At 71.3% G+C, this 57671-nt stretch carries 52 protein-coding genes (2 of these 52 only partly in view); 43 read left to right on the top strand and 9 right to left on the bottom strand.

What is annotated here, in order from left to right:
• On the top strand, positions 1 to 1820 hold the 3' portion of the coding sequence (thrS, locus tag AB0J97_RS36370) for a threonine--tRNA ligase (RefSeq protein WP_357703234.1). The gene continues 142 nt to the left of window position 1, outside the view; only the last 1820 of its 1962 coding nucleotides appear in the window; its start codon lies off the left edge, out of view; it ends in the stop codon at positions 1818 to 1820.
• A 104-nt stretch (positions 1821 to 1924) separates the two neighbouring features.
• On the opposite strand, the gene AB0J97_RS36365 is transcribed toward thrS, so the two are convergent.
• Positions 1925 to 2647, bottom strand: a complete 723-nt coding sequence (locus AB0J97_RS36365) for a PIG-L family deacetylase (protein WP_364097460.1) — start codon at positions 2645 to 2647, stop codon at positions 1925 to 1927.
• Positions 2648 to 2789: 142 nt separating this feature from the next.
• Between AB0J97_RS36365 and AB0J97_RS36360 the strand changes: the two genes are divergently transcribed.
• Entirely contained in the window at positions 2790 to 3323 is a 534-nt protein-coding gene (locus AB0J97_RS36360; RefSeq protein WP_364097457.1) for an HIT domain-containing protein, read from the top strand.
• 256 nt (positions 3324 to 3579) lie between these two features.
• Positions 3580 to 4770 carry an MFS transporter gene (locus AB0J97_RS36355; RefSeq protein WP_364097454.1) on the top strand — a complete coding sequence of 397 codons (1191 nt, stop codon included), beginning with the start codon at positions 3580 to 3582 and terminating at the stop codon, positions 4768 to 4770.
• 27 nt (positions 4771 to 4797) lie between these two features.
• Here AB0J97_RS36355 and AB0J97_RS36350 read toward each other — a convergent pair whose 3' ends face one another.
• Together AB0J97_RS36350 and AB0J97_RS36345 are read right to left on the bottom strand one after the other, a co-directional pair.
• The gene (locus AB0J97_RS36350; RefSeq protein WP_364097451.1) at positions 4798 to 6909 is read right to left on the bottom strand and encodes a hypothetical protein; all 2112 of its coding nucleotides are present in this window, start codon (positions 6907 to 6909) and stop codon (positions 4798 to 4800) included.
• Positions 6910 to 7016: 107 nt separating this feature from the next.
• Positions 7017 to 7916, bottom strand: a complete 900-nt coding sequence (locus AB0J97_RS36345) for a branched-chain amino acid transaminase (protein WP_357703244.1) — start codon at positions 7914 to 7916, stop codon at positions 7017 to 7019.
• 90 nt (positions 7917 to 8006) lie between these two features.
• Between AB0J97_RS36345 and AB0J97_RS36340 the strand changes: the two genes are divergently transcribed.
• Positions 8007 to 9332: a PLP-dependent aminotransferase family protein gene (locus tag AB0J97_RS36340; protein WP_364097448.1), complete on the top strand. Its 1326-nt coding sequence runs from the start codon at positions 8007 to 8009 to the stop codon at positions 9330 to 9332.
• A 121-nt stretch (positions 9333 to 9453) separates the two neighbouring features.
• Here the strand turns inward: AB0J97_RS36340 and AB0J97_RS36335 are convergent, their stop codons facing one another.
• The gene (locus tag AB0J97_RS36335; protein WP_364097445.1) at positions 9454 to 10974 is read right to left on the bottom strand and encodes a family 10 glycosylhydrolase; all 1521 of its coding nucleotides are present in this window, start codon (positions 10972 to 10974) and stop codon (positions 9454 to 9456) included.
• Between the two features lie 211 nt (positions 10975 to 11185).
• Positions 11186 to 13339 (bottom strand): elongation factor G-like protein EF-G2, encoded by a 2154-nt coding sequence (locus tag AB0J97_RS36330; protein ID WP_364097443.1) that lies wholly within the window; start codon positions 13337 to 13339, stop codon positions 11186 to 11188.
• 144 nt (positions 13340 to 13483) lie between these two features.
• Here AB0J97_RS36330 and pgsA point away from each other — a divergent pair, with 144 nt between their 5' ends.
• From pgsA to AB0J97_RS36225, 21 genes are all read left to right on the top strand, one after another.
• Positions 13484 to 14107: a phosphatidylinositol phosphate synthase gene (pgsA, locus tag AB0J97_RS36325; protein WP_357703418.1), complete on the top strand. Its 624-nt coding sequence runs from the start codon at positions 13484 to 13486 to the stop codon at positions 14105 to 14107.
• On the top strand, positions 14104 to 15012 hold the full coding sequence (locus AB0J97_RS36320; protein ID WP_357703252.1) for a phosphatidylinositol mannoside acyltransferase: 909 nt from the start codon (positions 14104 to 14106) through the stop codon (positions 15010 to 15012). The genes pgsA and AB0J97_RS36320 overlap by 4 nt, the downstream gene beginning before the upstream one ends.
• On the top strand, positions 15009 to 16139 hold the full coding sequence (locus AB0J97_RS36315) for a glycosyltransferase family 4 protein (protein ID WP_364097440.1): 1131 nt from the start codon (positions 15009 to 15011) through the stop codon (positions 16137 to 16139). Before AB0J97_RS36320 ends, AB0J97_RS36315 begins: the two co-directional genes overlap by 4 nt.
• 32 nt (positions 16140 to 16171) lie before the next feature.
• Positions 16172 to 16714, top strand: coding sequence for a hypothetical protein (locus AB0J97_RS36310; protein ID WP_357703256.1), 543 nt, complete (start codon positions 16172 to 16174; stop codon positions 16712 to 16714).
• Between the two features lie 78 nt (positions 16715 to 16792).
• A complete protein-coding gene (locus tag AB0J97_RS36305; RefSeq protein WP_364097437.1) occupies positions 16793 to 17797 on the top strand; it encodes a DUF3048 domain-containing protein in 1005 nt (334 codons plus the stop codon).
• A 124-nt stretch (positions 17798 to 17921) separates the two neighbouring features.
• The gene (pdxS, locus tag AB0J97_RS36300) at positions 17922 to 18827 is read left to right on the top strand and encodes a pyridoxal 5'-phosphate synthase lyase subunit PdxS (protein WP_357703260.1); all 906 of its coding nucleotides are present in this window, start codon (positions 17922 to 17924) and stop codon (positions 18825 to 18827) included.
• A gap of 191 nt (positions 18828 to 19018) precedes the next feature.
• Positions 19019 to 20701 (top strand): alkaline phosphatase D family protein, encoded by a 1683-nt coding sequence (locus AB0J97_RS36295; RefSeq protein ID WP_364097434.1) that lies wholly within the window; start codon positions 19019 to 19021, stop codon positions 20699 to 20701.
• A gap of 87 nt (positions 20702 to 20788) precedes the next feature.
• The gene (locus AB0J97_RS36290) at positions 20789 to 21223 is read left to right on the top strand and encodes a MarR family transcriptional regulator (protein WP_364097431.1); all 435 of its coding nucleotides are present in this window, start codon (positions 20789 to 20791) and stop codon (positions 21221 to 21223) included.
• A gap of 9 nt (positions 21224 to 21232) precedes the next feature.
• The gene (locus AB0J97_RS36285) at positions 21233 to 22429 is read left to right on the top strand and encodes an MFS transporter (RefSeq protein WP_364097428.1); all 1197 of its coding nucleotides are present in this window, start codon (positions 21233 to 21235) and stop codon (positions 22427 to 22429) included.
• A 91-nt stretch (positions 22430 to 22520) separates the two neighbouring features.
• Positions 22521 to 23099 carry a pyridoxal 5'-phosphate synthase glutaminase subunit PdxT gene (gene pdxT, locus AB0J97_RS36280; RefSeq protein ID WP_357703267.1) on the top strand — a complete coding sequence of 193 codons (579 nt, stop codon included), beginning with the start codon at positions 22521 to 22523 and terminating at the stop codon, positions 23097 to 23099.
• A gap of 3 nt (positions 23100 to 23102) precedes the next feature.
• Positions 23103 to 23852, top strand: a complete 750-nt coding sequence (locus AB0J97_RS36275; RefSeq protein ID WP_357703269.1) for a YebC/PmpR family DNA-binding transcriptional regulator — start codon at positions 23103 to 23105, stop codon at positions 23850 to 23852.
• A 187-nt stretch (positions 23853 to 24039) separates the two neighbouring features.
• Complete coding sequence (locus AB0J97_RS36270; protein WP_364097425.1) at positions 24040 to 25707, top strand: sugar ABC transporter permease; 1668 nt, start codon at positions 24040 to 24042, stop codon at positions 25705 to 25707.
• A gap of 11 nt (positions 25708 to 25718) precedes the next feature.
• Positions 25719 to 26861, top strand: coding sequence for a GNAT family N-acetyltransferase (locus AB0J97_RS36265; RefSeq protein ID WP_364097422.1), 1143 nt, complete (start codon positions 25719 to 25721; stop codon positions 26859 to 26861).
• A gap of 105 nt (positions 26862 to 26966) precedes the next feature.
• Positions 26967 to 27488, top strand: a complete 522-nt coding sequence (gene ruvC / locus AB0J97_RS36260) for a crossover junction endodeoxyribonuclease RuvC (RefSeq protein ID WP_357703420.1) — start codon at positions 26967 to 26969, stop codon at positions 27486 to 27488.
• A gap of 41 nt (positions 27489 to 27529) precedes the next feature.
• Positions 27530 to 28150, top strand: a complete 621-nt coding sequence (gene ruvA, locus AB0J97_RS36255; RefSeq protein WP_357703275.1) for a Holliday junction branch migration protein RuvA — start codon at positions 27530 to 27532, stop codon at positions 28148 to 28150.
• A 48-nt stretch (positions 28151 to 28198) separates the two neighbouring features.
• The gene (gene ruvB / locus AB0J97_RS36250; protein ID WP_357703277.1) at positions 28199 to 29230 is read left to right on the top strand and encodes a Holliday junction branch migration DNA helicase RuvB; all 1032 of its coding nucleotides are present in this window, start codon (positions 28199 to 28201) and stop codon (positions 29228 to 29230) included.
• A 218-nt stretch (positions 29231 to 29448) separates the two neighbouring features.
• On the top strand, positions 29449 to 29832 hold the full coding sequence (yajC, locus tag AB0J97_RS36245) for a preprotein translocase subunit YajC (protein WP_357703279.1): 384 nt from the start codon (positions 29449 to 29451) through the stop codon (positions 29830 to 29832).
• A 91-nt stretch (positions 29833 to 29923) separates the two neighbouring features.
• The gene (secD, locus tag AB0J97_RS36240) at positions 29924 to 31684 is read left to right on the top strand and encodes a protein translocase subunit SecD (protein ID WP_364097505.1); all 1761 of its coding nucleotides are present in this window, start codon (positions 29924 to 29926) and stop codon (positions 31682 to 31684) included.
• A 1-nt stretch (position 31685) separates the two neighbouring features.
• Positions 31686 to 32675: a protein translocase subunit SecF gene (secF, locus tag AB0J97_RS36235; protein WP_357703281.1), complete on the top strand. Its 990-nt coding sequence runs from the start codon at positions 31686 to 31688 to the stop codon at positions 32673 to 32675.
• 233 nt (positions 32676 to 32908) lie between these two features.
• Positions 32909 to 33427 carry an adenine phosphoribosyltransferase gene (locus AB0J97_RS36230; protein WP_357703283.1) on the top strand — a complete coding sequence of 173 codons (519 nt, stop codon included), beginning with the start codon at positions 32909 to 32911 and terminating at the stop codon, positions 33425 to 33427.
• Between the two features lie 171 nt (positions 33428 to 33598).
• Positions 33599 to 35788 carry a bifunctional (p)ppGpp synthetase/guanosine-3',5'-bis(diphosphate) 3'-pyrophosphohydrolase gene (locus AB0J97_RS36225; RefSeq protein WP_357703285.1) on the top strand — a complete coding sequence of 730 codons (2190 nt, stop codon included), beginning with the start codon at positions 33599 to 33601 and terminating at the stop codon, positions 35786 to 35788.
• 15 nt (positions 35789 to 35803) lie between these two features.
• Here the strand turns inward: AB0J97_RS36225 and AB0J97_RS36220 are convergent, their stop codons facing one another.
• The 3 genes from AB0J97_RS36220 to AB0J97_RS36210 all read right to left on the bottom strand — a co-directional run bounded on the left by AB0J97_RS36220 (position 35804) and on the right by AB0J97_RS36210 (position 39097).
• Entirely contained in the window at positions 35804 to 36892 is a 1089-nt protein-coding gene (locus AB0J97_RS36220; RefSeq protein ID WP_357703287.1) for a cupin domain-containing protein, read from the bottom strand.
• A gap of 40 nt (positions 36893 to 36932) precedes the next feature.
• Positions 36933 to 38162, bottom strand: a complete 1230-nt coding sequence (locus AB0J97_RS36215; protein ID WP_364097415.1) for a DUF349 domain-containing protein — start codon at positions 38160 to 38162, stop codon at positions 36933 to 36935.
• 62 nt (positions 38163 to 38224) lie between these two features.
• Complete coding sequence (locus AB0J97_RS36210; protein ID WP_357703291.1) at positions 38225 to 39097, bottom strand: peptidylprolyl isomerase; 873 nt, start codon at positions 39095 to 39097, stop codon at positions 38225 to 38227.
• 138 nt (positions 39098 to 39235) lie between these two features.
• Between AB0J97_RS36210 and AB0J97_RS36205 the strand changes: the two genes are divergently transcribed.
• Genes AB0J97_RS36205 through aspS form a run of 3 tightly spaced genes read left to right on the top strand, consistent with a single transcriptional unit; the run spans position 39236 to position 42905 of the window.
• Complete coding sequence (locus AB0J97_RS36205) at positions 39236 to 39913, top strand: MBL fold metallo-hydrolase (RefSeq protein WP_357703293.1); 678 nt, start codon at positions 39236 to 39238, stop codon at positions 39911 to 39913.
• Positions 39913 to 41172: a histidine--tRNA ligase gene (hisS, locus tag AB0J97_RS36200; protein WP_357703295.1), complete on the top strand. Its 1260-nt coding sequence runs from the start codon at positions 39913 to 39915 to the stop codon at positions 41170 to 41172. Before AB0J97_RS36205 ends, hisS begins: the two co-directional genes overlap by 1 nt.
• The gene (gene aspS / locus AB0J97_RS36195; RefSeq protein WP_357703297.1) at positions 41169 to 42905 is read left to right on the top strand and encodes an aspartate--tRNA ligase; all 1737 of its coding nucleotides are present in this window, start codon (positions 41169 to 41171) and stop codon (positions 42903 to 42905) included. Before hisS ends, aspS begins: the two co-directional genes overlap by 4 nt.
• Before the next feature lie 60 nt (positions 42906 to 42965).
• Here aspS and AB0J97_RS36190 read toward each other — a convergent pair whose 3' ends face one another.
• Positions 42966 to 43856, bottom strand: a complete 891-nt coding sequence (locus AB0J97_RS36190; protein WP_357703299.1) for a peptidylprolyl isomerase — start codon at positions 43854 to 43856, stop codon at positions 42966 to 42968.
• A 173-nt stretch (positions 43857 to 44029) separates the two neighbouring features.
• On the opposite strand from AB0J97_RS36190, the gene AB0J97_RS36185 reads away from it, so the two are divergent.
• The 15 genes from AB0J97_RS36185 to AB0J97_RS36115 form a co-directional block, all read left to right on the top strand.
• The gene (locus tag AB0J97_RS36185; RefSeq protein ID WP_364097409.1) at positions 44030 to 44530 is read left to right on the top strand and encodes a hypothetical protein; all 501 of its coding nucleotides are present in this window, start codon (positions 44030 to 44032) and stop codon (positions 44528 to 44530) included.
• Positions 44531 to 44539: 9 nt separating this feature from the next.
• On the top strand, positions 44540 to 45841 hold the full coding sequence (locus AB0J97_RS36180) for a replication-associated recombination protein A (RefSeq protein ID WP_357703303.1): 1302 nt from the start codon (positions 44540 to 44542) through the stop codon (positions 45839 to 45841).
• A 33-nt stretch (positions 45842 to 45874) separates the two neighbouring features.
• Complete coding sequence (locus tag AB0J97_RS36175) at positions 45875 to 46651, top strand: hypothetical protein (protein ID WP_364097405.1); 777 nt, start codon at positions 45875 to 45877, stop codon at positions 46649 to 46651.
• Positions 46652 to 46834: 183 nt separating this feature from the next.
• Positions 46835 to 47203: a DUF948 domain-containing protein gene (locus AB0J97_RS36170; protein WP_357703307.1), complete on the top strand. Its 369-nt coding sequence runs from the start codon at positions 46835 to 46837 to the stop codon at positions 47201 to 47203.
• Positions 47200 to 47430, top strand: a complete 231-nt coding sequence (locus tag AB0J97_RS36165; RefSeq protein ID WP_357703309.1) for a hypothetical protein — start codon at positions 47200 to 47202, stop codon at positions 47428 to 47430. Before AB0J97_RS36170 ends, AB0J97_RS36165 begins: the two co-directional genes overlap by 4 nt.
• Positions 47431 to 47452: 22 nt before the next feature.
• Complete coding sequence (gene alaS / locus AB0J97_RS36160; protein ID WP_357703311.1) at positions 47453 to 50125, top strand: alanine--tRNA ligase; 2673 nt, start codon at positions 47453 to 47455, stop codon at positions 50123 to 50125.
• A gap of 1 nt (position 50126) precedes the next feature.
• Entirely contained in the window at positions 50127 to 50609 is a 483-nt protein-coding gene (gene ruvX / locus AB0J97_RS36155) for a Holliday junction resolvase RuvX (protein ID WP_357703313.1), read from the top strand.
• A gap of 91 nt (positions 50610 to 50700) precedes the next feature.
• Complete coding sequence (gene mltG / locus AB0J97_RS36150; protein ID WP_364097400.1) at positions 50701 to 51864, top strand: endolytic transglycosylase MltG; 1164 nt, start codon at positions 50701 to 50703, stop codon at positions 51862 to 51864.
• A 211-nt stretch (positions 51865 to 52075) separates the two neighbouring features.
• Positions 52076 to 53233, top strand: coding sequence for an endolytic transglycosylase MltG (mltG, locus tag AB0J97_RS36145; protein ID WP_364097397.1), 1158 nt, complete (start codon positions 52076 to 52078; stop codon positions 53231 to 53233).
• Positions 53234 to 53318: 85 nt separating this feature from the next.
• A complete protein-coding gene (locus AB0J97_RS36140; protein WP_364097394.1) occupies positions 53319 to 54173 on the top strand; it encodes a shikimate dehydrogenase in 855 nt (284 codons plus the stop codon).
• Between the two features lie 300 nt (positions 54174 to 54473).
• On the top strand, positions 54474 to 55100 hold the full coding sequence (gene infC, locus AB0J97_RS36135; RefSeq protein WP_357703424.1) for a translation initiation factor IF-3: 627 nt from the start codon (positions 54474 to 54476) through the stop codon (positions 55098 to 55100).
• A 127-nt stretch (positions 55101 to 55227) separates the two neighbouring features.
• The gene (gene rpmI, locus AB0J97_RS36130) at positions 55228 to 55422 is read left to right on the top strand and encodes a 50S ribosomal protein L35 (protein ID WP_125635662.1); all 195 of its coding nucleotides are present in this window, start codon (positions 55228 to 55230) and stop codon (positions 55420 to 55422) included.
• Positions 55423 to 55445: 23 nt separating this feature from the next.
• Complete coding sequence (rplT, locus tag AB0J97_RS36125; RefSeq protein ID WP_357703321.1) at positions 55446 to 55832, top strand: 50S ribosomal protein L20; 387 nt, start codon at positions 55446 to 55448, stop codon at positions 55830 to 55832.
• A gap of 77 nt (positions 55833 to 55909) precedes the next feature.
• Positions 55910 to 56713 (top strand): RNA methyltransferase, encoded by an 804-nt coding sequence (locus AB0J97_RS36120; RefSeq protein WP_364097390.1) that lies wholly within the window; start codon positions 55910 to 55912, stop codon positions 56711 to 56713.
• A 50-nt stretch (positions 56714 to 56763) separates the two neighbouring features.
• Positions 56764 to 57671, top strand: partial view of an ATP-binding protein gene (locus AB0J97_RS36115; RefSeq protein ID WP_364097387.1) — the 5' portion only. 184 nt of this gene lie beyond the right edge of the window; only the first 908 of its 1092 coding nucleotides appear in the window; the start codon lies at positions 56764 to 56766; the stop codon falls past the right edge of the window.

Here is a 57671-nt window from a genome sequence, read left to right as displayed (position 1 = left end):
CGCTGGCCCAGGACGACGTCGTCGAGCCGATCGAGGTCTCCAGCGAGGACGGCAGGGCCATCGTCCGACACTCCACCGCCCACGTCATGGCCCAGGCGGTGCAGGAGCTGTTCCCCGAGGCCAAGCTGGGCATCGGCCCGCCCGTGGAGAACGGCTTCTACTACGACTTCGACGTCAAGCAGGCGTTCAACCCCGACGACCTCAAGCGCGTCGAGAAGCGCATGCGGGAGATCGTCAAGCAGGGGCAGCTGTTCTCCCGCCGGGCCGTCAGCGACGACGAGGCGCGCGAGGAGCTGGCCGCCGAGCCGTACAAGCTGGAGCTGATCGGGCTCAAGGGCGGCGCGGCCGACGAGGAGAGCGTCGAGGTCGGGGCCGGGCAGCTCACGATCTACGACAACCTCGACCCCAAGAGCGGCGAGCTGTGCTGGAAGGACCTGTGCCGCGGGCCGCACGTGCCCTCCACCCGGTCGATCCCGGCGTTCAAGCTCATGCGCTCCGGCGGCGCCTACTGGCGCGGCAGCGAGAAGAACCCGCAGCTCCAGCGCATCTACGGCACCGCCTGGGAGTCCCGCGACAAGCAGGACGAATACCTGCGCATGCTGGAGGAGGCCGAGCGGCGCGACCACCGCAGGCTGGGCGCCGAGCTCGACCTGTTCTCCTTCCCCGACGAGCTGGGCTCGGGCCTGGCGGTCTTCCACCCCAAGGGCGGCGTGATCCGCAAGGTGATGGAGGACTACTCGCGGCGCAGGCACGAGGAGGCCGGCTACGAGTTCGTCAACACCCCGCACATCACCAAGGAGAACCTCTACCAGGTCTCGGGCCACCTCGACTGGTACAAGGACGGGATGTTCCCGCCCATGGAGCTGGAGGGCGCCCGCTACTACCTCAAGCCGATGAACTGCCCGATGCACAACCTGATCTTCAGGGCGCGCGGGCGGTCCTACCGCGAACTGCCGCTGCGGCTGTTCGAGTTCGGCACGGTCTACCGCTACGAGAAGTCCGGCGTGGTCCACGGCCTGACCCGGGTGCGCGGCCTGACCCAGGACGACGCGCACATCTACTGCAGCCGCGAGCAGATGCGCGACGAGCTGACCTCGCTGCTGCGCTTCGTGCTCGAACTGCTGCGCGACTACGGCCTGGAGGACTTCTACCTGGAGCTGTCCACCAAGGACCCGGAGAAGTACGTCGGCTCCGACGAGGCGTGGGAGGAGGCCACCGCGACGCTGCGCGAGGTGGCCGAGGCGGAGAACCTCCACCTGGTGATGGACCCGGGCGGCGCGGCCTTCTACGGGCCGAAGATCTCCGTCCAGGTGCGCGACGCCATCGGCCGCACCTGGCAGATGTCCACCATCCAGCTCGACTTCAACCTGCCCGAGCTGTTCGACCTGCAGTACCAGGCGGCCGACGGCTCCCGGCAGCAGCCGGTCATGATCCACCGTGCGCTGTTCGGCTCGGTCGAGCGGTTCTTCGGCGTCCTGGTCGAGCACTACGCCGGGGCGTTCCCCGCGTGGCTGGCGCCGGTGCAGGTGGTCGGCATCCCGATCGCCGACGCCCACGTGCCCTACCTCCAGGACGTCGCCAAGCAGCTGCGCGCGCGGGGCATCAGGGTCGAGGTCGACGCGGCCGACGACCGCATGCAGAAGAAGATCCGCAACGCGCAGAAGGCGAAGGTCCCGTACATGCTGCTGGCCGGTGACGACGACATCGCCAACGGCGCGGTGTCCTTCCGTTACCGTAACGGCGAGCAGAAGAACGGCGTGCCCGTCGAGGAGGCCATCGCCGAGATCGTCAACGCCGTGGAGCAGCGCGTCCAGGTCTGATCCGCCGGGCCTGAGCCGTTCTCCGGGCGGCTCAGGCTCCCGCCGGGTCGCCCCGGGCGGGCACCGGGTCGCCCCCCGATGCGTCGCCGGGGTGCCCCTGGCCGCTAGCGGGGGAACAGGCGGAATGTGACCGCCGGGCGGCCGTCGAAGATTTCGGCGGCCTCCCGCGCGGAGCCCTCGATCAGCTCGCGGGCGTAGACCTCCGGGTCCTGGTCGGTCAGGGCCTCGATGTAGGCGCGGTGCTCCAGCAGCGACCGCACGCCCCGCGCCAGCCCGTCGGTGACGTCCACGGCGTGGGTGGGGGAGTTGGAGCCGGCGACGGCGACCCAGCGGACGCCGTTCCAAGGGGCGGCGTCGGTGTCAGGAAATATCCAGCGATTTCCGGCGTCTCCGGCGGCGTCCAGCACGGCCCGGCCCACCGCCCGATGGTCCGGCGTGTTCCAGTACGTGCCGCCCCACGTGTCGTCGGGATTGAGGGTGATCACCAGCTCGGGGCGATGCCTGCGGATCGCGGCGGCGATGTCCCGCCTGAGCGCCGTGCCGTACTCGACGACCCCGTCGGCGTGGTCGAGGAACTCCACACTGGACACCCCGACCACGGCGGCGCTGGCCCGCTCCTCGCGCTCGCGCACCGGCCCGCACGCGGCGGGGTCGAGGGTGTCGATGCCCGCCTCGCCGCGGGTGGCCATCAGGTAGGAGACCTCGCGTCCGGCGTCGGTCCAGGTGGCGACGGCGGAGGCGCAGCCGTACTCCAGGTCGTCGGGGTGGGCCACGACGGCCAGGGCGCGCCGCCAGTCGGTGGGCATGGGTTCGAGTCGCTGTGCCATGTCCCCACCCTAGGGCCGCCGTGGAAACCCGGGATCGCCGTGCCGTTCGGGGCCGAAGCGGCTGTACAAGCAGGGGACGCCGTGCGAGGCCGGGGTCGCGCCGGGAGAGCGGCCTGTTGCCCGGGGTCCTATGCTGCTTGGTATGCACGATCAGGCAGGAGCCGGGGCGCCCGACAACTTCCAGCGGCTGTGGACCCCGCATCGCATGGCCTACATCAAGGGCGAGAACAAGCCGACGGGCACCGGGCCCGGCGACGGCTGCCCGTTCGACGAGATCCCTCGGATGAGCGACGAGGACGGCCTGATCGTGGCCAGGGGAGAGGTCGTCTACGCCGTGCTCAACCTCTACCCGTACAACTCCGGCCACCTGATGGTCGTGCCCTTCCGGCACGTGTCCGACTACGACGAGCTGACCCCGGCCGAGGTGGTGGAGCTGGGCGAGTTCACCCAGCGGTCGCTGCGCGCGCTGCGCAGGGCCAGCGGCGCGCAGGGCTTCAACGTGGGCATGAACCTGGGCCACGTCGCGGGCGCCGGTATCGCCGCCCACCTGCACCAGCACGTCGTGCCGAGGTGGGGCGGCGACACGAACTTCATGCCCGTGGTGGCCCAGACGAAGGTGCTGCCCCAGCTCCTGCACGACACCCGGCAACTGCTGGCCGACGCCTGGACGGACTAGGCACCGCCACCACCTGACACCGCCCCGACGAGCGCCGACCTCGACGGGGCCCTAAGCGTGTCCGGTTTCGGGCGTGCTCGGCTTGAGTGCGTCGGGCTTGAGCGCGCCCAGCTCGAAGCGTGCCCCGCTTGAGCGTCACCATACCCCACCCCCGTGTCGCCACCGCTGGCGATCGGCCCTTTCTCCGGACGGTCCGATGTGCGGAATAACACCATACCCCCCTATGGTATTACCGGCACGACCGAAGGAGTCCGACATGCCACACGTGATCCGCAAGCCCGGCGTCCTCGGCGGGACCTCGCTCGCCGTCTTCCTCGCCGGCGTGCATTTCGTCAACGACGCCATCACCGCGATGCTCGGGGCCCTGCTGCCGACGTTGCAGGCGCGGTTCGGGCTGGGACCGGCCCTGCTGGCCGTGCTCGTCGCCGTCTACTCGATCTCGTCGTCGGTCACCCAGCCGTTCTTCGGCGCGATGGCCGAGGACCGCAGCCTGCGCGTGGTCGGGGCGACGGGCGTGCTCATGGCCTCGCTGTTCCTCAGCCTGATCGGCGTCGCGCCCGCGCTGGCGGCGGTCTTCGCCCTGCTGATCATCGGCGGCATGGGGGCGGCGGCGCTGCACCCCGTGGGCACGGCGGTGGCCGGTGGCCCCACCGTGCCGAATCGCACGCTGGGCGTAGGGTTGTTCACCGCCGGGGGGATGGCCGGGTTCGCCCTCGGGCCGGTGCTGATCCTCTCCGCGGTCTCGGCGTTCGGGGTCGAGGTCACGCCGTGGCTGATGGTTCCCGGCGTGCTGTTCGCCGTCCTGGTCTTCCTGCTGCTGCCCGACTGGGAGCCGCACGGTCGCCGTCCCCTGCGGACGCTCTTCCGGTTCCGGCTGCTGCGTGGTCCCATCGGCGGGCTCACCCTGGCCGCGACCCTGGCGAGCCTGGCCTTCGTGACCTTCACCAGCTCGATGCCCCTCTGGCTGGTCCGCGAGCACGGCGTGGCGGCCGACGCCGGGCTGCTCGGCTGGACGCTCGCCGTGTTCTCGCTGGCCGCGGGGCTCGGCGCGCTGCTCGGTGGTGTGCTCGCGCCGCGGGTCGGCCGCCGCCGCGTGCTGATCGGGTCGCTCGCCGCCGCGCCGGTGCCGTTGATCGCGATCGTCACGCTCGAACCGGGCGGCGTCCCCTACTTCCTCGCCGCCGCGCTCGCCGGAGCCCTCCTGTACGTCGGCAGCCCCGTCACCGTCGTCCTCGCGCAGGACCTGGCGCCCGGCGAGCCGGCGAGCGCCGCGGGGATGGTTCTCGGGGTGTCCGCCGCGGCGGCGGGAGCGCTGTACGCGGCTCTGGGCTGGCTCCAGGAGGCCGCCGGGCTCGGCGTCGGCATGGTCACCGGTTTCGCGCTGGCCGTCCCCGCGGCACTGGTCGTCCTCGTGGTGCTGCGGCGTCACCCGCAGGCCGGACGCTGACCCGGCGCCCGGCCTGGTCGTACTGACCTAGTCGGCCGCACGGGCCAGATGGGCGGCGGCGGGCGCCCCCGCCGGCTGTTCGCGGCCGAGCGCGCCGATGCCCGCCGCGAGCAGCAGCGGCACGGCCAGCGCCAGCGCCATCGACAACACCGCGGCCCCCGAGTCGTTGACCAGCATCCCGATCACCCCGCTGACCAGCGTGCCGATCAGACCGGCGCGCAGGGCGGGGGAGTGGCGGAACGCCGCCGGCACCACGCCCGCGCTGGCCTGCTCGGGCCGCATGATCGCGTAGACGAGGAAGGCCACGGCCGCGATCACGATGGGCATGAGGTTGGGGCTGAGCAGCGTGGCCAGCATGGCCTGGAGCTTGCGGAAGATCACCTCGAACGCCTCGCCGCTGATCACCTGACCCACGAACCGGCCCAGGTGCGTCTGCTCGTCGGGCGGACGCAGGTAGTTGAGCACGGCGAACGTCATCACGATCACCGCCCCGGCCACGCAGAACGCCCCCAGCTTCACGATCGACACCCGCTTGCCGGCCACCAGCAGCGCGGTCACCGCGATGCCCGGCACGAACGCGATCACCCCGCCGAAGTCGCTGCCCATGCCGGAGCCGCCCAGCACCATCGCGAACGCCCCGAGCACCACGATCGCGGCCACCCCTGGCCGCCCTGGCCACCGGTGGGCGATCACGGTGGTGGCCAGCAGCGTGCCGGTGGCCAGCAGCGCGAACGGGATGTTGCCCAGGCCGTAGTAGCGGGCCCCCACCTCGGCGCTGTAGCCCATGACGCTGTTGAGCTGCAACGTCGTGCCGGTCAGCAGGTCACCGGCGAGCGTGAGCGCGGTGAGGCCGGCCACCACGGCGAGCGGCCCGAGCGGACGGCGCCGCCAGGGCCCGCCGAAGGCCAGCGCCGTGACCACGACGACCCAGCCGAGCACCCCGGCGATCAGCTGCGGCAGGCTCGACCAGGGCAGCAGGTTGACCAGATAGCTGGAGGCGGGCAGCGCGGCCAGCGCCACCGCGGCCAGGCGCACCGGCGACAGCCCCTTGCGCCGGCGCAGCAGCAGGAACGCGATCACGTAGAACAGCACCTGCAGCACCGCCACGACGGTGAAGTACACGCCCTTGATCGACCGGATGGCCTGCGCGGTCGAGTCGGCCCGGCTCAGCCGGTCGACCGTCGCGCCGGCCTCGCCCACCTGCAGCGGCACGCCGACGACCGTGGCCGGCGCCGGGACGCCGAGCCGGGCCAGCACCGTCGCGGTCAGGTCGGGCAGGATCGAGATGTCGGCGCGGCGGGTCGAGGCCGCGCCCAGCAGGTGCCCCTGCGCCCCCGGCTCGCGCAGCGCGGCCACCCGCAGGTGGGGCACGGAACCGTGGTCGGACAGGCCCGCGAGCAGCACCGTGGTGCCGGCAGGCAGGATCGACAGCAGCGCGCCGGCCTTGGCGTCGGCCAGCCGCAGCGCGTCGCGGCGCTCCTTGGGGCCGAGCTGCTCGGGCACCTTGGGCAGCTTGCCGCTGGTCAGGTAGGGGTGGACGAGGTCGTCGACGTCCATGGCGGTCATCGGGCACTGCTCCAGGTCGGCCGTGCTGACCTGGAGCGGGGAGGTGCGGTAGCGCTGCACCTCGCCCTGCCGGTCGGCCAGCGCGAGCGCGGCGCCGGGGCCGATCGCGATCGAGCACCGGCCCGCCGCCTTCAGCGCCTCGCCCAGGGTGCCGGCGTTGCGCTGCCCGGCCACGTCGATGAGGTAGCGGTAGTCGGGGATGACCGCGCCCGCGCCCCGGCTCTCGGGGGCCGGCGGCGCGCCGCAGGAGTAGCCGGCGGCCGACCTGGTGCCGGCCGACACCGTGAGCCAGCCGTCGTAGGGGCAGGTGATGTTGCTGACCGTGCGCACCGACAGCGAGCCGATCGCGCTGCCGCGCGTCAGCTCCCACAGGTTGGGGGCGTCGGCCTGGGTGACGTCGTCCCAGTGGAGGCCGGGGACGCCGATGAGCGCCACCCTGCCTGCCTCCCTGCCCGCCGCACTGCCCGCCGCACTGCCCGCGTCACGGGCCGCCTCGGCGGCCGTGGCCGTGCCCTGCAGGCCGAGCAGTACGGAACCGGCCAGAACGGCCAGCGCCACGAGCGAACGCCTCACCCCGACGACCTCCAGCGATCGATGACGTCCGTGGCACGCTAGAGCACGTCGTGGTCCGGCGCCACCGGTTCCCCTACCTTCTCACGGGCGGGGAAGCACCCGGTGCCTCAGCCGCGGACGGGGGTGAGCCAGTGGCGGTAGCGGTCGTCGCGGCCGTGCACGGCGGCCTCGTAGGCGTCGGCCAGCTTGCCGGTGACCGGCCCGGGGCCGCCGAACTCGCAGTGGTCGACCGCGCTGACGTGCACGACCCCGGCCGCCGTGCCGCAGACGAAGATCTCGTCGGCCGTGTACAGGTCGGTCCGCAGCAGGTCCTGCCTGGTGACCGTGAGCCCCAGGTCGGCGGCCAGCCGGGCGACGGTGTCCTGCGTGATGCCCTCCAGCGCGCCGGCGTGCGGCGGAGGCGTGGTCAGGACGCCGTCGCGCACGACGAAGACGTTGGCGCCCGTGCACTCGCTGACGTTGCCGGCCGCGTTCAGCAGCACCGCCTCGTCGAAGCCCGCCTGCAGGGCCTCGGCCTTGGCCATCACCGAGTTCAGGTAGGGGCCGGTGGCCTTGGCCGCGGTCGGCGTCACCCGGTGGTCGTTGCGCTGCCAGGAACTGGTCATCAACCGCACGCCCGCGTCGAGCAGCGCGCCCCACTCCCAGGACGCGATCGACACGACCGTCGGGCAACCGCGCGCCGCCACGCCCATCTCGCCGTAACCGCGGTGCGCCAGGTGGCGGATGTAGCACGAGGACTGGCCGTTGGCCGCGACCGTGGCCAGCGTGGCCGCGCGCAGTTCGTCCAGCGTGTACGGCAGCGGCATCCCGATGATCCGCGCGCTGCGCGCCAGCCGCCGCAGATGCTCGTCGAGCCGGAACACCGCCGGGCCGTCGGGCGTGTCGAAGGCCCTGGTGCCCTCCAGCACGGCGGTGCCGTAGTGCAGGGCGTGCGTCAGGACGTGCACGCGGGCCTCACCCCAGGGCACCAGCTCGCCGTCCATCCAGATGTGCTCGGCTTCCCGCATCGTGCCGCTCCTCTCCGTAAATGGCCCCAAACAATCCCGATATGTAGGCCAATTCATTGATAAGTGGCACAGTAACGGGATAATAGTGGCGTGGGAAGAGAAGAGGACCTCGTCACCCTGCTCCGCGACCGGCTCCGGCTGCACGAGGGCACGGCCAGCCGCCGGCTGGCGGGCGCGCTGACCGACCTGGCCCAGACCGGCGCCATCACCGCGGGCACCCGCCTGCCGTCCGAGCGCGACCTGGCCCAGGCGGTCGGGCTCAGCCGCGGGACGGTCGCCGCCGCCTTCAACACCCTGTGCGAGGAGGGCCTGTGCGAACGCCGGCACGGCAGCGGCACGTACGTGCTGGGCGTCCCGACGTTCGGCGGCCTGCTCCAGGGCGGCGCGGTGCTGGCCGACCTGTCCACCTCGGTCGTCCCCGACCCCTCGCACCTGGCCGTGCCCCCGCTGGACGCCGCCGCCCTGATGCGCGCGCCGAGCGGGCACGGCTACGACGCCATGGGCGACTCCCGGCTGCGCGCCGTGCTGGCCGCCCTGGACGGCGGGCCGCACCGCGAGATCCTGGTGACCTCGGGCGCCCAGCAGGGCATCGACCTGGCGGCCCGGGTGCTGCTGCGGCCCGGCGACCGCGTGCTGGTCGGCGACCCGGCCTACGGCGGAGCGCTCAGCGTGTTCCGGCGCGCGGGGGCCCACGCCGTGCCCGTGGACCTCGCCGTCCCGGACGCCGTGCGCGACGCGCTCGCCCGTCACCGCCCGGCCGCCGTGTACGCGCTGCCCGTGGACAACCCCACCGGCCGCGTGGCCGACCTGTGGCACGTGGCCGAACTGGCCGCCGCGGCGGACGTCCCGCTGGTCGAGGACCGTACGCTCGCGCCCGTGGTGTTCGACGGCGCACGGTCGCCCGAGCCGCTGGCCCTGGCCCATCCGCACGGCACGGTGACGGTCGGCTCGTTGTCGAAGGTGTTGTGGGGCGGACTGCGGGTGGGCTGGCTGACCGCGTCCGAGCCGCTGCTGGCCCGGCTGCTGGAGGCCAAGCTGGACGCCGACCTGGCCACCAGCGCCGTCTCCCAGCGGCTGGCCGCCGACCTGCTCGACGGCGACCCCGTCAGGCCCTGGCTGGCCGAGCTGGCCCGCCGTCGCGACCACTTCACCGCCGCGCTGTCCGCGCGCCTGCCGTCGTGGACCTGGTCACGCCCCGAGGGGGGCCTGTCGGTGTGGGCGCGTCTGCCCGGCGCCGACACCGACAGGTTCGCCGCCGCCGCCCGCGAGCACGGCGTCGCGGTGGCCCCCGGCTCCCTGTTCTCCCCGGACGGCCGCCACCGCGACCGCCTGCGCCTCAGCTTCGCTCTGCCGCCCGCCCTCCTCGACCAGGCGGTGGCCGCCCTGGCCCGCGCGTGGGAACAGACGGGCCACTGAGCCACCGGGAACACGCCGACGCCACGCAGACCGGCTGTCGAGCCGCCGGTCGCCGGAACACGACGACGCCACGCCCGCGGGCCGGGCGTGGCGTCGTGGAGCGCGCGTGGCGGGACGGGCCTCAGCCCTTGTCCACCTTGACCTTCACCGGCTTGCTCTCGTGGGTCTGCCGGTCGAGCGAGGTGATCAGGTACGTGCCCGGCTTGGCCGTGTACGACGTGCCCGTCACCACGGCCGCCAGGTTACGGGCGTCGGTGGTGTGGCAGTCCTTGCCCGACTCCGGCACCCGGTACACCGCATACGCCCGAGCCCCCTTGGACGGCGTCCAGGACACGGTGGAGCCGCTCGCCTTGGCGTCGGCCGGCCTGTCGGGGGCCTCGCCGCCGCGGTCCTCCATGATCGGCAGCAGCGCCGGACGGCTGTAGTGCTCCTTGGCCACGCGGTCGATCGCGCCGAGCGGGTTGGTCAGGAGCTGCTTGGCGCTGAAGTAGATGTCGCCGTCGACCTCGTCGTAGCGCCGGTTCACCGTCAGGTGCGCCGACAGCTCGCCCGGGTTGGCCCAGGCCGCGTTGGTCCTGGTGCCGACCTGGTAGAGCGCCTGGCCGATGTAGAGCTGGACGTCGGTGTCCTCGACCGCGCCCGCCCACCACGACGTCAGCGCCTTGTAGTCGGCCGCCTTGAAGCCGCGCGGCCAGTAGAGCTGCGGGGCCACGTAGTCGACCGTGCCGGCCTTGATCCAGGCGCGGGCGTCGGCGTAGATCGAGTCGTAGGCGGACATGCCGGCCGTCGCGGACCCGTCGGGGTCGTTGGACTTGTTGCGCCAGATCCCGAACGGGCTGATGCCGAACTTGACGTGGTTCTTCGTCTCGTGGACGGCCTCGTCGACCTTGGCCACGAGCTTGTTCACGTTCTCCCGGCGCCAGTCGGCCAGCTTCTGGCCCTTGCCGTACTTGGCGAAGGCCGCCTTGTCGTCGAACGTGCCCCCGCCGCCCGGGTAGGGGTAGAAGTAGTCGTCGAAGTGCACGCCGTCGATGTCGTAGCGGCTGACCACGTCGGTGATGACCTTGGTGACGTGCTCGCGCACCTGCGGCAGGCCCGGGTTGTAGTAGAGGCCGCCGCCGTACTTGACCGTCCAGTCGCGGTGCTGCTTGGCCGGGTGGTTCGCCGGCAGCTTGGACAGGTCGGCGTTCTCGGCCGCGCGGTAGGGGTTGAACCAGGCGTGGAACTCAAGGTTGCGCTTGTGGGCCTCGTCGATGAGGAACGGCAGCGGGTCCCAGCCCGGGTCCTTGCCCGCGGTGCCCGTCAGGTACTGGGACCAGGGCTCCAGCGAGGAGCGGTAGAGCGCGTCGGACGCGGGCCGGACCTGGACGAAGACGGCGTTGAGATTGCGCTTGACCGCGCTGTCGAGGATCTTGACGTACTCGGCCTTCTGGCGGGCCTGGCCGAGGCCGGCGCGCGAGGGCCAGTCGATGTTCTTGACGGTCGCGATCCACACCCCGCGCAACTGGCGCTTGGGATACCGGGCGTCGGGCTTGCAGGCCGCCGTCACCTCGGCGGGAGCGGTGGTGGTCGTCGTCTTCTTGGTCGCTGCGGGGCTCGGGGTGGCGCCGGGGCCGAACACGTAGGCGGCGCCGGTGGTCACGACCGCGAGGGCTGCAGCGGCTAGGAGTGGGCGTCCAGTTCGCATAGTGCAACCCAGTGTGGCACCTGCTCCTGCCTGTTCGGACCTGAAAAAAGAAATGCAGTCGTGATGCTTCTGTTACGAAACGGTAGGGGGGTGATGAAACGTGCGGGCCGGGAGGGACAGGCTCCCTCCCGGCTCTCCACCGTCCGAACCGTCGCTCACCCGTCGCTCACTCTGTGGCCGCCGCCACCTTGCTCGCCAGGTTCGGCGGCAGCGGCTCGTAGCGCAGGAACGTGCGCGTGAACGTCCCGGTGCCGTGCGACATCGAGCGCAGGTCGATGGCGTACCGGGTGATCTCCAGCTCGGGCACCTCGGCCTTGACCAGCGTGCGCCCGGTGCCCACCGGCTCGGTGCCGAGCACGCGTCCGCGCCGGGAGGACAGGTCGGACATCACCGAGCCCACGTAATCGTCGGCCACCAGCACCGACAGCTCGTCCACCGGCTCCAGGAGCAGGGTCGAGACCTTCGAGGCCGCCTCCTTCAGCGCCAGCTGCCCGGCGATCTGGAAGGCCATGTCGGAGGAGTCGACGGAGTGCGCCTTGCCGTCGTAGAGCGTGACGCGCACGTCCACCATCGGGTAGCCGGCCACCACGCCGCGCTCCATCTGGGCCCGCACGCCCTTCTCCACCGACGGGATGAACTGCCGGGGAACCACCCCGCCCACGATCTTGTCCACGAACTCGAACCCGCCGCCCGAGGGCAGGGGCTCGACCTCCAGGTGGCAGATCGCGTACTGGCCGTGGCCGCCGGTCTGCTTGACGTTGCGGCCCATCGCCTGGCACCTGCCGCCGAACGTCTCGCGCAGCGGCACCCGCAGCTCGATCCGCTCGACCTCGACGCCGTGACGGTTGGCCAGGCGGTCGAGCAGCACGTCGGTGTGCGCCTCGCCCATGCACCACAGCACGAGCTGCCTGGTCTCGGCGTTGTTCTCCAGCCGCAGCGTCGGGTCCTCGGCCACGAGCCGGCCGAGCGCCTGGGCGAGCTTGTCCTCGTCGGCCTTCGACCTGGCCCTGATGGCCACCGGCAGCAGCGGGTCGGGCATCTGCCACGACGTCATCAGCAGCGGCCGGTCCACCTCCGACAGGGTGTCGCCGGTCTCGGCGCGCGACAGCTTGGCCACGGCCACGATGTCGCCGGCCGAGCCCTTGGCCGCCGGGCGCTGGGCCTTGCCGAGCGGGCTGGTCAGCGTGCCGATGCGCTCGTCCACGTCGTGGTCCTCGTGCCCGCGGTCGGCCAGGCCGTGGCCGGAGACGTGCACGGTCATGTCGGGGCGGAGCGTGCCGGAGAAGACGCGGACGAGGCTGATGCGGCCCACGTACGGGTCGCTGGTGGTCTTGACGACCTCGGCCACGAGCGGGCCGTCGGGGTCGCACGCGATGCCGCCGACCGGCTTGCCGGACAGGTCGGTGATCTCGGGCATCGGGTGTTCCAGCGGCGAGGGGAAGCCCTGGGTCACCAGCTCCAGCAGCTCCGTCATGCCCACCGCGTGGCCGTCGCCGAGGCCGCTGCACAACACCGGGAAGAAGCTGCCGCGCGCGACCGCCTTCTCCAGGTCGTCGACCAGGACCTTGGTGTCGATGGGCTCGCCCGCCAGGTAGCGGTCCATGAGCGACTCGTCCTCGCTCTCCTGGATGATGCCCTCGATCAGGTCGCCGCGCCGTTCCTCGATCTGGGCCTCGTACTCGGCGCCGGGCTCCTTCTCGGTGCGGGTGCCGGTCGCGTAGTTGTAGAACTTCTGCGACAGCAGCCCGATCAGGCCGTTGACGTGCCCGTTGGTGATCACCGGCAGGTACAGCGGGGCGACGCCGTCGCCGAAGACGTCCTGGCAGGTGGTCAGCACGTCGTCGAAGTCGGCGCGCTGGTGGTCGATCTTGGTGATCACCACCGCCCTGGGCATGCCGACCTGGGCGCACTCCTCCCAGAGCATCCGGGTGAGCCCGTCGATCCCCTCGGAGGCCGACACGACGAACAGGGCGGCGTCGGCGGCGCGCAGCCCGGCGCGCAGGTCGCCCACGAAGTCGGCGTAACCCGGGGTGTCCAGCAGGTTGATCTTGATGCCGTTGTGCACGAGCGGCGCCAGCGCCAGGTTGACCGACCGCTGCTGGCGCACCTCGACCTCGTCGAAGTCGCTGACCGTGTTGCCGTCCTCCACCCGGCCCGGCCGCTGGACGGTGCCCGTCGCCGCGAGCAGCTGCTCGACCAGGGTGGTCTTGCCCGCTCCCGAGTGGCCGACCAGCACGACATTGCGTATGGCATCCGCCCTGTCGGCCGTGGGTGCCCTGCCCGCGGCTCCCATGGCCCCGCCAGAGTTCCTATCCGCCACTTCGCCTCCCGCGTCGTCGGTGTGCATCCAACGCCGCGCCCGCGCGGAGGGTGTCAGAAACCGCATGGAAGCGGTGTGTTCACCAAATACCCCTGTGGCGAATATCACAAGGGGTGTGGGGCAAAGAAAGTGGCCGCTCACGTGATGGCCTACGATCGGACCGCGATGCTCAAACTCCTGCGACCGGCCATGACCCGGATACTCACCCCGCTGGGCAGGGCTCTCGTCGGCCGCGGGATCGGCCCGAACGCCGTCACGGCGATCGGCACCCTCGGCACGGTGATCTCCGCCCTGCTCCTGTTCCCGACGGGCCACCTGGCCTGGGGGGCGCTGCTCATCACCGTCTTCGTGCTGTTCGACCTGCTCGACGGCGTCGTGGCCCGGCTCGGCGGCAAGGGCGGCACCGTCTGGGGCGCCTTCCTCGACTCCACGCTCGACCGGGTGGCCGACGCCGCCATCTTCGCCGGCCTGATCCTGTATTTCGTCGCCGGGGGCGACACGCTGATGGCCGGCGTGACGCTGGCCTGCCTCGTCGCCGGCTCCCTGGTCTCCTACGCCAAGGCCAGGGCCGAGGGCCTCGGGCTCACGGCCGACGTGGGGCTGGCCGAGCGCCCGGAACGGCTGGTCGTGGCCCTGGTCGCGACCTTCTTCTCGGGCGTCGGGGTGCCGTACGTGCTGCCGCTCGGCATGTGGCTGCTGGCGGCGGCCTCCACCATCACCGTCGTGCAGCGGGTCGTGCACGTCCACCGGCAGACGAGGGAGCGATGAGCGAGAAGGCGTCCATCGGCGACCGCATCGTGGCAGCGGGCTTCGCGGCGGGCTGGAAGCTGGTCCCGCTGCTGCCCCAGCGTCCCACGGCGGCGGTCTTCCGCCTCCTGGCCGACCGGGTGTGGCGCAGACGCGGCAAGTCCGTGCGCCGCCTGGAGTCCAACCTGGCCAGGGTCACCGGCATCGACGCCGGCAGCGCCGAGCTGCGCGAGCTGAGCAGGGCCGGCATGCGTTCCTACTTCCGCTACTTCCACGAGGTCTTCCGCCTGCCCGCGATCCCGCGGGCCGAGGTCGTCCGGCGCACGCACGTCATCGGGGCCGAGCACATCCACGACACCCTGGCCGCGGGCCGGGGCGTGGTGCTGGCCCTGCCGCACATGGGCAACTGGGACGCGGCGGGCGCCTGGCTGGTCGGCGTCGGCCACCCGTTCACCACGGTCGCCGAGCGGCTGCGGCCCGAGTCGCTGTTCCGCCGCTACGTCGCCTTCCGCGAGGGGCTCGGCATGGAGGTGCTGCCGCTCACCGGCGGCGACGGCCACAACTTCGGCACCCTCGCCGGCCGCGTGCGCAAGGGCGGCGTGGTCTGCCTGCCCGCCGAGCGCGACCTGACCAAGAGCGGCATCGAGGTGCGCTTCTTCGGCGCCACCACCAAGGTGCCCGCCGGGCCGCCGCTGCTGGCCGTGCAGACCGGCGCCGCGCTCCTGCCGGCCACCGTCTACTTCGTGGGCGACGACTGGGGCATCCACATCCACGAGGAGATCCCGGTGCCCGCCGAGGGCACCCGGCAGCAGAAGGTGGCCGCCGTCGCCCAGGCCATGACGGACGTCTTCGAGAAGGGCATCGCCGAGCACCCGGAGGACTGGCACATGTTGCAGCGGCTCTGGCTGGAGGACCTGCCGAGATGAAGGTCGGCATCGTCTGCCCCTACTCCTGGGACATGCCCGGCGGCGTCAAGCAGCACATCGACGACCTGGCCCAGGCGCTGATGGCGCAGGGGCACGAGGTATCGGTGATCGCGCCCGCCGCCGACGACGACGAGCTGCCCCCGTACGTCACGGGGGCCGGCCGGGCGGTGCCGGTGCCGTACAACGGGTCGGTGGCGCGGATGTCGTTCGGGTTCCTGTCGGCCGCGCGGGTGCGGCGCTGGGTGCGTACGGGCGACTTCGACGTGCTGCACATCCACGAGCCGCTGATCCCGAGCCTGGGCGTGCTGGCCTGCTGGGCGGCCAGGGGGCCGATCGTGGCCACCTTCCACGCCTCCTTCAGCCGCTCGCGGGCCATCGCGGTGGCCGAGCCGCTGCTGCGCAGCGCGCTGGAGAAGTTGAGCGGCCGCATCGCGGTCTCCGACGCGGCCCGCAAGAGCCTGGTCGAGCAGTTCGGCGGCGACACCGTGCTGATCCCCAACGGGGTGACCGTGGCCCGCTACACCGAGGCCGAGCCGCTGCCCGGGTGGGGCCCCGACGGCGCCACGATCGGCTTCCTCGGCCGCATGGACGAAGAGCGCAAGGGCCTGCCGATCCTGCTCGACGCCTTCAACGCCCTGGCCGCCGAGCGTCCCGGCCTGAAGCTGCTCATCGCCGGCCCCGGCGACGCCAAGGACGTCTACGACAAGGTGCCCAAGCCCTTCCACGAGCGGGTGACCGTGCTCGGCATGGTGAGCGAGGCCGACAAGATCCGCGCCTACCACTCGGTCGACGTGTTCTGCGCGCCCAACACCAGGGGCGAGAGCTTCGGCATCGTGCTGGCCGAGGCCATGGCCTCGGGGGCGACGGTGCTGGCCAGCGACATCCCGGCCTTCCGCAAGGTGCTGGGCGAGGGACAGGCCGGGGCGCTGTTCGCCAACGGCGACGCCTCCTCGCTGGCCCGCGAGGCCGCCGCGCTGCTCGACGCCCCCGAGCGGCGCGCCAAGCTGGCCGCCGAGGCGCTGGTGGCGGTCAGGAAGTACGACTGGTCCACGGTGGCCCGCGACGTGGTGCGCGTCTACGAGACGGTGACCACCAGCGGCGCGGGCCGGGTGGAGGAGGACCTGTGACCGCCCCCCGAGAGCTCTTCTAGGGACCTACTGTGACATCCACCATGATCGTCCTGATCGTGGGCATCGTCGTCGTGCTCACGGCCGTCTACATCTCCTGGCGCGCGGGCCGGCTCGACCGCCTGCACATCCGGCTCGAACTGGCCCGCGAGGCACTGGACGCGGCGCTCATGCGGCGCCGGGCCGTGGTGCTCGAACTGGCCGGCTCGCGGCTGCTCGACCCCGCGACCTCGCTGGTGCTGGCCGCCGCCGCCCACGAGGCCAGGATCGCCGGGCCCGAGGAGCGCGAGCACGCCGAGAGCGACCTGTCGCGGGCGCTGCGGGCCGCGGTGGACCAGGAGCGGTTCAGGGAGAAGCTGGCCGAGGCGCCCGGCGGCGGCGACCTGCTGGAGGAGCTCGACGCGGCGGTGGCCAAGGTCGTCTACTCGCGCCGCTTCTACAACAACGCGGTCGGCGTCACCCGTACGGCGCAGCGCCGCTGGCTGGCCAGGACGCTGCGGCTGGCCGGCCACACCGAGTTCCCCGAATTCTTCGAGATCGATGACAATCCGCCGGCAACCATGTCGCCCGAATGACCAAATGTGGAGAGGCCGGTAAGCTTCTCCCGATTTCTGGGCAAAGGCGAGGAGTTGTTGCACGTGCGGCTATCCCGGATGATCTCGGTGACTCTGGCAGGGGCGGCCGTGCTGGGGCCCGTCGCGGCCTGCTCGTCCGACGAGCCCGCTTCCGGCAAGGCGCCGGAGGCGGCGGCGACGACCAGCCCTTCCGAGGAGCCCACCGAGAAGGTCGAGGGGCATCCGTTCACCGGGCAGCCGTACGAGGAGCTCAAGCCGGTGCTCGCGGTGAAGATCGAGAACACCTCCGCGGGCAAGCCCCAGCTCGGGCTCAAGAGCGCCGACGTCGTCTACGTCGAGCAGGTCGAGGCCGGCCTGACCCGGCTCATGGCGATCTTCTCCTCGAAGATCCCGGCCAAGGTGGGCCCGGTGCGCAGCGCCCGCATCTCCGACCTGCACCTCGTCCCGCAGTACGGCAAGCCCGCCTTCGCCTACTCCGGCGCGCAGACCAAGATGTTGCCGTACATCGCCAAGGCCCCGCTGTACGACGTGGGCGACACCCGCAACCCCGGCGCCTACTTCCGCCAGCCGGGCCGCTACGCCCCCTACAACCTGTTCGCCAACACCAAGAAGCTGCTGTCCGGCGCGCCCAAGGCCAGCGAGGCCAAGGACATCGGCTTCACCTTCGGCGACGCGCCCGCCGAGGGCGGTGTGGACAAGAAGTCGTACACGGTCAGGTGGCCCGCGGCGCGCTTCACCTTCGCCTGGTCGGAGGCCAAGAAGCAGTGGCTGATCTGGCAGGACGGCAAGAAGGACATGGCGGCCGAGGGAGGCCAGCTCGGCGCGCCCACGATCGTCGTGCAGTACACCAAGACCGAGCGCTCGGAGTTCCACGACTTCCACCAGAGCTACACCCCGCTCGTGCACACCACCGGCAAGGGCAAGGCCGTCGTGCTGCGCGACGGTAAAGCTTTCACGGCCAACTGGGAGCGGGAATCGGAGGAGACCGGCACGACGTTCACGACTGAGAGCGGTGAGCCGATGAACTTCGCCCCCGGCCAGGTCTGGATCGCGCTCGCCAGCCGCAAGCCCGTCACTCCTTGATGACCTTTCTGTACAACTTGAGTGATAAATCCTGACATCGTGGCATGTCGGGGGAGGGGTCCTTCAGGACCTACGATGGGTTTGATAACTTACCGTCCGCCCTGAGAGCCCGTGAGGAAGACCGTTGTCCAGCACGCCTGAAAGCACCCCCGTCACCGGAACGGCCCGCGTCAAGCGCGGCATGGCCGAGATGCTCAAGGGTGGCGTCATCATGGACGTCGTCACCGCCGAGCAGGCCAAGATCGCTGAGGATGCCGGCGCCGTCGCCGTCATGGCCCTTGAGCGCGTGCCCGCCGACATCCGCGCGCAGGGCGGCGTGTCCCGGATGAGCGACCCCGACATGATCGACGGCATCATCGCCGCGGTGTCGATCCCCGTCATGGCCAAGGCCCGCATCGGCCACTTCGTCGAGGCGAAGGTCCTGCAGTCGCTCGGCGTCGACTACGTCGACGAGTCCGAGGTGCTCACCCCGGCCGACTACGCCAACCACATCGACAAGTGGCAGTTCACCGTGCCCTTCGTCTGTGGCGCCACCAACCTGGGCGAGGCCCTGCGCCGCATCACCGAGGGCGCGGCCATGATCCGCTCCAAGGGCGAGGCCGGCACCGGCGACGTCTCCAACGCCGTCACCCACATGCGCACGATCCGCGCCGAGATCAAGCGCCTCACCACGCTGCCCGAGGACGAGCTCTACGTGGCCGCCAAGGAGCTGCAGGCCCCCTACGAGCTGGTCGCCGAGGTCGCGCGGAGCGGCAAGCTGCCGGTCGTGCTGTTCACCGCGGGCGGCATCGCCACCCCGGCCGACGCCGCCATGATGATGCAGCTCGGCGCCGAGGGCGTGTTCGTCGGCTCGGGCATCTTCAAGTCGGGCGACCCGGCCAAGCGCGCCGCGGCCATCGTCAAGGCCACCACGTTCTACGACGACGCCGACGTCGTCGCCAAGGTCTCGCGCGGTCTCGGCGAGGCCATGGTCGGCATCAACGTCGACGAGATCCCGCAGCCTCACCGTCTGGCCGAGCGCGGCTGGTGAACCGGCGCGTCGTCGCAGGTCGGCGGCCCGTCGTGGGTCCATGATCGTCGTGTGACGATGAAAAGCTTCGTAAGGGGCGGCATTCGCGAAGAATGTCGCCTCTTTCGTGTTGTCCCTGGTTCACCGATCTGTCATGAACCTCAGTCAGGCTACGGGCGTCCCTCACCCTTGATCGTCCCGAGGAGCGCACTGTGTCCAAGCTGAACCGCCGGCATTTCCTCGTCACCGGGCTGGCGGCGGGCGCCGCCGCCGCGCTCCCCGCCACGGCGGCGAGCGCCGAGCCCGAGCCCGCCGCAGAGAACGCACAGGCACTGGCCGCACGCGGACTGTCCACCGACCCGTTCACCCTCGGCGTGGCCTGCGGCGACCCCGACCACGAGGGGTTCGTGCTGTGGACCAGGCTGGCGCAGAACCCGCTGGCCGAGGACGGCTTCGGCGGCATGCCGCAGCGTCCGTTCACCGTGCAGTGGCAGGTCTACGCCGACGAGCGCGGGCGGCGCGTCGTCCGCTCGGGGGTGAGTGTCGCCGCGCCGGAGTGGGGGCACAGCGTGCACGTCGAGGTCGACCGGCTGAGCTCGGACCGGGAGTACTGGTACCGCTTCCGCGTCGGCCCGTACGTCTCGCCCATGGGGCGGGCGCGCACGGCCCCGCACCCCCTGTCCTACGGCGGCGCGCTGTCGATGGCCTTCGTCTCCTGCGCCCAGTTCGAGCACGGCTGGTTCACCTCCTACCGCAGGCTGGCCGAGGACCACCCGGACCTGGTCCTGCACCTGGGCGACTACCAGTACGAGTACACCAAGGACACCTACACCATCCCCGGCGGCAACATCCGCGACCACGAGGGCCCCGAGACCGAGACCCTGGCCGGCTACCGCCAGCGCCACGCCCAGTACAAGGCCGACCCCGACCTGCAGGCCGCGCACGCCGCCGCGCCCTGGCTGGTCGTGTGGGACGACCACGAGCTGGACAACAACTGGGCCGACGAGGTGCCCGAGAAGCCCGAGGTGCCGCAGCCCGACTTCCTGGCCAGGCGCGCCGCCGCCTTCCGCGCCTACTACGAGAACATGCCGCTGCGCCGCACCTCGATCCCGCGCGGCATCGACATGCAGCTCTACCGGCGGATCCGGTGGGGCAGCCTGGCCACGTTCCACATGATGGACACCCGCCAGTACCGCGACGACCAGGGCTGCGGCGACGGCTACCGCGACTGCCCGGCCGCCGTGGACCCGGCGCGCTCGATCACCGGCGCCGCGCAGGAACAGTGGCTGATCGACGGCTTCCACCGCTCGCGCGCCCAGTGGGACATCCTGGGCCAGCAGGTGTTCTTCGCCCAGCGCGACAACAACGCCGGCCCCGCCAAGATCACCTCGATGGACGCCTGGGACGGCTACGTCGCCTCCCGGCAGCGCATCACCCAGGGCTGGGTGGACGCCCGGGTCCGCAACGCGGTGGTGCTGACCGGCGACGTGCACGCCCACTGGGCCAGCGACCTCAAGCTCGACTACGACGACCCGACCGGGCCCACCGTGGGCTCCGAGCTCGTGGCCACCTCCATCACCACCGGCGGCGACGGCGCGGACTCCGACCCCGCGACGCATCCGTACCTGAAGATCAACCCGCACCTGAAGTTCTACAACAACCAGCGCGGTTACGTGCTGACGAAGATGGAGCGCGACCTGCTCACGGCTGACTTCAAGGTCGTGCCGCAGGTGCACGAGCCTGGGGCAGAGGCGTACACGCGGGCGACGTTCGTGGTGGAGGACCGGGTGCCGGGGGTGCGGCAGACGTACCTGCGGCCGCTCGACCCGGCGATCGGGGCCAGGAAGCAGGTGACGGTGGAGGACACCGTCCGGCTGGAGACCGAGCGCCCGTAGCCCTGGGCAGGCGGCGTCCCCCGGTTGGGGGGGCGCCGCCTCTTCTTTGCCCGGAATATTAGCCAGGCTAAGTTAGTTGGGCTAAGCATGAGGGACGATCCCACCCAGATGGCCGAGCAGGTCTCCAAGGTGCTGCGCCACCTGGTCCTGCTGCTGCGGCGCTCCAGCGCCGGCCAGCCCGTCACCACCCAGCAGTACGCCGTGCTCGGCTCGCTGGAACACGGCCCGCGCCGGATGACCGAGCTGGCCGAGGAGCACGCCGTCCAGCTCCCGACCATGACCGTGCAGATCAACCGGCTGGAGTACGCCGGCCTGGTGGCGCGCGGCTCCGACCCGGCCGACGCCCGTGTCAGGACCGTCGAGCTCACCGGCGAGGGCCGCGACCGCCTGCACGCCGTGCGCCGGGCCAGGATCGCCCGCCTCGCCCACGACCTGGCCGCCCTCAGCGACGACGAGCGCGACGTGCTCGCCGCGGCCCTGCCCGTCCTGGCCAAGCTCGGCATCGACAGAACCACCCAGTAAGGGGACAACATGCAAACCGGCGGCGGAATCCTGCGCCAGCCGACGTCCGTCTGGGCCACCGCGTTCGCCGCGGTCGTGGCCTTCATGGGCATCGGCCTCGTCGACCCCATCCTGCCCTCCATCGCCCAAGGGCTGCACGCCACGCCCAGCCAGGTGTCCCTGCTGTTCACCAGCTACTTCCTGGTCACCGCCGTGGCCATGCTGATCACCGGCTGGGTCTCCAGCCGCATCGGCGGCAAGCGCACGCTGCTGGCCGGGCTGGCCCTGGTCGTGCTGTTCGCCGCGCTGGCCGGCACCTCCGGCAGCGTCGCCGAGCTCGTCGGCTTCCGTGCCGGTTGGGGCCTCGGCAACGCTCTGTTCGTGGCCACCGCGCTGGCCGTCATCGTCGGCGCGGCCAGCGGCGGCGCGGAGTCGGCCATCATCCTGTACGAGGCCGCGCTCGGCCTCGGCATCTCCGCCGGACCGCTGGCCGGGGCGCTGCTCGGCGACTGGAACTGGCGCGCGCCCTTCTTCGGCACCGCCACGCTGATGGCCGTCGGCTTCGTGCTGATCGCCACCCTGCTCAGATCGGGGCCGAGGCCCGCGGTCAAGACCAAGCTCAGCGCCCCCATCAGGGCCCTGGCCCACGGCGGCCTGTCCACGACCGCCTTCACCGCGCTGTTCTACAACTTCGCCTTCTTCACGATCCTCGCCTTCACCCCGTTCATCCTGAACATGTCGCCGTACGGCATCGGCGCGGTGTTCTTCGGCTGGGGCGTCTGCGTGGCGCTGGCCTCGGTGTTCGGCGCGCCGCCGCTGCAGCGGGCGATCGGCTCGGTGAACGTGCTGCACCTGGCCCTGGGCCTGCTCGTGGTCTTCCAGGCCGGCATCGCGGTGTCGGCGACGGCCGGGGCGCACGCCGGGATCATCGTGTTCACCGTCCTGTCCGGCATCCCGATCGGGCTGAACAACACCGTCTTCACCGAGTCGGCCATGGAGGTCTCCGACGCCCCCAGGCCCGTCGCCTCGGCCGGGTACAACTTCGTCCGCTGGATGGGCGGCGCGCTGGCGCCGTTCATCGCGACCAAGCTGGGCGAGGAGGTCGGCATCGCCGTCCCGTACGCCGTCGGCGCCGCCTGCTGCGCGATCGGCATGGCCTTCCTGTACGCCCGGCGCCACCACCTGAGCGCCCTGGCCCGCGTGGACGTCGTCCAGGCCGCCGCCTGAGCCCGCTTTACGCCAGAGTGCTCTGAGAGGAAGATGCCGGGCCATCTTGGTGTTGAATTGTCGGAAACCGGACCTTAACGGAAGGATCGCTGTGCCCACGATCGGTGTACTCGCTCTCCAAGGGGACGTGCGCGAGCATGCGCGCATGCTCCAGGAGTCCGGCGCGTCGGCCGTCGCCGTACGTCGTCCGGCCGAGCTCGACGCGGTCGACGGCCTGGTGATCCCCGGCGGCGAGTCGACCACCATGTGGAAGCTGGCCGACACCTTCGACATGCTGGAGCCGCTGCGGATGCGGATCAAGGAGGGCCTGCCCGCCTACGGCTCCTGCGCCGGCATGATCATGCTGGCCGATCGCATCCAGGACGGCATCGAGGGCCAGCAGACCGTCGGCGGCATCGACATGGTGGTCAGGCGGAACGCCTTCGGCCGCCAGGTGGACTCGTTCGAGTCGGACCTGGACTTCGCCGGCGAACGCGTACACGCTGTCTTCATCCGTGCTCCGTGGGTGGAATCGGTCGGCGCCGACGTTCAGGTGCTGGGCACGGCCGAGCCTGGGGATAGGATCGTCGCGGTCCGTCAAGGGCCGTTGCTCGCGACGTCGTTCCACCCCGAGCTGACCGGGGACACGCGCGTGCACCGTTACTTCGTAGACATGGTGAGGGAGCTCTAGGTAATGTCCGGCCACTCCAAATGGGCGACGACGAAGCACAAGAAGGCCGCGCTCGACGCCAAGCGCGGCAAGCTGTTCGCGAAGCTCATCAAGAACATCGAGGTGGCGGCACGGACCGGTGGCCCTGACCCGGACGCCAACCCCACCCTCTTCGACGCCATCTTCAAGGCGAAGAAGAACTCCGTGCCCAACGACAACATCGAGCGGGCGCGCAAGCGTGGCGGCGGCCTGGAGGCCGGCGGCGCCGACTGGCAGACCATCATGTACGAGGGCTACGCGCCCGGTGGCGTCGCGGTGCTCATCGAGTGCCTCACCGACAACCGCAACCGCGCCGCCTCCGAGGTCCGGGTCGCCCTGACCCGCAACGGCGGCTCGCTGGCCGACCCGGGCTCGGTGTCGTACATGTTCAACCGCAAGGGCGTCGTGATCGTGCCCAAGAACGGGCTCGACGAGGACACCGTCCTGATGGCCGTGCTCGACGCGGGCGCCGAAGAGGTCAACGACATGGGCGACTCCTTCGAGGTCGTCTCCGAGGCCGGCGACCTCGTGCCGGTCCGCAAGGCGCTGCAGGAGTCCGGCATCGACTACGACTCGGCCGAGTCGAGCTTCCTGCCGACGATGAGCGTGCCGCTCGACGAGGAGGGCGCCAAGAAGGTGTTCCGCCTGATCGACGCGCTGGAGGACAGCGACGACGTCCAGAACGTCTACGCCAACTTCGACGTCTCCGACGACGTCCTCGCCGCTCTCGACTGACCGGCGCACGACCGAGGGCCCGGGGCGTCCCCCCGGGCCCTCGGTCGTTCTCCGGGCCGTGTCCTGCTCAAGACCTGGCCAAGGTCGGCTTGCGTGGTGTTCGCCGGAGCCGGGGGTGTTCGACACCAAGGGCCCACTCGCCCTTTACGCGTGCGTCCGCGCCCCCGCGCGGCTAGGGTCGGGCGACGTGAGTTCCCCCATCCCACCGACCCCTGTCCCGGCGTCCCCGGCCGTCCGGCCCCCGGCGTCCTACCGCGCCCTGGGCTGGCTGCTGGCCGTCCCCGCGCTGCTCGGCGCCCTGATCACGCTGGTCCTTCCGACGGTCCAGACGATCGTGCTCAGTCTGCACAGCGGCGGCGTGCTGCAGGAGAGCAGGTTCGTGGGCCTGGACAACTACGGCAAGGTGCTGGGCGGCGAGGACTTCTGGCGGGCGCTGGGCTTCACGCTCTCGCTGACCGCCGGGCCGCTGCTGGTGGCCGTGGTGGTGGGGCCGCTGCTCGCGCTGGCGCTCGACCGGGGCGGCTCCCTGGCCAGGCGGGCGGGCCTGGTCGTGCTGTCGCTGGCGATCGTGACGTTCTCCCCGGTCGGCGTGGCGGCGGCCTGGCTGCGCGGGACGCTGCCCGACGGCCCGGGCATCGCCTCGCTGGCCGAGGGCCTGCGCGACCCCGCCACGGCACCCGGGACGCTGCGGATCGTCGTCGTGGCCGCCACGTTCGGGGTGGTGTGCGCGCTGGCGCTGACGGCGTTCCTGCCCGCGCTGCGCGGCGGCACCGCCGGACCCGCCACGCTCGTCGTGGCGGTGCTGGTGGCGCTGGCGACCGTCGCGGTGGGGACGCAGGCGTTCTCGATCGGCATGACGCTCACCCGTGGAGGCCCTGAGCGCGCCACACAGACCCTCGCGGGCCTCCAGTACGACTACGCCTTCCGGATGGCCCAGTTCGGCCCTGGTGCGGCCGTCGCGGCCCTGACAGGGGTGCTTCTCGGCGGGCTCGGCGTCGTCGCCGTCGTCGTCGCCGCGGCCACCCGGCTGCGGGTCACCGTCCTGCCGAGGCCCGCGACCGCCGCCCGGCCCGGGCCCGGTCGGGATGGAGCGTTCCCCGCCCGGCCGGGGACGGCGGGCGTGGTCACCGGCGTCGTCGCGCTGGTGCTCGTGGTGGCCGCCGGGATCGTCTGCGCCTGGCCGTGGATCTCCGGCGTCCTGGCGGGCGGCGACGCCGGCGCCGACGTCGGCGGTCTGCGCGCGCAGGCCAACACCTGGGTCCCCGCCGTGGCCGGCGCGCTGGTGTCGGTCGGCGTCGCCTACCTGGCCGCCCTCGGCATCGGCGGCCTGCGTCCCCTGGGCGCGCGCAGCGAGTGGCTGCTGCTCGCGTTCGCCCCCTGGCTGTTCGTCGGCACGGGCCCGCTCGGCGTCGCCGACTGGCAGAACATGCGCAACCTGGGCCTCGTGGACACCTTCTTCGCGCTCTTCCCCCCGCTGTTGGTCAGCGTCCCGGCGCTGCTGGTGCTGACCCTGCTGTGCAAGGGCCTGGCCGAGCGGAACGACAGGGACTTCTTCGGCGGCGTCCTGCTGCCGTCCCTGCCCATGGCGGGCGTGCTGGCCGGGGCGGTCACGCTGGTCAACGCCCAGGACGCGCTGTGGCCGCTGCTGGTGGCCCAGACCCCGGAGCTGTTCACCGTGCCCGTCGCCCAGCTGGCCCGGCTCGGCGGCTACCACGGCGCCCCCGACGTCGGCGCGAGCACCCCGCCGGTCGTCGTCGCGGTCGCGCTGGCCGCCGTCGTGGCCGCCCAGCTCCTGTATCTCGACAGGCTCGCCATCAGCGTCAACGGTTCGCGACCTGCCCGTACCACCCCGTAGGTTGGGGGGTTGTGGAAATTCGCGATCTCACCCCCGACGACCTCGACGACGTTCTCGACCTGCGTAAACGTTCCTTCGGCCCGATCTCCGCCGCGGACGTCGAGCGGTGGCGTCACACTGTGACGTCCACGCTCGGCGAGGGCCGCTACCTGGGCGCGTTCGAGGGCGGCAGGCTCGCCGCCTCGGCCCGGCTGCGCGGCTTCACCCAATGGTGGTACGGCCGTCCGCAGCCCATGGCCGGCATCGCGGGGGTCACCGTCAACCCGGAGGACCGCGGCCACGGCGTCGGCACCGCCATCATGCGCGCCGTCATCGAACGCGCCGCCGCCCACGGCGACGCCGTCTCGGCGCTCTACCCCGCCACCACGCCGATCTACCGCTCGCTCGGCTACGAGCACGCCGGCGCCCGGCACATGATCACGCTGCCCGCCGAGTCGCTGCGCCGCATCAGGCCGTCCGGCGAGGTCAAGCTGCGCAGGATGGGCCCCGACGACGCCGCCGAGGTCGTCTCCCTGCTCCACCGCACGCACGCCGCCGCCCGCTCCAGCGGCCCCGTCGCCTGGGACGAGCGCGCCTGGCGCATCTGGCTGTCCAACGAGGACGACTTCCTCTACCTGGCCCACGACGGCTACCTCGTCTACCGCTGGAACGGCGACGACATGCACGTCGAGAACCTCGTCGCCGGGTCGGAGGAGACGAGCAGGGCGCTGTGGTCGATGGTGGGCAGCTCGTCCTCCATCGCCCGCAAGGTCACCGCGCCGGTCGCCCCCGACGACCCGGTGCTGTGGCTCCTGGGCGAGCGCTCCACCGACCACGTCACGCAGGTGCGGTGGATGTTCAGGGTGCTGGACGTGGCCGCCGCCGTCGAACGCCGGGGCTTCCCCGCCGCCGTCACCGGCGAAGCCGTGGTCTCCGTGGACGACCCGCTGCGCGGCGGCGGCTCCTTCCGGCTGGAGTTCTCCGGCGGCTCAGGAACGGCCACCCCGGCGGCCGGCGGGGGAGCGGCGCTGAGCGCGGGCGGCTTCTCCGCCCTGTACGCCGGCGTCCCCACCGCGACGCTGCGCAGGACCGGCCTCATGTCCGGCGACGACCGCCACGACGAGCTGCTCGACACGGCCTTCGCCGCCAAGCCGTACATGCTCGACTACTTCTGACGGGCCCGCCCGCCGTTCGCGGCGGGCGATTCACGGTGCGCGGCCAGCTCAGCCGGGGTAGAGTCTCGTGCCGAACAGATGTTCGGCGGCGCGGGAGGCAAGCCGGTGCGGGTGATGGGCGTCGATCCGGGGCTGACCCGGTGCGGCCTGGGCGCGGTCGAGGGGCGGCCGGGCGCGCCGCTGTCGCTGGTGGCCGTCGGGGTCGTGCGCACGGGCGCCGACGAGGAGCTCGGCACGCGGCTGGTCGGCATCGAGGCCGGCATCGAGCGGTGGCTCGACGAGATCCGTCCCGACGCCGTGGCCGTGGAGCGCGTCTTCAGCCAGCACAACGTCCGCACGGTCATGGGCACCGCGCAGGCGGCCGGCATCGCCGTGCTGTGCGCGGCCCGGCGGGGGCTGCCCGTCGCGCTGCACACGCCCTCCGAGGTCAAGGCCGCCGTCACCGGCAGCGGCACGGCCGACAAGAAGCAGGTCGGCACGATGATCACCCGGCTGCTGCGGCTGGCCGAGATGCCCAAGCCGGCCGACGCCGCCGACGCCCTGGCCCTGGCCATCTGCCACATCTGGCGCGGCGGCGCCCAGCATCGGCTGGCCGAGGCCATGGCCCGCGCCGGCAAGGGGCGCTGACCCGTGCGGGCCGGCCGTTTCGTGGAAAGGAAGACCGAGTCGTGATCGCGTCGGTGGCGGGCAGGGTGGCGTCGGTCGCACCCGACGGAGCCGTGATCGAGGTGGGGGGCGTCGGCATGCTCACCCACTGCACCCCCGGCACTCTGGCCACGCTGCGCGTGGGCGAGCAGGCCAGGCTGGCCACGTCGCTGGTGGTGCGCGAGGAGTCGCTGACCCTCTACGGCTTCGCCAGCGACGACGAGCGCGCCGTCTTCGAGATGCTGCAGACCGCCAGCGGCGTCGGCCCCAAGCTGGCGCTGTCGATGCTCGCCGTGCACACGCCCAACGCCCTGCGGATGGCCGTGGCCGCCGCCGACCTCAAGGCGCTCACGCGGGTGCCGGGCATCGGGCAGAAGGGCGCCCAGCGCATCGTGCTGGAGCTGAAGGACCGGCTCGGCACCCCCGAGGAGGCCGTCAACGCGGCCATCGGCGGCGACCGGCGCGCCGCCCTGTGGCGCGAGCAGGTGCACTCCGGCCTGGTGGGGCTCGGCTACTCGGGTAAAGACGCCGACGAGGCCGTGGCCGGGGTCGCGCCCGAGGCCGAGGCCGACCTGGCGGCCGGGCGCCAGCCGCAGGTCGCCGCGCTGCTGAAGGCGGCGCTACGATCTCTCAGCGTAAGATGATCATGAGGTCCGTGACGACGTCCCGGCGCGCGGAGAGGAGCGGTGGCCATGGACTATGAGCGCGAGCTGGTCTCCGCCGACGCCGGCGGCGACGAGCTGCAGATCGAGGCGGCGCTGCGGCCCAAGCGGCTGGGCGAGTTCATCGGCCAGGGCCGGGTGCGCGAGCAGCTCTCCCTGGTGCTGGAGAGCGCGATGCGACGGCAGCGCCCGCCCGACCACGTGCTGATGAGCGGGTCGCCGGGCCTCGGCAAGACCACGCTCGCCATGATCATCGCGGCCGAGCTCAACATGCCGCTCCGCATCACCTCCGGCCCGGCCCTCGAACGGGCCGGCGACCTCGCGGCCATCCTGTCCACGCTGACGGAGGGCGAGGTGCTGTTCATCGACGAGATCCACCGCATGGCCAGGCCCGCCGAGGAGATGCTCTACCTGGCCATGGAGGACTTCCGGGTCGACATCGTCGTGGGCAAGGGGCCGGGCGCGACCGCGATCCCGCTCGACATCGCGCCGTTCACGCTGGTCGGCGCCACCACGCGGGCCGGGCTGCTGCCGGCGCCGCTGCGCGACCGGTTCGGGTTCACCGCCCACATGGACTTCTACGACGTCGGCGAGCTGGAGCAGGTGCTCGAACGGTCGGCGCGGCTGCTCGGCGTCGTCCTGCCCGAGGAGGGCGCCCACGAGATCGCCCGGCGCTCGCGCGGCACGCCCCGCATCGCCAACCGGCTGCTGCGCCGCGTCCGCGACTTCGCCGACGTGCGCGCGGACGGGATGATCGACCGGGACATCGCCTCGGCCGCACTCAACCTTTACGAAGTCGACGCCGAAGGGCTCGACCGGCTCGACCGGGCGGTTCTCGGAGTGCTGCTGCGCAAGTTCGGCGGCGGTCCCGTCGGCCTCTCCACGCTCGCCGTGGCCGTGGGCGAGGAGCCCGAGACCGTCGAAGTGGTCGCCGAGCCTTTCCTCGTCCGCCAAGGGCTGCTGGCCAGGACCCCGCGCGGCCGGGTCGCGACCGCTTCCGCCTGGACACATATGGGTATGACACCACCGCCGGACGCGTTCGGAGCCGCCGTTTCACCGTGATCACGAAACGGTTGCAACCATTTCAAATCGGGAACTTCCCCGCGCGCCGAATCGCTGCCTCGTTGCCGCGTTTCATAACAAGCGCCTACACTCCGTGGCTTGGCTGGCTGTGTAGGCTGACGGGCTGAGCGGCGCGGCCCGAGAGCTACGCAACGGAATTTCCGGCGCGAGGCCGGTGTCAAATTCTTGAACGACTATGGAAGGTCGCCCCTATGGACATGGGACAACTCGGAAGCATCCTGCCGCTGATCCTTCTGGTGGTGGTGTTCTACTTCCTGCTGATCCGTCCGCAGCGCAAGCGCCAGCAGGAAGCGCAGCAGATGCAGAACTCCTTGGCCCCGGGCGCCCGCGTCATGACCACGACGGGCCTGTTCGCCACGGTGGTCGCGGTGGACAACGAGGACGTCGTGCTCGAGGTCGCGCCCGGCATCGAGACGCGCTGGGTCAAGGCCGCCATCGGCCGTGTGGTCCAGCCCGGTGACGCCCCGGTGGTGACCGACGAGCCGGTCGCCGAGACCGATGTCGCCGACGGTGACACCAAGGAGTCCGACGCGACCGTGGAGCGTAACGGCGATCAGGACTCCAGCACCAAGCAGTCCTGACTAAGCTCTGCGACAAACCCCTATCTGAGAGAATCGACGACCAGTGGCCCGACCGACCAGCCGCCACAGCCGACCAGGGCGCACGCTCTTGGTGCTGCTGGCGCTCATCCTCGCCCTGGGCGGGACGATGTTCCTGCAGAAGGCGTTCACGCCCAAGCTTGGACTCGACCTCGCCGGCGGAACGACGGTGACGCTGTCACCCGTGACCCAGTCCGGTCAGTCTCCGCCTGAAGAGATCCTCGACCGCGCGGTCAACATCATCCGCGACCGGGTCAACGGCACCGGCATCTCCGACGCGGAGGTCGCCAAGTCCGGCGACAACATCATCATCTCCATCCCGGGCGTCGGACAGAGCGAGGCCATCAAGCTGGTCGCCACCACGGCGGAGCTGCGCTTCCGCCAGGTGCTCGCCATGGAGGCCACGCAGGTCCCGCAGAACCTGACCACCGAGGCGCCCACGCCGGGCGCCTCGCCGTCGGCGCAGCCGTCCTCGACCGCCAAGCCGTCCTCGACCGCCAGGCCGTCGGGCCGGCAGTCGGTGGGCACGCCGAGCGCGTCCCCGACGGGCAAGGCGCTGTCGTCCGCGCTGACCGCCCCCACGCCGGGCGCCACGCCCTCGGCCACGACCGGCACCGGCCGTGACCAGACGGCCCAGAACCAGACGGGCCAGAAGCAGAACACCAAGGGCAGGAACGCCACGCCGACGCCGGCGCCGAGCACGCCGCCCACCACGCCGCCGAAGCAGGACCCGAACGCCGGCATCAACACCGAGGGCATCGACCCGGCCGTGCTGCAGCAGTTCCACAAGCTCGACTGCACCGACCCCAAGAACCGGGGCCAGGGCGTCCAGGACGACCCGAACAAGCAGTACGCGGCCTGCGAGACCGACGGCAGCTTCAAGTACGTCCTCGACGTCGCCAAGGTCGTCGGCACCGACATCGACACCGCCTCGGCGGGCGTGCGCCAGGGCACCGTGGAGTGGGTCGTCCAGCTCGACTTCAAGAGCAAGGGCGCGGGCGAGTGGAGCAAGCTCACCACCACCGCCTACAACGCCCAGGAGCCGCGCAACAAGGTGGCGGTCGTCCTCGACGGCGTGGTCATCACGGCCCCCAACATCATCAGCCCGATCCCCGGCGGCCGCGCCGAGATCACCGGCGGCTTCGACCAGGTCAGCGCCACCAACCTGGCCGACCAGCTCAAGTACGGCGCCCTCCCGCTGAAGTTCCAGCGCAGCTCGATCGACACCGTGTCCTCAACGCTCGGCGCCGACCAGCTCGAAGGCGGCCTGATCGCGGGCATCATCGGCCTCGGCCTGGTGGTCGTCTACTCGCTGCTGTACTACCGCGGCCTCGGCCTCGTCGCGGTGCTGAGCCTCGTCGTGGCCTCGATCCTGACGTACACGGCGGTGGTCGTGCTCGGCCACAACGCCGGTTTCCGGCTCTCCCTGCCGCACATCATCGGCCTGGTGGTCTCGATCGGCATCACCGCCGACTCCTTCATCGTGTACTTCGAACGCATACGTGATGAGATGAAGGAAGGTCGGCGGACGCTTCGCGCGGCCGTCGAGGTGGCCTGGGTCCGTGCCCGGCGCACGATCCTGATCGCCGACGCCGTCATGTTCATCGCCGCCATCGTGCTGTACTTCCTGGCGGTGGGCGGTGTGGCCGGGTTCGCCTTCGCGATGGGCCTGACCACGCTGATCGACATCGTGGTGGTGTTCCTGTTCACCAAGCCGTTCATCGCCCTGCTGGCGAGGCTGAAGTTCTTCGCCAAGGGGCACCCGCTGTCCGGTCTCGACGCCGAGCGCATGAGCGCCGAGCCGGCCCGCACGACCACTCCGCAGGAGGCCTGAGATGGGACTGGGGCGTCGCCTCTACCGCGGCGAGATCGATGTCGACTTCGTCGGCAAGTGGAGGCTCTGGTACAGCCTGTCCGGCCTGCTGCTGCTCGTCTCCCTCGCCGGCATCCTGTTCAACGGGCTCAACCTGGGCGTGGAGTTCAAGGGCGGAACGGTCTTCACGTTCCCGGCGAGCACCGGCACCGTCGAGGAGGTCCGCGAGGACTTCCGCACGCAGGGCGCCCACCAGGTGATCGTGCAGCGGGCCCGCGACAACTGGCGGGTCACCACCGAGACCCTGTCGGAGTCGACGCTCAACCAGATGCAGACCACGATCGCCAAGGACTACAAGGTCCCGGTCAAGGACGTCAGCGTCCAGTCGATCGGCGCCTCCTGGGGCGGTGAGGTCTCCCAGAAGGCCTGGATCGGCCTGGGCGTCTTCATGCTCGCGATCATCCTGTACCTGTCGATGGCGTTCGAGCCGAAGATGGCCCTGTCGGCGATCGTCGCGCTCATCCACGACCTCGTCATCACGGCCGGCGTCTACGCCTGGTCGGGCTTCGAGGTCACGCCGGCGACGCTGCTGGGCTTCCTGACCATCCTCGGTTACTCGCTCTACGACGCGGTCGTCGTGTTCGACATGATCAAGGAGGTCACGGCCAAGCTGGGCACGACCTCCAAGATGACGTACTCGATGGCGGCCAACAACGCGCTCAACCACACGCTGATCCGGTCGCTGAACACCTCGCTGGTCGCGATCCTGCCGGTGGCGGCCATCCTGTTCATCGGCACCACGCTGCTCGGCGCGGGCACGCTGAAGGACCTGTCGCTGGCGCTGTTCGTCGGCATGCTCGTCGGCACGTACTCGTCCCTGTGCGTGGCCACGCCGATGCTGGTGACGCTCAAGGAGCGGGAGCCGAAGTACCAGGCCATCGCGCGCCGGCTCGCCTCCACCACCGGCAAGGGGGCGAAGGGTTCCAAAAGCGCAGCGGTAGCGAAGGGCTGAGCCCCGTTCCCGGGCTTCGTCCGGCGCCCCCATCCGTTCAGGGTGGGGGCGTCGTCGCGTTCAGGGGCGCTCTGCGGCGTTCCAGGAGGGTGCGGGGCACCCCTGGCGGGGCTCCGGCTCCGGCGGACGGCTGAGGGCATCTCAGGGGCGTCCCGGACGGCGGGCGGTCCGAGGAGGGCCCGGAGTAGGCCATCATGGAGCGCGGCACCCGTGAGGAAGGCGATGGAAGCACGATGAGTGAGCTCACCCAGTTGATCCTGGACCGGATCAGGGACGTCCCCGACTATCCCAAGCCCGGCGTGCTCTTCAAGGACATCACCCCGCTGCTCGCCGACCCGGTCGCGATGGCGGCCGTGGTGGAGGAGCTGGCCGGCCTCACCCAGGTGGACAAGATCGTCGGGATCGAGGCCAGGGGCTTCATCCTGGCGGCCCCGGTGGCCTACCGGGCGGCGGCCGGGTTCGTCCCGGTGCGCAAGAAGGGCAAGCTGCCGGCCGCGACGCTGGAGGAGTCCTACGACCTGGAGTACGGCTCGGCCACCATCGAGGTGCACCGCGACGCGTTCGAGCCCGGCGACCGGGTGCTCATCGTCGACGACGTGCTGGCCACCGGCGGCACCGCCAAGGCCACCATCGAGCTCGTCGAACGGGCGGGCGCGCACGTCGTCGGCATCGCGGTGCTGATGGAGCTGGCTTTTCTCAAGGGGCGCGAGCGTCTCCCGGCCGTCGACCTGCACTCCCTGGTGATCGTCTGAGACGGCCCGAGCGAGTCCGGGTTCCCAGCCTGGATACACTGGGGGATCTGGACTCGAACGTGAGGAGTCTGAGTGCCCCGTGATGTGGTCGCGCCCGACGTAACCGACGCTGGTAATGCCGACGCGCCCGGCGTTCCTGCGGTGCGTCGACGGCGGTTTGGGGGTGGGGCCATGAATCCGGTGCTGGAGCCGCTGTTCCGCACGGTCCGGGCCACCCACCCCAAGGCCGATCTGCGCCTGATCGAGCGCGCCTACGACATGGCCGCCTACCACCACCGCGACCAGAAGCGGAAGTCCGGCGACCCCTACATCACCCACCCGCTCGCCGTGGCGACGATCCTGGCCGAGCTGGGCACCGACGACGAGACGCTGTGCGCCGCGCTGCTGCACGACACCGTCGAGGACACCGCCTACAGCCTCGACGAGCTGCGCGGCGACTTCGGCGACACGATCGGCTCGCTGGTCGACGGCGTCACCAAGCTCGACAAGGTCAAGTTCGGCGACGCGGCGCAGGCCGAGACCGTGCGCAAGATGGTCGTGGCGATGTCGCGCGACATCCGCGTGCTCATCATCAAGCTCGCCGACCGGCTGCACAACATGCGCACCATGCGCTACCTGCCCGAGCACAAGCGTCACCAGAAGTCCCGCGAGACGCTGGAGATCTTCGCGCCGCTGGCCCACCGGCTGGGCATGAACACGATCAAGTGGGAGCTGGAGGACCTCGCGTTCGCGATGCTCTACCCCAAGCGCTACGACGAGATCGCGCGCATGGTGTCCGAGCGCGCGCCGCGGCGCGACCTGTTCCTCCAGGAGGTCATCGAGAAGGTCTCCGGCGACCTGCGCGAGGCCAAGATCCGCGCGGTGGTCAAGGGCCGGCCCAAGCACTACTACTCCGTCTACCAGAAGATGATCGCCCGCGACGTCGCCTTCGACGACATCTACGACCTGGTGGGCATCCGGGTCCTGGTCGACAGCGTGCGCGACTGCTACGCGGCGCTGGGCACGATCCACGCGCGCTGGAACCCGGTCCCCGGCCGGTTCAAGGACTACATCGCGATGCCCAAGTTCAACATGTACCAGTCGCTGCACACCACGGTGATCGGTCCGGAGGGCAAGCCGGTCGAGCTGCAGATCCGCACGCACGCGATGCACCACAGGGCCGAGTACGGCGTGGCCGCCCACTGGAAGTACAAGGAGGAGGTCGGCGCGCCGGGGCCGACCGGCAAGGTCAAGCCGGGCAGCGACATGGCCTGGCTGCGCCAGCTCCTCGACTGGCAGAAGGAGACCTCCGACCCGGGCGAGTTCCTGGAGTCGCTGCGGTTCGACCTGTCGGTCTCCGAGGTCTACGTGTTCACCCCGAAGGGCCAGGTCATCGCGCTGCCCGAGGGCGGCACGCCGGTCGACTTCGCCTACGCCGTGCACACCGAGGTCGGCCATCGCTGCATCGGCGCTCGCGTCAACGGGCGGCTGGTGCCGCTGGAGTCGCGGCTCGGCAACGGCGACACGGTCGAGATCTTCACCTCCAAGTCGCCCGACGCCGGGCCGTCGCGCGACTGGCTGAAGTTCGTCAAGTCCGGCCGGGCCCGCAACAAGATCCGGCAGTGGTTCTCCAAGGAGCGCCGCGAGACCGCGATCGAGGCGGGCAAGGAGGCCATCGGCCGCGCCATGCGCAAGCAGGGCCTGCCGCTGCAGCGCCTGATGTCCGGCGAGGCGCTGCTGGCGCTCGCCCGCGACCTGCGCTACCCCGACGTGTCGGCGCTCTACGCGGCCGTGGGGGAGGGGCACATCGCCGCGCAGGCGGTCGTGCAGAAGCTCGTGGCCTCGATCGGCGGCGTGGAGAGCGCCGAGGAGGACATCGCCGAGACGTCCCTGCCGACCCGGCTGCGCGGCCGTCCGCGCGGCGGCGGCGCGGGCGTGGTCGTGGCGGGCGACGCCGACGTGTGGGTGCGCCTGTCCAAGTGCTGCACGCCGGTGCCCGGCGACGAGATCGTGGGCTTCGTCACCCGCGGCCACGGCGTGTCCGTGCACCGCGCCGACTGCACCAACGTCCAGCAGCTCAGGGAGCAGCCCGACCGGCTGGTCGAGGTGAGCTGGTCGCCGGGCGACGACAGCGTGTTCCTGGTGGCCATCCAGGTGGAGGCGCTCGACCGGCCGCGGCTGCTGTCCGACGTCACGCGCACCCTGTCCGACCAGCACGTCAACATCCTCAGCGCCTCCGTCACGACCTCGCGCGACCGGGTGGCGATCAGCAAGTTCACCTTCGAGATGGGCGACCCGAAGCACCTGGGCCACGTGCTCAAGGCCGTCCGCAGCATCCAGGGCGTCTTCGACGTCTACCGGGTGAGCGGCGCCGGCAGCTGAGGGGCCGCCGGCGGCTCAGCCCTTCAGGTCCGGCAGGTTGACCACGATCGCCTCCTGGGTGCTGCGCGCGATCACCACGACCGCCTCCCGCTCGGGGTCGGGGTTCTCCTCGCGGTGCGGGGTGTAGGGCGGCACGTAGACGTAGTCGCCGGGGGCCGCCTCGATCCGCCGTTCGCGGCCGTCCTGGAGGAAGACGAAGCGCGGGGTGCCGCTGACGACGTAGATGGCGGTCTCGGAGGCGCCGTGGTGGTGGTCGGAGGAGCGGGTGGCGGGCGCGACGTGCGTCTGGCCCATCCACAGGGCCGACGAACCGGCCGTGGCGCCGCTGATCGCGGCCAGCCGGCGCATCCCGGAGCTCTGCGCCGTGTCGCCCGACAGCGCCTCAGCGGCGATGTGACGCAGCGGGAGGTGGAAGGGGTCGCCCTCGGCCCGGTAGCCCTCCCACAGGCGCCCTCCGGCCCGTTCCAGGACGCCTGAGGCCACCGTGGTCAGGAGCGCCGGGTCGGAGTGGGCCGCCAGCAGCTCGTCGGCCAGAGCCGGGTCGTGCTCGCGCAGCTCGCGCAGCAGCCATTTGCCGTTGCCCCGCCACCTGCCGCCCACGTCGAGCGCGAGCCTGGCGGTCTCCTGGACCACCTGCCAGCGGATGAACAGCTGCTCGCCGGGGTCGGTCGCGCCCGCCAGGTCGTCGAGCAGGTCGGACAGGCCGTAACGGGCCTGTTCGGCGCGGGGCGCGGCCAGGTCGCCGGGACCGGCGGCCAGCCGTTCGCCGAGCACCGTCTGCAGGTCGCTGGCCCGGCCGCCGGTGCGGTCGACCAGCACCGCGCCGTCGGCGCACATGCGGGCCATGCCCGGCTTGCGCCGGGCCAGGTCGCGGTCGACGTAGGCGTCGAGGCTGGTCTCGCTGTGGACGTACAGCTCGACGGGCCAGCCGTGCCAGCGCAGGGACTCGCGATAGGGCACGGCCAGCCCGTCGAGCACCACCACGACGTCGAGGTCGGAGGTGCGGGTGCGGCGCTCGGTGAGCACGCTGCCGCCGACGAAGGCGTACAGGGCGCCGGGGAACAGCTCGTCGACGAGGGCGCGCGCGACGCTGACGGGGTCCATGCCGTCAGCGTAGGACCCCGGCCGCCCTCCGAAGATCGGATCAGCTGAACTCGGTCAGCGTGCGCTCGGCCTCCTCCAGCCACGAACGGCGGGCGACCAGCGCCTCCTCGGCCTCCTTGACGTCCTTGGCCCGGCCGGCGGCCTGCGCCTTGGACAGCCGCTTCTCCAGCTGCTCGATGGAGGCGCGGAGCTGGTCGACCGTGCTCTGGGCGCGCGCCCTGGCCTCGGGGTTGGACCGCTTCCACTCGGCGTCCTCGGCCTTGCGCACGGCCTCGTCGACCTTGCGCAGCCCGCCTTCGAGCCGGTCGCGCTGCTCGCGCGGCACCGGTCCGGCGGCCTCCCAGCGCTCCAGGATGTGCCGCAGCGCCGCCCTGGCCGTGCGCACGTCGGTGACCGGGAGGATCTTCTCGGCCTCGGCCAGCAGTTCCTCCTTGATCTCGGCGTTGGCCGCCAGCGAGGCGTCACGCTCGGCGAAGACCGCCGAACGGGCCTGGAAGAACTGGTCCTGGGCGGCCTTGAAGCGGCCCCACAGCTCGTCCTCGACCTCGCGTGAGGCGCGGCCTGCGGTCTTCCACTGCTGCATCAGCTCGCGGTAGATCGCCGCGGTCGTGCCCCAGTCGGTGGAGCCCGCGATGGCCTCGGCCTCGGCGACGATGCGCTCCTTGGCCGAGCGCACGCCCTCGCGCTGCTCGTCGAGACCCGCGAAGTACTGCTTGCGGCGCTTGGCGAAGGCCGTACGGGCGGCCGACAGGCGCTTCCACAGCGCCGCCTCGGTGACCCGGTCGATCCGGTCGGCGGCCTTCCACTCCTCCACGAGCTGGCGCAGCCGTTCGCCGCCCGACTTCCAGTGGGTGGTCTCGTCGGCGATGCGCTCGGCCTCGGCGACGATGCGTTCCTTGACCGTCCTGGCCTCGGCGCGCGCCTGGTCGCGGGCGGCCTTGACCTCCTCGCGGCGATGGCCGACCAGCTCGGTCAGGCCGTCGAGGCGGGCCGTCAGCGCCGCCAGGTCACCCACGGCGTGGGCGTCGGCGACGGCCTCGCGCAGCTTGGCGATGCTCGCCTCGGCCTGCGCGGGCGCCAGGTCGGTGCCCTTGACCCGCTGTTCGAGGAGCTGTACCTGGCCCGACAGCTCGTCGTACTTGCGATGGAAGTAGGCCAGTGCCTCTTCGGGTTCACCGGCCTGCCAGGAGCCGACGGCCCGCTCTCCCTCAGCCGTACGCACGTAGACGGTGCCGTCGTCGTCTACCCGGCCCCACGGGTCGGTGCTCACCGTGTCCTCCCGCACTATCCATCAGACCCTTCGGGACTACTTCGTCCCTAGTTTGTATTACGTCAGCTCTTGCCGGCGATTGTCACGTCTTTGATTTCGAGGGTTTGCTTCGGTGCTCCGGTCCCATCTCCCATGTCAGCGATGATGCCCGCTTTGTTCACCTTGTCCAGGATGTCGAGCCCCTTGGTGATCGTACCCACCGGCGTGTAATCCGGGGTGAGTCCGAGATCGCCGTAAACGAGGAAGAACTGGCTCCCCGTGCTGCCCGGCGCCGACGTCTTCGCCATCGCCACCGTGCCGCGCTTGTACGCCGCCCCCTGCAGGTTCTCCTCGGCCATCACGTAGCCGGGGCCGCCCGCGCCGTCCTGGCTCTTGCCGTCGGCCTTGGCCGTCGGGTCGCCGCACTGCAGCATCGGGAACTTGTCGCTGCCGAGCCGGTGGCACTTGCTGCCGTCGTAGAACTTCTTGGATGCCAGGAAGGCCAGCGAGTTGGTCGTGCAGGGCGCCTTGGCGTTGTCGAGCTCGACCACGATGGCGCCCAGGTTGGTGTCGAGCGTCATCGTCCTCTTGGCCGGTTCGGTCTTGACCTTGGCCGGCGGCATGCCGACGTCCTTGACCTGGCCGCCGGCCGCCTCCTTGACATAGTCGCAGGTGCCGGCCGCCGCGTCGTACGGCTTGGGCCCCTTGTCGGCCGCGGCCGACGCGGTGTCCTGCGGGGCCGAGGCCGAAGGCGAGGCGGCCGCCTCGGTCTTCGAGTCGCCGCCGCCGAGGAGCGCGACCGCGGCCACGATGCCGCCCACCACGACCACGACGCCGACCGTGGAGCCGATGATCGCGGTGCGCTTGGCCTTCTGCTCGCGCTCGATGCGGCGCTGCATCTGCCGCTCGTAGTGCTCACGTGCCAGCTGCTTCTGCCGGTCCTTGCCCGTGGCCACCGCTTTGCCTCCCATAGTCAATCAACTGAGGTGGGCGAATCGTATCGGCCAATGGGTAATGATTCGCAGCCCGGCGACCCGCACCGGTACCCTTCGGTTACATTCCCATTGGCTTTTCGACGAGATCACCTGAGGCAGATGCTCATCGCAGGCTTCCCCGCAGGGGCCCTCCAGACCAATTGTTACGTCGTCGCGCCCGCGGCCGGCGAGGAGTGCGTGATCGTCGATCCGGGCCAGGACGCCGCCGAAGGCGTCGACGAGCTGCTGCGCGAGCACCGGCTCAAGCCGGTCGCGGTGCTGCTCACGCACGGCCACCTCGACCACGTGTGGTCGGTCGCCCCCGTCTGCGGCGCGCGCGACGTCCCCGCGTGGATCCACCCCGACGACCGCCACCTGCTGAGCGACCCCTCGGCCGGCTGGGGCGGCGGCGTCTCGCTGTTCGGCGACATCAGGCTGAGCGAGCCCGACGACGTGCGCGAGCTGTCCGACGGCGCGGAGCTCAGCCTGGCGGGCCTCGATCTCGTGGTCGACCACACCCCGGGCCATACCAGGGGGTCGGTGAGCTTCCGGCTGCCCGGCGACGAGATCATGTTCTCGGGCGACCTGCTGTTCGCCGGCTCCATCGGCCGTAGCGACCTTCCCGGCGGCGACTACGCGACCATCCTGCGCAGCCTGGCCACCAAGTGCCTGCCGCTGCCTGACGATACGGTCGTCCTGCCGGGCCACGGACCACAGACCACGATCGGCCGCGAGCGCGCCACCAACCCTTACCTGAAGGAAGCGGCGCCGCAGGCCGGTCCCACACGAGGGATCTAATGAGCTTCCAAGCACCCAAAGGCACCTTCGACTGGCTGCCGCCCAGCTCCGAGGCCATCCTGGCCGTGCGCGAGGCGCTGGCCGCGCCCCTGAGGCGGGCGGGCTACGGCTACGTCGAGACTCCCGTCTTCGAGGACACCGAGCTGTTCAAGCGAGGCGTGGGCGAGTCAACCGACGTGGTGTCGAAGGAGATGTACACCTTCCCCGACAAGGCGGGCAGGTCGCTGACCCTGCGCCCCGAGGGCACCGCCTCGGTCGTGCGCGCCGTGCTCCAGCACAACCTGCACACCGGCCAGCTCCCGGTCAAGTTGTGGTACTCCGGCAGCCAGTTCCGCTACGAGCGTGCCCAGAAGGGCCGCTACCGCCACTTCTGGCAGGTCGGGGCCGAGGCCCTGGGCTCCGAGGACCCGGCGCTCGACGCCGAGCTGATCGTGCTCGGCGCGCGGGGCTTCGCCTCGCTCGGGCTCCGGCAGGTCAAGCTGCTGGTCAACTCGCTCGGCGACAAGAACTGCCGGCCCGCCTACCGGGCCGCGCTGCAGGAGTTCCTGCGCGGGCTCGACCTCGACGCCGACACCAGGGCCCGCATCGAGATCAACCCGCTGCGGGTGCTCGACGACAAGCGGCCCGAGGTGCAGGCGCAGCTCACCGGCGCGCCGCTGGTGGTCGACCACCTGTGCGCGGCGTGCAAGAGCTACCACGAGGAGGTCCGCTCGCTGCTGACCGCCTCGGGCGTGGCCTTCGAGGACGACCCGCGGCTCGTGCGCGGGCTCGACTACTACACGCGCACCACGTTCGAGTTCGTGCACGGCGGGCTCGGCTCGCAGTCGGCCGTCGGCGGCGGCGGCCGCTACGACGGGCTCAGCGAGGTGCTGGGGGGCCCGCCGCTGCCCAGCGTCGGCTGGGCGCTCGGCGTCGACCGCACGTACCTGGCGATGGAGGCCGAGGGGCTGCTCGGCGAGGCCGCGCCGGGCCGCGTCCAGGTGTACGGTGTCCCGCTGGGTGACGACGCCCGCCGCCGCATGTTCCTGCTCCTCTCCGAGCTGCGCGAGGCGGGCATCAGCGCCGACATGGCCTTCGGCGGCAAGGGGCTCAAGGGCGCGATGAAGGGCGCGGACCGATCCGGCGCCCGGTTCGCGCTGATCCTGGGCGAGCGTGACCTCGCGGCCGAGGCCGTGCAACTGAAGGACCTGACCACCGCTGAACAGACCGAGGTGCCGCTGGCCCAGGTCGCCGACGTTTTGAAAGGGAAAGTGCAGTGATCCGCACGCATACGGCCGGGTCGCTCCGTGAGGAGCATGCCGGGCAGCAGGTGACGCTCGCAGGATGGGTGGCCCGCCGCCGTGACCACGGCGGCGTTGTCTTCATCGACCTGCGCGACGCCTCCGGCTCGGCGCAGGTGGTCTTCCGCGAGGAGGACCACGCCCACGACCTGCGCGCCGAGTACTGCGTGCAGGTGGTCGGCCAGGTCAGGGTGCGCCCGGAGGGCAACGCCAACCCCGAGCTGCCCACCGGCGCGATCGAGGTCGTGGCCGAGCGGGTCGAGGTGCTGAGCGAGTCCGCGCCGCTGCCGTTCCCCATCGAGGGCAACGTGGGCGTGTCGGAGGAGGCCCGGCTCAAGTACCGCTACCTCGACATCCGCCGCCAGCAGGTCGCCGGCGCCATGCGCACCCGCTCCAAGGCCACCTACCTGGCCAACGAGGTGATGCACGAGCTCGGCTTCGTCTACGTCGAGACCCCGACGCTGACCCGCTCGACCCCCGAGGGCGCGCGCGACTTCCTGGTGCCGGTCCGCCTGCAGCCCGGCAACTGGTACGCCCTGCCGCAGTCGCCGCAGCTGTTCAAGCAGCTCCTCCAGGTCGCCGGCCTGGAGCGCTACTACCAGCTCGCCAAGTGCTACCGCGACGAGGACCTGCGGGCCGACCGCCAGCCCGAGTTCACCCAGATCGACGTCGAGATGTCCTTCGTCGACCAGGAGGACGTCATCGAGGTCGGCGAGAAGCTGGTCGGCCGGCTGTGGCGGGAGATCCTCGGCTACGAGATCCCCATGCCGCTGCCGCGCATGACCTACGCCGACGCCATGGCCCGCTACGGCTCCGACAAGCCCGACCTGCGCTTCGGCCAGGAGCTCGTCGAGATGACCGACTACTTCGCCGACACCTCCTTCCGCGTCTTCCAGGCCGACTACGTCGGCGCGGTGGTCATGCCGGGCGGCGGCTCGCAGACCCGCAAGGAGCTCGACGGCTGGCAGGAGTGGGCGCGCAGCCGCGGCGCCAAGGGCCTGGCGTACGTGCTGGTCCAGGAGGACGGCACGCTCGGCGGCCCGGTCGCCAAGAACCTGTCGGAGCAGGAGCTGTCCGGCCTGGCCGCCAAGGTCGGCGCCAACCCCGGCGACGCGGTCTTCTTCGCCGCCGGCGCCCGCTCGGCCTCCCGCGACCTGCTGGGCGCGGCCCGGCTGGAGATCGGCCGGCGCTGCGGCCTGATCGACGAGTCGCAGTGGTCGTTCCTGTGGGTGGTCGACGCCCCCATGTTCGAGGAGGACGGCGAGGGCGGCTGGACGGCCGTGCACCACCCGTTCACCGGCCCCAAGCCGGAGTGGGCCGACAACTTCCAGGACCACCCGGGCGAGGCCCTGGCCTACGCCTACGACATGGTCTGCAACGGCATGGAGATCGGCGGCGGCTCGATCCGTATCCACCGGGCCGAGATGCAGCAGCGCGTCTTCGACGTGCTCGGCATCTCCAAGGAGGAGGCCGAGAGCAAGTTCGGCTTCCTGCTGGAGGCGTTCAAGTACGGCCCGCCCCCGCACGGCGGCATCGCCTACGGCTGGGACCGGATCTGCATGCTGCTGTCCGGCGGCGACTCGATCCGCGATGTGATCGCGTTCCCGAAGACCGCCTCCGGCTTCGACCCGCTGACCGCCGCGCCGACGCCGATCACGGCCGAGCAGCGCAAGGAGGCGGGCGTCGACGCCCAGCCCAAGTCCGAGGCCTGACACGACGACGGCGGGCGTCCCCCTTTCCGCAGGGGACGCCCGCCGTTCTCGTGTGCCGAGCTACCTCAGCGTGACGCGCTTGATGATGATGGGGTTCTTCGGCGCGGTCGAGCCGCCGTCGCCCACGATGTCGTCGCCGTTGACGATGACGCCGTCCTTGGCGACCTTCTCGATGATCTCCAGGCCGGAGCGCACCATGCCGAGCACCGAGTACTGCGGCTCCAGCTGGCCGTTCTCGTCCGACAGCGAGATGGCGAACTGGCTGCTGTTCTGCCCGGCGGCGCCGTCGGGCTGGGTCAGGAACACCACGCCCTTGGTGTAGGACATGGTGCCGGCGGCCTCGTCGCCGAACACGTAGCCGGCCGTGCCCTGTCCGTCGGTCGGGTTCCTGCCGTCGGCCTTGGCCTGCGGGTCGCCGCACTGCAGCAGGAACAGGCCGGCCGTCTCCGGCGTCGCCAGCCGGTGGCACTTGGTGTTGTTGTAGAAGCCCTTCCTGGCCAGGAACGCCATCGAGTTGACCGAGCACGGGGTCGCGTTCGCGTCGACGTCGATGACGATGTTGCCGTGGTTGGTGGTCACGGTCATCGTCTTGAGCTTCAGGTTGGGCCGCTTGCCCGGCAGGCCGACGAACTTGTTGGGCGCGGAGTCGTCACGCTTGTACGTGCACGACACCTCGCCCGCCTTCTTCGGCGGCGCGGTGCTCGGCAGCTCCGTCGGCGCGGGAGAACTGGTGCTGGCGGAGGGCGTGGGCGTGCTCGCCGCCGCGGCCGTCTTCTTGTCGTCGCCCATCAGGGTGGTCGCGGCGAAGATGCCGCCCGCCACCACGACGACGGCCACGCCCGCGCCGATGAAGGTGTTCCGCCTGCCTTTGGCGGTCTGTTCGGCCGCGCGCCGCGCCTGCCGCTCCTTGTGCTCCCGGGCCAGCTCGCTCTGGCGGTCGTCGCCGCTCACCGGTTGTCTCCTTCATCTTTGCCGACACATGACCAAACAACTCCGCGAATGCTACCGGCCTCCGATATGTGCCGGGCGTAAGTGGCGGAAGCCACTGACTGGGGCAAGTGGGAGATAGAACCTTTCGGTATGAGAATTCGTAGTCCAGGTGAGGCCCCTACCAAGGAGTGATCGTGTTCGAGCAGATCCTCGGCCTGCCGGCCCATCCGCTCATCGTCCATTTCGCCGTGGTGCTGACGCCGCTGCTCGTCCTCCTGGCGGGGGCGTACGCGCTGCTGCCACGCGTAAGGACCCTGACGGCGTGGGCGGTGGTGCTGCTCGCCGTGGCCGCCCCCGTGGCGGTCCTGGTGGCCAAGGAGAGCGGGGAGAGCCTGAAACGGGCCCGCTTCGCCGACGTGGACGGCCCGCTCGGGGCGCGCGTCGCCGACCACGAGAGCTTCGCGAACCCGCTGCTGCTGTCGGTGGCCGGCCTGGCCGCCGCCTCCCTGGCCCTCGTGTACGCCACCACCCCCGCGCGCCGCTCGGTCACCTCCGACCGGTTCGGCAGGCCCGTCACGTTCGTCCTGTCGGCGCTGACGGTCGTCCTGGCGGCCGTGGCGGGGTGGTTCTGCTTCCGCGCGGGCGACTCCGGGGCCAGGGCCGTGTGGGCCGCGGCGGGTCTGACCGGCGTGTAATCTCGCGTTGTGGATAGCCTGTTCGATTCGGCGGCTGAGGAGGCCACCCCGCAACCCCTCGCGGTGCGGATGCGCCCGCGCACCCTCGACGAGGTGATCGGCCAGCGACACCTGCTGGGCCCCGGCACCCCGCTGCGGCGGCTGGTCGAGAGTGAGGCCCCCATGTCGCTGTTCCTGTGGGGCCCGCCCGGCACCGGCAAGACGACCCTGGCCTACGTCGTCTCCAACGTCACCAAGCGCCGCTTCGTCGAGATCTCCGCCGTCTCGGCGGGCGTCAAGGACGTCCGCGCCGCCATCGACAACGCCCGCCGCGAGCTGGGCATGAGCGGCCGGCAGACCGTGCTGTTCGTCGACGAGGTCCACCGCTTCAACAAGGCCCAGCAGGACGCCCTGCTGCCGGCGGTGGAGAACCGCTGGGTCACCTTCATCGGCGCCACCACCGAGAACCCGTCCTTCTCGGTCATCTCGCCGCTGCTGTCGCGCTCGCTGCTGCTCACGCTGGAGTCGCTGTCCGACGACGACGTGCGCGCGGTCCTGGAGCGCGCGGTGGCCGAGCCGCGCGGCCTGGACGGGCGGCCCCGGCTCGCGCCCGAGGCCCTCGACCACCTGGTGCGCCTGGCCGGCGGCGACGCCCGCAGGTCGCTGACCTACCTGGAGGCCGCCGCCCTGCTGGCCGACGACATCACCGTCGAGGTGGTGGAGAAGGCCGCCGACAAGGCGGCCGTGCGCTACGACCGCCAGGGCGACCAGCACTACGACGTGATCAGCGCGTTCATCAAGTCGATGCGCGGCTCCGACGCCGACGCGGCGCTCCACTACCTGGCCCGCATGATCGAGGCCGGCGAGGACCCGCGCTTCATCGCCCGCCGCATCGTCATCTTCGCCTCCGAGGACGTCGGCATGGCCGACCCCACCTGCCTGCAGACGGCGGTGGCCGTGGCCCAGGCCGTGCAGCTCATCGGGCTGCCCGAGGGGCAGATCAACCTGGCCCAGGCCGTCATCCACTGCGCGATGGCGCCCAAGTCCAACGCGGTCGTCAAGGCCATCGGCGCGGCGGTCGGCGACGTCCGCAAGGGGCTGATCGGCCAGGTCCCCGGCCACCTGCGCGACGCCCACTACCCCGGCGCCGCCAAGCTCGGCCACGGCGACGGCTACAAGTACCCGCACGACTTCGACCACGGCCTGGTGCGCCAGGACTACGCGCCCGAGCAGGTGCGCGACCGCCGTTACTACGAGCCCACCCGCCACGGCGCAGAGGCTCCCGTGGCCGACCGCTGGGCCAGGATCCGCGACTTCCTGCGCGGCTCCTGACCGTCCCGCCCGCACGCCAGATTGATCGCCACCATGACCGTCACCTCGAACGACCACCGCGCGAGCTTCGACGCCCGCATCACCTTCGGCAACGGCGGCGACCTCGCCGTCCACGGCTTCCGCGTCGACCTGCCCGGCCCCGACGTCTCCGAAGGCGAGATCGCCGCCCTGTTCGTGGCCTCGCTCGGCCTGCTGATGACCGACGGCGTCGAGCTGACCAACGTCGAGATCTTCGCCGAGCCGCACAAGGGCACCAGGGGAGGGCCGTCCGACCGCGCGGCCACGGCCGCCCCGGCGGCGGGGGGAGCGCTGGTCGAGCTCGCCCGTCCGCCCGCCGAGGGCGGCACCTGCCTGGTGGCGCCCGGCGGCGACCTGCCGGGCCTGCCCCTGTCGCGCGCGGCCGAGCTGCCCACCGTGGTGGTGCGGCTGGAAGGGGCCGGGGGGCGGGAGGTCGGCGTGGGCACGCTGGCCGCCTTCGACGTGCGCGGCAGGGCCGTGCTGCTGCACACCGGCGCGGGCGAGGGCGGGCGGCTCACCCCGGAGGCCGCCGCGTGGCTGGCCGCGGGCGGCGTGTCCCTGGTCGGCACCGACGCCGACACCCTCGACGGCACCACGCCTGAGGGGGACGACGGGCGTGTGGACAGCCCGGCGCTCGACGTGCTGCTCGCCGCCGGTGTGCCGGTCGTGGAGCGGCTGACCGGGCTCGACCGGCTGCCGCCGACCGGCGCCCTGTTCACGGCCGCGCCGCCGCTGCTGGAGGGCGTCGGGCGGGTTCCCGTACGCGCCTTCGCCCGCGTCCCCGAGGCGTGACAGACGGCGTGACAGGAGGCGGCCGGGCGGCGGAACGCCTGGTCAGGGCGGCATGCGATCGGTCACGGAAGCGTCCGCAGGCGACCTGGCCGCCGGATCGGACCCGGTTTCCTCACGAACGTTGTCGCCGGGACGCGATAAGGTTCTTGCCGTTCCGGCCCAGCGTACGAGGGAGATGAGCGGATGCTTACCGCTGGAGAGGTCGCCGGGCTGATCGCGGCCACGGGCTGGATTGTCCTGGTCTGCGTTCTCGCCATGGTGCTCGTCAAGCTCGCCAGGCTGCTCACCGAGACCACCAAGGCGGTCTCCGACCTGAACAACCGCCTGGTTCCGCTGCTCGACGACGTGAGCGTCACGGTCAACGAGACCAACAGGCAACTGGTCGCGGTCGAGGCCATCGCCCAGGACGTCAAGCAGGTCAGCGCCCACGCCGCCAAGCTCAGCGCGGTGACGCAGACCATCTTCACGGGCCCGTTGATCAAGGTGTCGTCGCTCGGCTACGGCGTGCGGCGCGCCATCGAGGCCCGCAGGCCGCCGAGGCGGTCCCGGTGATCAGACGGCTGTTCTACCTCTCGCTCGGCGCGTTCCTCGCCTTCTGGGTGATGCGCAGGCTGCAGGCGCTGCACCCGACCCACGTCGTCCGGCGCACGGCCGACGGCGCGGCGGGCATGCTCGCGCGGGTGAGAGACTTTACCTCTGACGCGCTCGGCGAGGCCGCCGAGCGCGAAACCCAGTTGCGGGCCCGCTTCGGGCTCGACAACGCTGAAGACAACAACTGACTACCAGCAAAGGATGGCCACAATGGAGTCGGCAGAGATAGCCCGCCGCTTCCTGCGCTTCTTCGAGGAGCGTGGGCACAAGGTCGTGCCCTCGGCCAGCCTGATCGCTGAGGACCCCACGCTACTCCTGGTTCCTGCCGGTATGGTGCCGTTCAAGCCGTACTTCCTGGGGCAGCGCAAGCCTCCGGCGTCACGGCTGGCAACCGCGCAGAAGTGCGTGCGCACGCCCGACATCGAAGAGGTCGGCAAGACCACCCGGCACGCCACCTTCTTCCAGATGCTCGGCAACTTCTCCTTCGGCGACTACTTCAAGTCCGAAGTGATCCCGTTCGCGTGGGAGCTGCTCACCCGCTCCGAGTCCGACGGCGGCTTCGGCTTCCCCGAAGACCGGCTCTGGGCGACCGTCTACCTCGAGGACGACGAGGCCTACGACATCTGGCGCAACAAGGTCGGCGTGCCCGAGAGCCGCATCCAGCGCCGCGGCCTGGAGGACAACTACTGGCACATGGGCGTGCCAGGCCCCGGCGGCCCCTGCTCGGAGATCTACTACGACCGCGGCCCCGAGTACGGCAAGGAGGGCGGCCCCGTCGCCGACGAGGACCGCTACCTCGAGGTCTGGAACCTCGTCTTCATGCAGTACCAGCTCAGCCAGGTCCGCACCAAGGTCGACTTCGACATCTCCGGCGAGCTGCCGGCCAAGAACATCGACACCGGCATGGGCCTTGAGCGCATGGCGACGATCCTGCAGGGCGTCGACAACCTCTACGAGATCGACACCACCTACAAGATCCTCGACAAGGCGGCCGAGCTCACCAAGACCCGCTACGGCCGCGACCACCGCGCCGACGTGAGCCTGCGCGTGATCGCCGACCACGTGCGCACCGGCACCATGCTGGTCGCCGACGGCGTCATGCCCGGCAACGAGGGCCGCGGCTACGTGCTGCGCCGCATCCTGCGCCGCTCGGTGCGCAACCTGCGCCTGCTCGGCTCCGGCGACGAGCGCTACATGCACGAGCTGACCGACGTCGCGATCAACGTGATGGGCGAGCAGTACCCCGAGCTCAAGGCCGACGCGCCGCAGATCCATGGGATCATCGACGCGGAGGAGGCGTCCTTCCTGGGCACGCTCCGCACCGGCACCGCGATCTTCGACGTGGCCGTCGAGGAGACCAAGCGCAAGTCGGGCACGACGCTCTCGGGCGACCAGGCGTTCAAGCTGCACGACACCTACGGCTTCCCGATCGACCTCACCCTGGAGATGGCGGCCGAGCAGGGGCTCAAGGTCGACGAAGAGGGCTTCCGCCGCCTCATGAAAGAGCAGCGGCAGAACGCCAAGGCCGACGCGGCGGCCAAGAAGACCGGCAACGCCGACATCTCCGTCTTCGGCCACCTGCTGGAGAAGGCCGGCAAGATCGACTTCCTCGGCTACGACGAGACCGAGGCCGAGACGTCCGTCGTCGGCATCCTGGTCGACGGCGTCAGCGTGCCGGCGGCCGGTGCGGGCACGACCGTCGAGATCGTGCTCGGCCGCACCCCGTTCTACGCCGAGGGCGGCGGCCAGCTCGCCGACCAGGGCGTCATCCGCACGGCGGGCGCCGAGGTCGAGATCCTCGACGTGCAGTCGCCGCTCAAGGGCCTGATCGTCCATCGCGGCAAGATCCGCAGCGGTGAGCTGAAGGCCGGCGACGAGGCCCAGGCCGAGATCGACGTCGAGCGCCGCCGGGCGATCTCGCGCAGCCACAGCGCCACCCACCTGGTCCACCGCGGCTTCAAGAACGCGCTGGGCGAGACGGCCGCGCAGGCGGGCTCGGAGAACTCCCCGGGCCGCTTCCGCTTCGACTTCACCGCGGCCGGCGCGGTCCCGGCCAGCGTGCTGCGCGACGTCGAGGACGAGGTCAACGCGGTGCTGATCAACGACCTCAAGGTCAACGCGTTCTACACCTCCCAGGCCGAGGCCAGGGCGATGGGCGCGCTGGCGATGTTCGGCGAGAAGTACGGCGACGAGGTCCGCGTGGTCGAGATCGGCGACTACTCGCGCGAGCTGTGCGGCGGCACCCACGTCCACAGCTCCGGGCAGCTCGGCCTGGTCAAGGTGCTGGGCGAGCAGTCGGTCGGCGCGGGCGTGCGCCGGGTCGAGGCGCTGGTCGGCATCGACGCCTTCCGCTTCCTGGCCCGCGAGAGCGTGCTGGTGGCCCAGCTGTCCGAGCAGCTCAAGGCGCGCCGCGAGGAGCTGCCCGAGCGCATCGAGGGCATCGTCACCCGCCTGCGCACCGCCGAGAAGGAGCTGGAGAAGGTGCGCTCGGCGCAGGTGCTCCAGGTGGCTGGCGAGCTGGCGTCCCAGGCCCGTGACCTGCACGGAGTCTCCGTGGTGACTCACCGCGCGCCTGATGGCACCGGCGCCGACGACCTGCGTAAGCTCGCGCTTGATGTGCGTGGCAGATTCCCGGCCGACCGGCCGGCGGTCGTGGTGATCGCCGGCGCCCCCTCCGACCGGCCCGTGGTGGTCGCCGCGGTCAACGAGGCGGGGCGCGAGCGGGGGCTCAAGGCCGGAAGGCTGGTCGGCGTCGCCGCCAAGGCTCTTGGGGGTGGCGGTGGCGGCAAGGACGATGTCGCGCAGGGCGGCGGTACGCGGCCCGAGGCGATCGGCGACGCGCTCGGCCTGGTCGAACAGGCCATCGGCGAGCAGATCGGATGACATGAGGTTCGGTTCGCGGATCGGCGTCGACGTCGGATCCGTACGCATCGGCGTGGCCCGCAGCGACCCCAGTGGGACGCTGGCCACGCCGGTCGAGACCGTGCGGCGCGGCAAGGGCGACCTCGACCGCATCGCCGAGATCGTCGCCGAGCACGAGGCGATCGAGGTGATCGTGGGGTTGCCCACCTCGCTGTCCGGGCGTGAGGGGCAGGCGGCCGGGCTGGCCCGCGCGTTCGCCACCGAGCTGGCCGGGCGGCTGGCGCCCACGCCGGTGCGGCTGTTCGACGAGCGGCTCACCACGGTCGCCGCCCAGCACGGGCTACGGGCCAGCGGCGTACGCGCCAAGAAGCAGCGCGGGGTCGTCGACCAGGCGGCCGCCGTCGTGCTGCTGCAGGACGCCCTCGACTCCGAACGCGCCACCGACAGACCACCAGGCAGGCCCGTCGAACCGCCCCCCGCGGCGGCCGACGGACCTGCCTCATGACCGGGCGGCACCGCGAGGCCCGCGACGAGGCCATGACCTGTGCGCCCGCTCCGACGCCGCCAGTCCGGCGCCTGCCCGGCGAGGTGGTCACGTGAACGCCACCCCTGACGACGACGGCGGCGAAGTGGTCCCGTTCCAGCGGGCCGACTCCGAGCAGGAGTCGCCGCCGGAGCCGGCGGCCGGGGAGCCTCCGGGCAACGGCGACGGCCCGCCGCGGCGTCGGGGCCGGGCCCTGGGCAAGGCTGGGCTGATCTCCGCCGCGCTGGTGGCCGCCCTGGTGGCGGCGGGGGCGGCCGCGCTCACGGTGGTCAGGCCGTACCTGAGCCCCGACGACTTCGAGGGCGTGGGCAGCGGGACGGTCACCGTCCGGATCCCGCCGGGCGCGAACGCCGAGGAGATCGGCACCGCGCTGGCCGACGCGGGGGTGGTGGCCAGTTCGCGTTCGTTCGTGAACGCGGCCCAGGAGCGGGCCGTGGCCAACCGGCTGCGTCCCGGCCACTACCGGCTGCGCAAAGGCATGGCCGCGGGCGCGGCGCTCGATCTGCTGCTCGCGCCGGCGTCCCGGCTCGTCAGGCGGGTGGCGGTGCCCGAGGGGCTGCGCGCGAACGAGGTGCTGCGGCGCGTCGCCCAGCTGGCCGCGCTGCCGCTGAAGGAGCTGCAGGCCGTCGACAAGAGCCTCATCGGGCTGCCCACGTACGCGCCCGGGATCGAGGGCTTCCTGTTCCCCGCCACCTACGACGTCGAGCCCGGCGACAAGCCCGTGGACGTGCTGGCCGCCATGGTGGAGCGGTGGGGCGTGGCCGCCCGGCAGATCCATCTGGCGGACGGGGCCCGGCGGCTCGGCCTGACCCCGCTGGAGGCCCTCACGGTCGCCAGCCTCGTCCAGGCGGAGGGCGGCACCGACGCCGATTACCCCAAGATCGCCAGAGTGATCTACAACAGGCTCAAGAGCAACACGCCTCTGGAGCTGGACACCACGGTCCTGTACGCGCAGAACCGCCGGTCACTGAAGGTCACGGAGAGCGACACCAAGGTGAACTCGCCCTACAACACCTACCGCCGTCGCGGGCTGCCGCCGGCGCCCATAGCCAATCCGGGGGAGAAGGCGCTGCTGGCGGCGCTGAACCCAGCCGCAGGTGATTGGCACTGGTTTGTGACGACGGATCCGGCGCATAGAATCACCAAATTCACCAACAAAGAGAGCGAGTTCGTGAGATACCGGGAAGAGTTGAACAAGAACCTCGGGACAGGCTGATGTTCGGCGGGACCCCCCTCGTCCCCGCGCAAAAGCCCCATCCCGGGTCATGCGCCCTCTTCCCATCCCCTAGCATGGCTACCCAGAGTGATCTCCGCTGGTCGTGGGAGCATGCCCGGCGGATCCCCCCGTTCCGCCCGGTGACCCCAGCCGGTTCGGCACAACCGCTTGACGCCGAACGGGCCGTACCGGGAGATTGGCCAGCGCACCTATGAGCGATCTCGATCTGAACTCCCTGCTCGGCACCGAGGACGACGAGGGTCGGTCCCGGCGCCGTTCCCGTGGCTCCGGAAAGCGCGGCGGCAACCGCCGGCGGCGCAGACGGCGCAACCGTGGCGGCTTCGTCGCGCCGCTGCTCGCCTTCGTGGTGCTGGCGGGCATCATCGGTGGCGGCGGCTACTACGGCTACCTGTGGGTCAGCGACGCCCTCGTGCCCGACGACTACACCGGCCAGGGCACCGGCGAGGTGATCGTCGAGATCAAGGACGGCCAGAGCGCGTCGGAGGTGGCCGAGGAACTCGTGCGCCTGGGCGTCGTGGCCAGCGCCAGGGCGTTCAGCACCGCCATCGGCAACGCCGGCAAGAGCGGGTCGCTCCAGCCCGGCCAGTACAAGATGCGCAAGAAGATGTCGGCGGCCGACGCGGTGGCGATGCTGAGCCCCGAGAACAAGCTGCTGGCCAAGGTGCCGGTCAAGGAGGGCCTGCGCCTGTCCGACACGCTGACCACGCTGGCCAAGGCGACGGACAAGCCGGTCAAGGCGTTCGCGGCCGCGGCCAAGGACACCGGCGACCTCGACCTGCCGTCGTACGCCAAGGGCAAGCTCGAAGGGTACGCCTTCCCGGCCACCTACCAGTTCCCGCCCAACGCCACCCCGGCCCAGATCCTGGGCGCGATGGTCAAGCGGTTCAACCAGACCGCCGAGGAGGTCGACCTCGAAGGCGGCGCCAAGGCGCTCGGGCACAAGCCCCAGGACATCGTGATCATCGCCAGCATCATCCAGGCCGAGGCCGGCCGGTTCGAGGACATGCCCAAGATCGCCCGCGTCATCTACAACCGGCTCGACCGCGACCCGGAGATGAAGCTGGAGATGGACAGCACGGTCATGTACGCCCTCAACAAGTACCGCACCGCAGCCACCTTCGCCGAGACGAAGACGAAGAGCCGGTACAACACCTACATGTACCTCGGCCTGCCGCCGGGCCCGATCTCGAACCCGGGCCAGCACGCCATCGAGGCGGCGCTCAACCCGGCCAAGGGCGACTGGCTCTACTTCGTCGCCACCGACCCCAAGAGCAGCGTCACCAAGTTCGCCACCACCGAGGCCGAACGCCAGGCACTGCTGGCCGAGTACAAGCGGAACGGCGGCTGACCCCCGCAGGCGGGCCGCAGGACGACCGGCGGCCCGCCCACGCGGCGTGGTAGGAGTAGGGACCGTGTTTCCGGAAGGAGTGTCGATGCGGGCTGCGGTCATGGGCTCGCCGATCGGGCATTCGCTCTCGCCCCACCTGCACAGGGCCGCCTACGCGGCGATGGGGCTCGACGAGTGGAGCTACGAGGCGTTCGAGTGCGACGAGGCGCGGCTGCCCGGCCTGCTCGCCGGGCTGACCCCCGTACGCGGACAGGGCGGCGGTGAGCGGGCCTGGGCGGGCCTGTCGCTGACGATGCCGCTCAAGCGGGCCGTGCTGCCGCTCCTCGACACCGTCTCCGACCTGGCCGTCGAGGTGGGCGGGGCCAACACCGTGGTCTTCGCCGACGGCCTGCGCCACGGGCACAACACCGACGTCCACGGCATCGAGCGGGCGCTGGCCGAGGCGGGCGTGCCCGCGCCGCGCTCGGCGACCGTCCTGGGCGGCGGCGCCACGGCCGCCTCCGCGCTGGCGGCCCTGCGCAACCTGGGGCTGTTCGCGGCCACGCTGCTGGTACGCGACCCGGCCAGGGCGGGGGAGACGGCCGAGGTGGCCGACCGGCTGGGCGTGACGCTGGCGGTGGAGACGTTCGACAAGCTCGACGCGTCCATCGGGGTGGACCTGGTGGTCTCCACGCTGCCCGCGGGGGCGGCCGACGCGTGGGCGGGGCGGCTGGCCCGGGTGCCGGCGCTGTTCGACGTGGTCTACGCCCCCTGGCCGACCAGGGCGGCCACGGCGGTCCGCGAGGCGGGCGGCACGGTGGTCGGCGGCTTCCCGATGCTCCTGCACCAGGCCGTGCGCCAGGTGGAGCTGATGACCGGCCGCACGGACGTGCCGGTCGAGGCCATGCGCGCGGCGGGCGAGGCCGAGATCGCCCGGCGGTCCACGGCCCCGCAGGGCTGATCTCCCGGACGATTACCCGCGCCTGCGGGATGATTCGAGGCGCCTGCGTGGTTGTGGTAATGTAGCTCTCTGATCGGTCCGGCATGCCTTGCTGGACGCGCAAGCGGAGGTCTCCCTCCCACCCGAGTCACCGCAAGGCGGCCGGGTCCAGGATCACGCCGGACTCTCCGGGGAGCTCGAGGCCACGAAGCCACAGAGCTCAGTGGCCCCGCATGCGCGACGTGCGGGGCTTTTCGCGTCTTCGGCGCGGAAGGCCCCCGCCACGACGAGCACGTAGGGATCGCAAACCTAGGAGGCCCCATCAGCACTGAGCCCCGCATCAACGAGCGTATCCGAGTTCCCGAGGTTCGCCTCGTGGGCCCGAACGGCGAGCAGGTCGGCATCGTCAGCATTCACGACGCGCTGAAGCTCGCCCAGGAGGCCGACCTTGACCTCGTCGAGGTCGCGGCCACGGCTCGACCGCCCGTGTGCAAGCTCATGGACTACGGCAAGTTCAAGTACGAGTCCGCGATGAAGGCGCGCGAGGCGCGCAAGAATCAGGCGCACACGATCATCAAGGAGATCAAGCTCCGGCCGAAGATCGACCCGCACGACTACGAGACCAAGAAGGGTCACGTGGTGCGGTTCCTCAAGGCGGGGGACAAGGTCAAAGTCACGATCATGTTCCGTGGGCGTGAGCAGTCCCGGCCGGAGCTCGGCTTCCGGCTGCTGCAGCGGCTCGCGGAGGACGTCCAGGAGCTCGGGTTCGTGGAGTCCCAGCCCAAGCAGGACGGCCGTAACATGATCATGGTGATCGGTCCGCACAAGAAGAAGGCCGAGGCCAAGGCCGAGAAGGCCGCCGCCAAGGCGCAGCGTGGCGAGGAGCCTTCCGAGCTGGAAGAGGAGGCTTCCGTACCGGAAGCGGAACCTTCCGTACAGGAAGCGTGACCTGCGGCTGGGGTTAGCCTTACAACACGCGCCCCAGCAGCCGCCACCGGCAGACGAACAAGCCGCGACCGGGTCGGCCAGCACCGGCCCGGCCACCGGCACGACCGAATTGAGGAGAGACGGCGACATGCCGAAGATGAAGACGCACAGCGGTGCGAAGAAGCGGTTCCGGCTCACCGGCACCGGCAAGCTCAAGCGCCGCCGCGCCAGCCGCGCGCACTACAACGAGTGGAAGTCCTCCACGCTGACGCGTCGTCTCAAGGGTGAAGTCGTCGTTTCGCCGGCAGACACCAAGAAGATCAAGAAGCTGCTCGCCAAGTAGCGCGAACCCCCGGGGAGAAGAACATGGCACGCGTGAAGCGGGCGCTCAACGCCAAGAAGAAGCGCAAGGTCGTCCTCGACAGGGCGAGTGGTTATCGTGGCCAGCGGTCGAGGCTGTACCGCAAGGCCAAGGAGCAGATGCTCCACTCGATGACGTACGCCTACCGGGACCGCAAGGACCGTAAGGGTGCGTTCCGCCGTCTGTGGATCCAGCGGATCAACGCCGCTGCCCGCGCCAACGGCATGACCTACAACCGCCTGATCCAGGGCCTGCGCCTGGCCGGCATCGAGGTCGACCGCAAGATCCTCGCTGACCTCGCGGTCAACGACGCCCCGACCTTCGCCACGCTCGTCGAGGCCGCCAAGAAGGCGCTCCCGGCGAACGTGAACGCTCCGGCCACCGCGAGCTGAGGTCGCCTTCAGACACATGAGGGCCCACCGTCACGGTGGGCCCTTTTGCTGTATCCACGCATGACCAGGGGGAGAGCATGGCCGGGTCCGAGCTGACCAACGTGAAGTCGCCGAGGGTGAAGGCCGCACGCAGGCTCACCAAGCGCGCCTTCAGGGAGCAGGACCGCAGGTTTCTGGCCGAGGGACCGCAGGCGGTGCGTGAGGCGCTCAAGCTCGACGGGGTAGTCCTGGAGCTGTTCGCCACGGCCGAGGCCGAGCTGCGGCACGCCGAGCTCGTCACCCAGGCCATGCTGCAGGGGGTGCCCGTCCACCGGGCCAGCGGCGAGGTCATGTCGGAGCTGTCCCAGACCGTGACCCCGCAGGGGCTGCTGGCGGTGTGCCGGTTCGTGCACGTGCCGCTGGAGGAGGCGCTCGACGGGGAGCCGAAGCTGGTCGCGATGCTGGCGCACGTACGCGACCCGGGCAACGCCGGCACCGTCATGCGGGCGGCCGACGCCGCCGGGGCGGACGCCGTGATCTTCACCGACGCCTCCGTCGATCCCTACAACGGCAAGTGCGTACGCGCCAGCGCGGGCAGCCTGTTCCATTTGCCGGTCGTCATCGGTGCACCGGTCGCCCCCGCCGTGCGTCAACTCAGGGAGCGGGGCATGCGCGTGCTGGCGGCCGACGGCGCGGGCAAGCACACGCTCGACGACGTGGATCTTTCCGGACCGACCGTGTGGATCTTCGGGAACGAGGCCTGGGGACTGCCGGAGGAGATACGCGCCGAGGCGGACGATGTGGTCAGAGTGCCTATCTACGGACAGGCTGAAAGTCTGAACCTGGCCACCGCCGCGGCGGTGTGCCTTTACTCCTCCGCCAGGGCTCAGCGAGTGCCCTAGGCGGCCGGAAACCCGCTATTGTCGGCGTTGTAGGCGGAGGAGGCGAGGTCGTGCACGGCGCAGAAACCGACGGGCGAGTCGTGGCCGCCGCGTGCACGATCTCCATCGACGACCTCCCCGACGGCCTTATCGTGACCGACCGATATGGGTGCGTGCTGGCCGTCAACCGGGCCGCCGTCCGGCTCACGCGGGTCGCCATGGAGCGCGCGGTGGGCCGGGAGATGAACGAGGTCTTCCCCTTCCGCGACCACGACGGACGCGAGTGGTGGAAGGGCCTCGACCCCGAGGGCGGGCTGCGTACCCGCACCAGGGTCCCCGAGCGGCCGCTGCACCTGCCGGGCGGGCAGGAGCTCTACGTCGCGGCCCGGCTGGTGCGCGAGCCCGAGCGCGGCGGCGAGGTCGAACGCGTGACGATCACGCTGCGCGACGGCGGCGCCCGCGCCCGGCTGGAGCGCAGCCGCGCCGACCTGGTCTCCACCGTGGCCCACGAGCTGCGCTCGCCGCTGACCAGCGTCAAGGGCTTCACCGCCACCCTGCTGGCCAAGTGGACGCGCTTCACCGACGAGCAGAAGCGCGTCATGCTGGAGACCGTCAACAACGACGCCGACCGCGTCACCCGTCTCATCACCGAGCTGCTCGACGTCTCGCGCATCGAGTCCGGGCGGCTGGAGGTGCGCCGCCAGGTCGTCGACCTGCCGGCCAGGGCGCGCCGGCTCGTCGCCGGCCGGGTCGCGGCGGGCGACTCCGAAGACCGCTACCGCCTGATCGTCGGCGACCGCCTGCCCGAGATGTGGCTCGACCAGGACAAGATCGACCAGATTCTGGGTAATCTGGTGGAGAACGCGGTGCGCCACGGGCGTGGCACCGTGACGATCGAGATCGAGTCCGTCGGATGGGGAGTGGCCGTGTCGGTGCGCGACGAGGGCGAGGGCATCGAGCCCGAGCTGGCTCCGCGCGT

The organism is Nonomuraea sp. NPDC049607 (genome assembly GCF_040675375.1).
Lineage (GTDB): Bacteria > Actinomycetota > Actinomycetes > Streptosporangiales > Streptosporangiaceae > Nonomuraea.
Note: the sequence above shows the minus strand (reverse complement) of the source record. Positions and strands in the feature narration are given on the sequence as shown.

What these genes read in the sequence shown, in the direction of transcription:
- AB0J97_RS36365 (WP_364097460.1), bottom strand. Translation starts at nt 2,647, where the DNA reads ATGGCACAGCGACTCGAACCCATGCCCACCGACTGGCGGCGCGCCCTG.
- AB0J97_RS36360 (WP_364097457.1), top strand. Translation starts at nt 2,790, where the DNA reads ATGCACGATCAGGCAGGAGCCGGGGCGCCCGACAACTTCCAGCGGCTG.
- AB0J97_RS36355 (WP_364097454.1), top strand. Translation starts at nt 3,580, where the DNA reads ATGCCACACGTGATCCGCAAGCCCGGCGTCCTCGGCGGGACCTCGCTC.
- AB0J97_RS36345 (WP_357703244.1), bottom strand. Translation starts at nt 7,916, where the DNA reads ATGCGGGAAGCCGAGCACATCTGGATGGACGGCGAGCTGGTGCCCTGG.
- pgsA (WP_357703418.1), top strand. Translation starts at nt 13,484, where the DNA reads ATGGCCTACGATCGGACCGCGATGCTCAAACTCCTGCGACCGGCCATG.
- AB0J97_RS36320 (WP_357703252.1), top strand. Translation starts at nt 14,104, where the DNA reads ATGAGCGAGAAGGCGTCCATCGGCGACCGCATCGTGGCAGCGGGCTTC.
- AB0J97_RS36315 (WP_364097440.1), top strand. Translation starts at nt 15,009, where the DNA reads ATGAAGGTCGGCATCGTCTGCCCCTACTCCTGGGACATGCCCGGCGGC.
- AB0J97_RS36305 (WP_364097437.1), top strand. Translation starts at nt 16,793, where the DNA reads ATGATCTCGGTGACTCTGGCAGGGGCGGCCGTGCTGGGGCCCGTCGCG.
- AB0J97_RS36290 (WP_364097431.1), top strand. Translation starts at nt 20,789, where the DNA reads ATGAGGGACGATCCCACCCAGATGGCCGAGCAGGTCTCCAAGGTGCTG.
- AB0J97_RS36285 (WP_364097428.1), top strand. Translation starts at nt 21,233, where the DNA reads ATGCAAACCGGCGGCGGAATCCTGCGCCAGCCGACGTCCGTCTGGGCC.
- AB0J97_RS36275 (WP_357703269.1), top strand. Translation starts at nt 23,103, where the DNA reads ATGTCCGGCCACTCCAAATGGGCGACGACGAAGCACAAGAAGGCCGCG.
- ruvB (WP_357703277.1), top strand. Translation starts at nt 28,199, where the DNA reads ATGGACTATGAGCGCGAGCTGGTCTCCGCCGACGCCGGCGGCGACGAG.
- yajC (WP_357703279.1), top strand. Translation starts at nt 29,449, where the DNA reads ATGGGACAACTCGGAAGCATCCTGCCGCTGATCCTTCTGGTGGTGGTG.
- secF (WP_357703281.1), top strand. Translation starts at nt 31,686, where the DNA reads ATGGGACTGGGGCGTCGCCTCTACCGCGGCGAGATCGATGTCGACTTC.
- AB0J97_RS36230 (WP_357703283.1), top strand. Translation starts at nt 32,909, where the DNA reads ATGAGTGAGCTCACCCAGTTGATCCTGGACCGGATCAGGGACGTCCCC.
- AB0J97_RS36225 (WP_357703285.1), top strand. Translation starts at nt 33,599, where the DNA reads ATGAATCCGGTGCTGGAGCCGCTGTTCCGCACGGTCCGGGCCACCCAC.
- AB0J97_RS36220 (WP_357703287.1), bottom strand. Translation starts at nt 36,892, where the DNA reads ATGGACCCCGTCAGCGTCGCGCGCGCCCTCGTCGACGAGCTGTTCCCC.
- AB0J97_RS36205 (WP_357703293.1), top strand. Translation starts at nt 39,236, where the DNA reads ATGCTCATCGCAGGCTTCCCCGCAGGGGCCCTCCAGACCAATTGTTAC.
- hisS (WP_357703295.1), top strand. Translation starts at nt 39,913, where the DNA reads ATGAGCTTCCAAGCACCCAAAGGCACCTTCGACTGGCTGCCGCCCAGC.
- AB0J97_RS36175 (WP_364097405.1), top strand. Translation starts at nt 45,875, where the DNA reads ATGACCGTCACCTCGAACGACCACCGCGCGAGCTTCGACGCCCGCATC.
- AB0J97_RS36170 (WP_357703307.1), top strand. Translation starts at nt 46,835, where the DNA reads ATGCTTACCGCTGGAGAGGTCGCCGGGCTGATCGCGGCCACGGGCTGG.
- alaS (WP_357703311.1), top strand. Translation starts at nt 47,453, where the DNA reads ATGGAGTCGGCAGAGATAGCCCGCCGCTTCCTGCGCTTCTTCGAGGAG.
- ruvX (WP_357703313.1), top strand. Translation starts at nt 50,127, where the DNA reads ATGAGGTTCGGTTCGCGGATCGGCGTCGACGTCGGATCCGTACGCATC.
- mltG (WP_364097397.1), top strand. Translation starts at nt 52,076, where the DNA reads ATGAGCGATCTCGATCTGAACTCCCTGCTCGGCACCGAGGACGACGAG.
- AB0J97_RS36140 (WP_364097394.1), top strand. Translation starts at nt 53,319, where the DNA reads ATGCGGGCTGCGGTCATGGGCTCGCCGATCGGGCATTCGCTCTCGCCC.
- rpmI (WP_125635662.1), top strand. Translation starts at nt 55,228, where the DNA reads ATGCCGAAGATGAAGACGCACAGCGGTGCGAAGAAGCGGTTCCGGCTC.
- rplT (WP_357703321.1), top strand. Translation starts at nt 55,446, where the DNA reads ATGGCACGCGTGAAGCGGGCGCTCAACGCCAAGAAGAAGCGCAAGGTC.
- AB0J97_RS36120 (WP_364097390.1), top strand. Translation starts at nt 55,910, where the DNA reads ATGGCCGGGTCCGAGCTGACCAACGTGAAGTCGCCGAGGGTGAAGGCC.